The 57,143-nt window shown below is 68.0% G+C and carries 50 protein-coding genes and 1 pseudogene (1 of these 51 running past the window's edge); 22 read left to right on the top strand and 29 right to left on the bottom strand.

All coding sequences use genetic code 11. From position 1 onward, the window contains the following. The 6 genes and pseudogenes from DIE03_RS33710 to DIE03_RS33680 form a co-directional block, all read left to right on the top strand. A pseudogene (locus tag DIE03_RS33710) lies at positions 1 to 581 on the top strand (glycine betaine/L-proline ABC transporter ATP-binding protein); its annotated part reaches 721 nt to the left of the window's first position; the annotation flags it as partial. Next, positions 574 to 1,470 (top strand): choline ABC transporter permease subunit, encoded by an 897-nt coding sequence (gene choW, locus DIE03_RS33705; protein WP_124456470.1) that lies wholly within the window; start codon positions 574 to 576, stop codon positions 1,468 to 1,470. The pseudogene DIE03_RS33710 and the gene choW, both read left to right, overlap by 8 nt. A gap of 392 nt (positions 1,471 to 1,862) precedes the next feature. Further along, entirely contained in the window at positions 1,863 to 2,861 is a 999-nt protein-coding gene (locus tag DIE03_RS33695) for a GlxA family transcriptional regulator (RefSeq protein WP_124456469.1), read from the top strand. Positions 2,862 to 2,964: 103 nt separating this feature from the next. Next, positions 2,965 to 3,912, top strand: coding sequence for a choline ABC transporter substrate-binding protein (locus DIE03_RS33690; protein ID WP_124456468.1), 948 nt, complete (start codon positions 2,965 to 2,967; stop codon positions 3,910 to 3,912). Between the two features lie 303 nt (positions 3,913 to 4,215). Further along, complete coding sequence (locus DIE03_RS33685) at positions 4,216 to 4,842, top strand: trimeric intracellular cation channel family protein (RefSeq protein WP_124456476.1); 627 nt, start codon at positions 4,216 to 4,218, stop codon at positions 4,840 to 4,842. Positions 4,843 to 4,968: 126 nt separating this feature from the next. Beyond that, positions 4,969 to 5,733 (top strand): hypothetical protein, encoded by a 765-nt coding sequence (locus tag DIE03_RS33680; protein ID WP_124456467.1) that lies wholly within the window; start codon positions 4,969 to 4,971, stop codon positions 5,731 to 5,733. 38 nt (positions 5,734 to 5,771) lie between these two features. Here the strand turns inward: DIE03_RS33680 and DIE03_RS33675 are convergent, their stop codons facing one another. Next, positions 5,772 to 6,197, bottom strand: coding sequence for a PACE efflux transporter (locus DIE03_RS33675; RefSeq protein WP_124456466.1), 426 nt, complete (start codon positions 6,195 to 6,197; stop codon positions 5,772 to 5,774). 147 nt (positions 6,198 to 6,344) lie between these two features. Here DIE03_RS33675 and DIE03_RS33670 point away from each other — a divergent pair, with 147 nt between their 5' ends. Then, positions 6,345 to 7,268, top strand: coding sequence for a LysR substrate-binding domain-containing protein (locus DIE03_RS33670; protein WP_124456465.1), 924 nt, complete (start codon positions 6,345 to 6,347; stop codon positions 7,266 to 7,268). 52 nt (positions 7,269 to 7,320) lie between these two features. On the opposite strand, the gene DIE03_RS33665 is transcribed toward DIE03_RS33670, so the two are convergent. The 4 genes from DIE03_RS33665 to DIE03_RS33650 all read right to left on the bottom strand — a co-directional run bounded on the left by DIE03_RS33665 (position 7,321) and on the right by DIE03_RS33650 (position 10,454). After that, complete coding sequence (locus tag DIE03_RS33665; protein ID WP_124456464.1) at positions 7,321 to 7,995, bottom strand: hypothetical protein; 675 nt, start codon at positions 7,993 to 7,995, stop codon at positions 7,321 to 7,323. Between the two features lie 184 nt (positions 7,996 to 8,179). Next, positions 8,180 to 9,328 carry an exo-alpha-sialidase gene (locus tag DIE03_RS33660; RefSeq protein ID WP_124456463.1) on the bottom strand — a complete coding sequence of 383 codons (1,149 nt, stop codon included), beginning with the start codon at positions 9,326 to 9,328 and terminating at the stop codon, positions 8,180 to 8,182. Positions 9,329 to 9,394: 66 nt separating this feature from the next. Then, positions 9,395 to 9,664: a MoaD/ThiS family protein gene (locus DIE03_RS33655; protein ID WP_124456462.1), complete on the bottom strand. Its 270-nt coding sequence runs from the start codon at positions 9,662 to 9,664 to the stop codon at positions 9,395 to 9,397. A gap of 100 nt (positions 9,665 to 9,764) precedes the next feature. After that, positions 9,765 to 10,454, bottom strand: coding sequence for an aspartyl/asparaginyl beta-hydroxylase domain-containing protein (locus tag DIE03_RS33650; RefSeq protein WP_124456461.1), 690 nt, complete (start codon positions 10,452 to 10,454; stop codon positions 9,765 to 9,767). Between the two features lie 210 nt (positions 10,455 to 10,664). Here DIE03_RS33650 and DIE03_RS33645 point away from each other — a divergent pair, with 210 nt between their 5' ends. Further along, complete coding sequence (locus DIE03_RS33645) at positions 10,665 to 11,009, top strand: DUF4148 domain-containing protein (protein WP_124456460.1); 345 nt, start codon at positions 10,665 to 10,667, stop codon at positions 11,007 to 11,009. Between the two features lie 71 nt (positions 11,010 to 11,080). After that, on the top strand, positions 11,081 to 11,356 hold the full coding sequence (locus DIE03_RS33640) for a DUF4148 domain-containing protein (protein ID WP_124456459.1): 276 nt from the start codon (positions 11,081 to 11,083) through the stop codon (positions 11,354 to 11,356). A 177-nt stretch (positions 11,357 to 11,533) separates the two neighbouring features. On the opposite strand, the gene DIE03_RS33635 is transcribed toward DIE03_RS33640, so the two are convergent. The 3 genes from DIE03_RS33635 to DIE03_RS33625 form a co-directional block, all read right to left on the bottom strand. Continuing rightward, positions 11,534 to 12,061, bottom strand: coding sequence for a cytochrome b (locus DIE03_RS33635; RefSeq protein WP_124456458.1), 528 nt, complete (start codon positions 12,059 to 12,061; stop codon positions 11,534 to 11,536). Between the two features lie 71 nt (positions 12,062 to 12,132). Continuing rightward, a complete protein-coding gene (locus DIE03_RS33630) occupies positions 12,133 to 13,548 on the bottom strand; it encodes an ATP-binding protein (protein ID WP_185658276.1) in 1,416 nt (471 codons plus the stop codon). Further along, positions 13,545 to 14,204 (bottom strand): response regulator, encoded by a 660-nt coding sequence (locus DIE03_RS33625; protein ID WP_124456457.1) that lies wholly within the window; start codon positions 14,202 to 14,204, stop codon positions 13,545 to 13,547. Before DIE03_RS33625 ends, DIE03_RS33630 begins: the two co-directional genes overlap by 4 nt. A 295-nt stretch (positions 14,205 to 14,499) precedes the next feature. Between DIE03_RS33625 and DIE03_RS33620 the strand changes: the two genes are divergently transcribed. The 3 genes from DIE03_RS33620 (at position 14,500) to DIE03_RS33610 (ending at position 17,167) form a co-directional block, all read left to right on the top strand. Then, positions 14,500 to 14,850, top strand: coding sequence for a hypothetical protein (locus DIE03_RS33620; protein WP_124456456.1), 351 nt, complete (start codon positions 14,500 to 14,502; stop codon positions 14,848 to 14,850). Between the two features lie 62 nt (positions 14,851 to 14,912). After that, positions 14,913 to 16,082 carry a bacteriohopanetetrol glucosamine biosynthesis glycosyltransferase HpnI gene (gene hpnI, locus DIE03_RS33615; protein WP_124456455.1) on the top strand — a complete coding sequence of 390 codons (1,170 nt, stop codon included), beginning with the start codon at positions 14,913 to 14,915 and terminating at the stop codon, positions 16,080 to 16,082. Further along, positions 16,079 to 17,167, top strand: coding sequence for a lysylphosphatidylglycerol synthase domain-containing protein (locus DIE03_RS33610; RefSeq protein WP_124456454.1), 1,089 nt, complete (start codon positions 16,079 to 16,081; stop codon positions 17,165 to 17,167). The genes hpnI and DIE03_RS33610 overlap by 4 nt, the downstream gene beginning before the upstream one ends. Positions 17,168 to 17,195: 28 nt before the next feature. Here DIE03_RS33610 and denD read toward each other — a convergent pair whose 3' ends face one another. The 8 genes from denD to DIE03_RS33570 form a co-directional block, all read right to left on the bottom strand. Further along, positions 17,196 to 18,167, bottom strand: a complete 972-nt coding sequence (gene denD / locus DIE03_RS33605) for a D-erythronate dehydrogenase (protein WP_124456453.1) — start codon at positions 18,165 to 18,167, stop codon at positions 17,196 to 17,198. Positions 18,168 to 18,196: 29 nt separating this feature from the next. Beyond that, complete coding sequence (otnI, locus tag DIE03_RS33600; RefSeq protein ID WP_124456452.1) at positions 18,197 to 18,973, bottom strand: 2-oxo-tetronate isomerase; 777 nt, start codon at positions 18,971 to 18,973, stop codon at positions 18,197 to 18,199. Positions 18,974 to 19,040: 67 nt separating this feature from the next. Beyond that, positions 19,041 to 20,366: an MFS transporter gene (locus tag DIE03_RS33595; RefSeq protein WP_124456451.1), complete on the bottom strand. Its 1,326-nt coding sequence runs from the start codon at positions 20,364 to 20,366 to the stop codon at positions 19,041 to 19,043. A 149-nt stretch (positions 20,367 to 20,515) separates the two neighbouring features. After that, complete coding sequence (locus DIE03_RS33590) at positions 20,516 to 21,154, bottom strand: aldolase (protein ID WP_124456450.1); 639 nt, start codon at positions 21,152 to 21,154, stop codon at positions 20,516 to 20,518. Further along, positions 21,151 to 22,452, bottom strand: coding sequence for a 3-oxo-tetronate kinase (gene otnK / locus DIE03_RS33585; protein ID WP_124456449.1), 1,302 nt, complete (start codon positions 22,450 to 22,452; stop codon positions 21,151 to 21,153). The genes DIE03_RS33590 and otnK overlap by 4 nt, the downstream gene beginning before the upstream one ends. Before the next feature lie 19 nt (positions 22,453 to 22,471). Next, positions 22,472 to 23,368 (bottom strand): L-threonate dehydrogenase, encoded by an 897-nt coding sequence (ltnD, locus tag DIE03_RS33580; protein ID WP_338420000.1) that lies wholly within the window; start codon positions 23,366 to 23,368, stop codon positions 22,472 to 22,474. Between the two features lie 52 nt (positions 23,369 to 23,420). Beyond that, positions 23,421 to 24,125: a FadR/GntR family transcriptional regulator gene (locus DIE03_RS33575; RefSeq protein WP_124456448.1), complete on the bottom strand. Its 705-nt coding sequence runs from the start codon at positions 24,123 to 24,125 to the stop codon at positions 23,421 to 23,423. 189 nt (positions 24,126 to 24,314) lie between these two features. Then, entirely contained in the window at positions 24,315 to 25,382 is a 1,068-nt protein-coding gene (locus DIE03_RS33570) for a GlxA family transcriptional regulator (protein WP_124456447.1), read from the bottom strand. A gap of 286 nt (positions 25,383 to 25,668) precedes the next feature. Here DIE03_RS33570 and DIE03_RS33565 point away from each other — a divergent pair, with 286 nt between their 5' ends. Genes DIE03_RS33565 through DIE03_RS33540 form a run of 6 tightly spaced genes read left to right on the top strand, consistent with a single transcriptional unit; the run spans position 25,669 to position 32,702 of the window. Further along, on the top strand, positions 25,669 to 27,054 hold the full coding sequence (locus DIE03_RS33565) for an L-serine ammonia-lyase (RefSeq protein ID WP_124456446.1): 1,386 nt from the start codon (positions 25,669 to 25,671) through the stop codon (positions 27,052 to 27,054). 14 nt (positions 27,055 to 27,068) lie between these two features. Then, positions 27,069 to 28,313: a sarcosine oxidase subunit beta family protein gene (locus tag DIE03_RS33560; RefSeq protein ID WP_006480591.1), complete on the top strand. Its 1,245-nt coding sequence runs from the start codon at positions 27,069 to 27,071 to the stop codon at positions 28,311 to 28,313. Between the two features lie 22 nt (positions 28,314 to 28,335). Further along, positions 28,336 to 28,635, top strand: coding sequence for a sarcosine oxidase subunit delta (locus DIE03_RS33555; protein ID WP_124456445.1), 300 nt, complete (start codon positions 28,336 to 28,338; stop codon positions 28,633 to 28,635). Beyond that, complete coding sequence (locus DIE03_RS33550) at positions 28,632 to 31,643, top strand: sarcosine oxidase subunit alpha family protein (protein ID WP_124456444.1); 3,012 nt, start codon at positions 28,632 to 28,634, stop codon at positions 31,641 to 31,643. The genes DIE03_RS33555 and DIE03_RS33550 overlap by 4 nt, the downstream gene beginning before the upstream one ends. Then, complete coding sequence (locus DIE03_RS33545) at positions 31,633 to 32,265, top strand: sarcosine oxidase subunit gamma (protein ID WP_124456443.1); 633 nt, start codon at positions 31,633 to 31,635, stop codon at positions 32,263 to 32,265. Before DIE03_RS33550 ends, DIE03_RS33545 begins: the two co-directional genes overlap by 11 nt. Further along, positions 32,262 to 32,702 carry a dihydroneopterin aldolase gene (locus DIE03_RS33540; protein WP_124456442.1) on the top strand — a complete coding sequence of 147 codons (441 nt, stop codon included), beginning with the start codon at positions 32,262 to 32,264 and terminating at the stop codon, positions 32,700 to 32,702. Before DIE03_RS33545 ends, DIE03_RS33540 begins: the two co-directional genes overlap by 4 nt. A gap of 197 nt (positions 32,703 to 32,899) precedes the next feature. Here DIE03_RS33540 and DIE03_RS33535 read toward each other — a convergent pair whose 3' ends face one another. The 7 genes from DIE03_RS33535 to DIE03_RS33505 form a co-directional block, all read right to left on the bottom strand. Further along, positions 32,900 to 33,316, bottom strand: a complete 417-nt coding sequence (locus DIE03_RS33535) for a lysozyme inhibitor LprI family protein (protein ID WP_124456441.1) — start codon at positions 33,314 to 33,316, stop codon at positions 32,900 to 32,902. 3 nt (positions 33,317 to 33,319) lie between these two features. After that, positions 33,320 to 34,012 (bottom strand): lytic transglycosylase domain-containing protein, encoded by a 693-nt coding sequence (locus DIE03_RS33530; RefSeq protein ID WP_124456440.1) that lies wholly within the window; start codon positions 34,010 to 34,012, stop codon positions 33,320 to 33,322. A 218-nt stretch (positions 34,013 to 34,230) separates the two neighbouring features. After that, the gene (gene arr / locus DIE03_RS33525) at positions 34,231 to 34,626 is read right to left on the bottom strand and encodes an NAD(+)--rifampin ADP-ribosyltransferase (RefSeq protein ID WP_124456439.1); all 396 of its coding nucleotides are present in this window, start codon (positions 34,624 to 34,626) and stop codon (positions 34,231 to 34,233) included. 32 nt (positions 34,627 to 34,658) lie between these two features. Beyond that, positions 34,659 to 35,426 carry an ABC transporter permease gene (locus tag DIE03_RS33520; protein ID WP_124456438.1) on the bottom strand — a complete coding sequence of 256 codons (768 nt, stop codon included), beginning with the start codon at positions 35,424 to 35,426 and terminating at the stop codon, positions 34,659 to 34,661. Further along, entirely contained in the window at positions 35,423 to 36,376 is a 954-nt protein-coding gene (locus tag DIE03_RS33515) for an ABC transporter ATP-binding protein (protein WP_124456437.1), read from the bottom strand. The genes DIE03_RS33520 and DIE03_RS33515 overlap by 4 nt, the downstream gene beginning before the upstream one ends. Then, positions 36,373 to 37,551, bottom strand: a complete 1,179-nt coding sequence (locus DIE03_RS33510; protein WP_124456436.1) for an ABC transporter permease — start codon at positions 37,549 to 37,551, stop codon at positions 36,373 to 36,375. Before DIE03_RS33510 ends, DIE03_RS33515 begins: the two co-directional genes overlap by 4 nt. Continuing rightward, complete coding sequence (locus DIE03_RS33505) at positions 37,548 to 38,471, bottom strand: ABC transporter substrate-binding protein (RefSeq protein WP_124456435.1); 924 nt, start codon at positions 38,469 to 38,471, stop codon at positions 37,548 to 37,550. Before DIE03_RS33505 ends, DIE03_RS33510 begins: the two co-directional genes overlap by 4 nt. A gap of 166 nt (positions 38,472 to 38,637) precedes the next feature. On the opposite strand from DIE03_RS33505, the gene DIE03_RS33500 reads away from it, so the two are divergent. Continuing rightward, positions 38,638 to 39,567 carry a 2-hydroxyacid dehydrogenase gene (locus tag DIE03_RS33500; RefSeq protein WP_124456434.1) on the top strand — a complete coding sequence of 310 codons (930 nt, stop codon included), beginning with the start codon at positions 38,638 to 38,640 and terminating at the stop codon, positions 39,565 to 39,567. Positions 39,568 to 39,586: 19 nt separating this feature from the next. Here the strand turns inward: DIE03_RS33500 and DIE03_RS33495 are convergent, their stop codons facing one another. Together DIE03_RS33495 and DIE03_RS33490 are read right to left on the bottom strand one after the other, a co-directional pair. Then, entirely contained in the window at positions 39,587 to 39,955 is a 369-nt protein-coding gene (locus tag DIE03_RS33495; protein ID WP_059682325.1) for an NUDIX domain-containing protein, read from the bottom strand. A 131-nt stretch (positions 39,956 to 40,086) separates the two neighbouring features. Next, positions 40,087 to 42,051 carry a Xaa-Pro dipeptidyl-peptidase gene (locus DIE03_RS33490; protein WP_124456433.1) on the bottom strand — a complete coding sequence of 655 codons (1,965 nt, stop codon included), beginning with the start codon at positions 42,049 to 42,051 and terminating at the stop codon, positions 40,087 to 40,089. Positions 42,052 to 42,593: 542 nt separating this feature from the next. Between DIE03_RS33490 and DIE03_RS33485 the strand changes: the two genes are divergently transcribed. After that, a complete protein-coding gene (locus DIE03_RS33485; RefSeq protein WP_124456432.1) occupies positions 42,594 to 43,406 on the top strand; it encodes a hypothetical protein in 813 nt (270 codons plus the stop codon). A 26-nt stretch (positions 43,407 to 43,432) separates the two neighbouring features. Here DIE03_RS33485 and DIE03_RS33480 read toward each other — a convergent pair whose 3' ends face one another. Then, entirely contained in the window at positions 43,433 to 44,701 is a 1,269-nt protein-coding gene (locus DIE03_RS33480; protein ID WP_124456431.1) for a lipoprotein-releasing ABC transporter permease subunit, read from the bottom strand. Positions 44,702 to 44,984: 283 nt separating this feature from the next. Here DIE03_RS33480 and DIE03_RS33475 point away from each other — a divergent pair, with 283 nt between their 5' ends. Both DIE03_RS33475 and pbpC read left to right on the top strand, forming a co-directional pair. After that, positions 44,985 to 50,981, top strand: a complete 5,997-nt coding sequence (locus tag DIE03_RS33475) for an MG2 domain-containing protein (protein WP_124456430.1) — start codon at positions 44,985 to 44,987, stop codon at positions 50,979 to 50,981. 54 nt (positions 50,982 to 51,035) lie between these two features. Further along, the gene (gene pbpC / locus DIE03_RS33470; protein WP_124456429.1) at positions 51,036 to 53,447 is read left to right on the top strand and encodes a penicillin-binding protein 1C; all 2,412 of its coding nucleotides are present in this window, start codon (positions 51,036 to 51,038) and stop codon (positions 53,445 to 53,447) included. A 21-nt stretch (positions 53,448 to 53,468) separates the two neighbouring features. On the opposite strand, the gene DIE03_RS33465 is transcribed toward pbpC, so the two are convergent. From DIE03_RS33465 to DIE03_RS33455, 3 genes are all read right to left on the bottom strand, one after another. Next, positions 53,469 to 54,875: a methyl-accepting chemotaxis protein gene (locus DIE03_RS33465; protein ID WP_124456428.1), complete on the bottom strand. Its 1,407-nt coding sequence runs from the start codon at positions 54,873 to 54,875 to the stop codon at positions 53,469 to 53,471. A 238-nt stretch (positions 54,876 to 55,113) separates the two neighbouring features. After that, positions 55,114 to 56,184, bottom strand: coding sequence for a porin (locus DIE03_RS33460; RefSeq protein WP_124456427.1), 1,071 nt, complete (start codon positions 56,182 to 56,184; stop codon positions 55,114 to 55,116). Between the two features lie 215 nt (positions 56,185 to 56,399). Beyond that, the coding region (locus DIE03_RS33455; RefSeq protein ID WP_148092911.1) for an AMP-binding enzyme at positions 56,400 to 57,143 on the bottom strand (744 nt) is incomplete at its 5' end.

The following is a 57,143-nucleotide window of genomic DNA, read 5'->3' as shown; positions in this document are numbered from 1 at the left end:
ATCCGCTCAAGCGCCGCGAAATGCAGGATGTGCTGCTGCAACTGCAGAAGGAACAGCGCCGCACGATCATGTTCGTGTCGCACGATCTGGAGGAGGCACTGCGCATCGGCAACCGCATCGCGATCATGGAAGGCGGTCGCCTCGTGCAGGTCGGCACGCCGCAGGACATCATCGCGAACCCGGCCGACGACTACGTGCGTGCGTTCTTCGACGGCATCGACACCAGCCGCTACCTCACGGCCGGCGACCTGATGCAGACGGGTGCGGTGCCGATCGTGTCGAAGTGCGACGCCGCGAACGTCGCGGCGACGCTGAACGGCAGTGCCGAATACGCGTTCGTGCTCGACGCCCAGCGCAAGATCCGCGGCTTCGTCACGCGCGAGGCGATCGGTCAGGACACGCCGTCGGTGCGGCCGATCGAAAGCATCCGGCGCGACGCGTCGCTCGAACATGTCGTCGCGCGTGTGGTCGCGAGCCCGAATGCACTGCCCGTCGTCGACGACGACGGCTGCTACTGCGGCTCGGTCGATCGTGCGCTCATCCTGAAGGCCATCACGCGTTCGCGAGGCTCCCATGTCTGAAATGATTCCGCTCGGTAGCTGGGTCGACCAGTCCGTTCACTACCTGCTCGACCATGACGCGAAGACGTTCGACGCGATCGGTCAGGCGATCGAAGGGCTCGCCGCATTCGTCGAGCATGGCCTGCAGGCGATCCCGATGTGGCTGATGATGGCGATTTTCATCGGCGTCGGGCTATGGCGGGTGGGCTGGCGCTTCGCGCTGTTCACCACGGCGTCGCTGCTGCTGATCTTCGCGACGGGCTTCTGGGATCAGACCGTCATCACGCTCGGCCTCACGTTGTCGTCGACGATCATCAGCCTCGTGCTCGGCATTCCGCTCGGCATCTGGGCTGCGAAGAGCAAGTGGGTCGCCGCGATCGTGCGTCCGATCCTCGACCTGATGCAGACGATGCCGGCCTTCGTCTACCTGATTCCGGCCGCGATGCTGTTCGGTCTCGGCCGCGTGCCGGGGATCCTGTCGACGGTGATCTTCGCGATGCCGCCGGCCGTGCGCCTGACGAGCCTCGGCATCCGCCACGTGAACCGCGAGATCGTCGAAGCCGGCCAGGCGTTCGGCTGCACGCCGTGGCAGCTGCTGTACAAGGTGCAGTTCCCGAATGCGCTGCCGTCGATCATGCAGGGCGTGAACCAGACGATCATGATGGCGCTGTCGATGGTGATCATCGCGTCGATGGTCGGCGCGGGCGGTCTCGGCAACGACGTGCTCGCGAGTATCCAGCGACTCGACATCGGCCTCGGTTTCGAAAGCGGTCTGTCGGTCGTGCTGCTCGCGATCATTCTCGACCGCATCACCGAAAGCTTCGGCCGCGCGCCGGGCACCGTGAAGGCGCCGCTGTTCGCCGGTCTCAAGCAGCTCTTTCGCGTGAAGGCGGCACCCGCACAGGCCTGAGCGCCGGCGGCCGGGAATACGCTCCGGCCGCTCACCCTGAATGGATAACGACTTCCGCGGCCTCGGCCGCGGGGTTGGCCCCCTGCAACCTCCTCTAGGGTCTGTTTCCAGATGGAACGCACATGCGAATGCCCGAAATCGCTCGCAGGGCAAGAAGTGAGGAGCGCCGTTTGGCCGGGCCAAACAAGCGACGAGCGACGCCGCCATGCGGGCGATTTCGGGCATTCCCGTGGAATAAATTTCAAGTTTGGGGTTGCCACGAGAACGGCCGCTCGCCGCGTTGCGCTCCTTGGCGATACGCCAAGTATTCGCGGCGTCGCGCGCCTCGCGAGCGGCCGTTCTCGTGGCAACGCATGTGCGTTCCATCTGGAAACAGACCCTAGGAGACCGATGTGACGTCCGCCGTCGCTGTTGCGCCCGCCGCCTGCGTTTCACCGGTTTCGTCCCTTGCCCATTTCGGCTTCCTGACGCTGCCGAACTTCTCGATGATCGCGTTCTCGAGCGCGGTCGAGGTGCTTCGGATGGCGAACTACGTGGGGCGTGCCGACCACTACAAGTGGTCGATCTACTCGCTCGACGGCGCGCCCGCGCATGCCAGCAACGGCATCGCGGTGCGGCCCACGCAGGCGCTCGACTACGAGAACCTGCCCGACGTGATGATCGTGTGCGGCGGCATCCGCATCCGCGACGTGGTCGACGAAGGCGCGCGCGATACGCTCGCGGCGCTCGCCGAACGCGGGCTGCCGCTCGGCGGCATCTGCACGGGTGCGTACGCGCTGATGTCGAGCGGGCTGCTCGACGGCTATCGCTGCACCGTGCACTGGGAGAACCTGTCCTCGCTGCATGCCGAGTTTCCGCAGGTCGGCTTCGCCGACGAGCTGTTCGTCGTCGACCGCGACCGGCTGACCTGTACCGGCGGCACCGCGCCGCTCGACCTGATGCTGAACCTCGTCGGCATGCGCTTCGGCCAGCAGCTGGCCGCGCAGGTGTCCGAACAGTTCATCCTGGAGCGCATCCGCAGCTCGACCGACACGCAGCCGATTCCGGTCGATGCGCGCGTCGGCTTCTCGCGCGCCGAGCTGATCGAGGTCGTGCGGCTGATGGAGGCGAACATCGAAGAGCCGCTGTCGCTCGAGGAACTCGCGCGGCTCGTGCGATTGTCGCAGCGGCACCTGCAGCGGATGTTCAAGGTATATCTGAACGTGTCGCCGACCCACTATTACCTGACACTGCGCCTGAAACGCGCGCGCGACCTGCTGCGCACGACCGACGCGTCGATCGCACGCGTGACGACGGTCTGCGGCTTTCATTCGCCGTGTCATTTCAGCAAGGCCTACCGCGCGCAGTTCGGCCATGCGCCGAGCTACGAGCGCCGGTTGCCGGGGCGCTGAACGAGAAGATGATTCGGTCCGCGACGTCGCCGGGATCGTGGCGCGCGGCTTCAATAAACGGTCCCGCATTCAAGCAAACGACATCACTTTGAGGAGAAGAAAGATGAAGCGCCTATTGATCGCAGCGGTGTGCGGGGTCGGGATAACCGCGCCGATGTCGGCCGTGTATGCGGCCGATCCGCCCGTATGCAAGAACGTGCGCTTCGCGGATGTCGGCTGGTCCGACATCGCGGCGACCACGGGCCTTGCGTCGACGATGCTGCAGGGCCTCGGCTACAACCCGACGAAGACGATCGCCTCGGTGCCGATCACGTTCGCCGGGATCAAGAGCAAGCAGATCGACGTGTTCCTCGGCTACTGGTCGCCGACGATGGACCCGATCATCCAGCCGTTCACGAAGGCCGGCACGATCAAGGTGCTCGCGACGCCCAACCTGACCGGCGCGAAATACACGCTCGCGGTGCCCGACTACGTGTACCAGGGCGGCCTGAAGTCGTTCGCGGACATCCAGAAGTACGCGGACAAGCTCAACGGCAAGATCTACGGGATCGAGCCGGGCAACGACGGCAACGCGCTGATCAAGAAGATGATCGACGGCAACCAGTTCGGCCTCGGCAAGTTCAAGCTGGTCGAGTCGAGCGAGGCCGGGATGCTGGTCGAGGTGAATCGCGCGGCGCGCGACAAGCAGTGGATTGTCTTTCTCGGGTGGGAGCCGCATCCGATGAACGTGCAGATGAAGATCGATTACCTGACCGGCGGCGACGACGTGTTCGGTCCGAACTACGGCGAAGCGAAGGTGCTGACGGCCACGCCGCCCGACTATTCGCAGCGCTGCCCGAACGTCGCGAAGTTCGTGTCGAACCTGCAGTTCACGACGACGATCGAGAACCACGTGATGTTGCCGATCATGAACAAGCAAGACCCGAACAAGGCGGCGGCCGACTGGCTGAAGGCGAACCCGCAGGCGCTCGACAAGTGGCTCGCCGGCGTGACGACGCTCGACGGCAAGCCGGGTCTGCCGGCTGTGAAGGCGTACCTCGGCGTGCATTGAGCGTAACGCGGCGGGCTTCGCGGCTTCGGCCGCAAGCCTGACGTGATTTCCGGGCCGGTGGAAGCAGGGTGCGCATCCTGCTTCCACCGGCCTTTTGCTTCCAGCTTCAGGTTCGGCCCGTCAGTCGGTGGACGATGCGCTAGACTGCTCGATCCCGATCGAGGAGACGGCAATGATACGCAGTGCGCTTGAGGTATCCGGATGGCGGCAGGTGGCCGGCAGGCGGCCGAGGCCGAATGGTGCGTCGGCTTGTCGCGACGCAGGCTGCAGCCGGACGATGCCGCACTGCGGCCATTCACGCGCATGAAGCGCATCGAGCAAGTGGTGCTCGCCGCCGATCTCGCGGGCACGGCGGTGTTCGCGGTCGAGGGTGCCAATGCGGCGATCGGCGCCGGGCTCGACCTGTTCGGCGTGATGGTGCTGTCGCTCGTCGTCGCGCTCGGCGGCGGCGTGATCCGCGATCTGCTGATCGGCGCGCGGCCGCCCAGCGCCGTGAGCGACTGGCGCTATCCGGCGCTCGCGTTCGCGTCCGGGCTGGTCGCGTTCGTCTTTCATGCGCGGGTGGCCGCGTTCTCGCCGTCGATGCTCACGACGCTCGATGCGGCCGGCCTCGCATTGTTCGCGGTCGCGGGCGCGGTGAAGGCGCTCGAGTTCCGCGTCCACCCGTTCATTGCAACGCTGATGGGCGCCGTGACCGGCTGCGGCGGCGGCGTCGTGCGCGACGTGCTGCTCGCGCGGATACCGGTCGTGCTGGTCACGGACATTTACGCGAGCGCGGCGCTGCTCGGCGCGGTCGTCGTCGTGTCGTGCCGGCGGCTCGGTTGTCCGCCGGTCATCGCGGCCGTGCTCGGCGGCATCGCCTGCTTTGCGCTGCGGATGGCGGCGGTGCGTTTCGGCTGGCAGCTGCCGAAAACCGCGGGCGGGGCGTAAACGGCGTTTCAGGCACACTTCGCGCAGCCGCTTCCGCTCGCCGCGCGAAAAAGGATCGGACAGAATCGCGACGACCGACCCGGACCATACGTCCGTTTCGCGCAGCGCAGTGGATCGCAATCGGGTATGCCTATGCCGCCTCTCGTCGAAGCAATCCTGGGTTGGGCCACGGTCGCGCTGGGCGCACTGGGCTTGATCTGCATGATGATCTGGCCGTTGACGCCGGACCGGTGGGTATTCGAGGCCGGCTATGCGTGCGTGCCCGACGGCCGGGACCTGATCCTGGCGCCGCGGCGCATGCGCATGGGTCACTTCGTGTGGTGGTCGTTCGGCTTCGGGCTGAGTGCGTTGGGACTGGCCTGCATGACTGGCGTACCCCTGCTTGCCGGGAGCGTCACCGGTGATGAATTGCATGCGTGGTACGAATGGCTCGGGCTCGGCGTGTTCGGTGTGTTCGTCGTCGGCGTGGGCGTGCTGTTGATCTGGATCGGCCGCAAGCTGATGCGCGCACGCTGGTTTGCAGGCCCACTGCGCGAAGCGCGTTTCTGCTGGCGCGACGAAGAACGCTGGATCGATATTCGCACCACGCGCCTGCTGCGCAAGCCGGTGCTGAATACCTACGCGTGCCGCGAGCTGGAGCACCTGCTGGTCGGCGGCCGGAAGAGTATCGACGGCGCGGTCGTGGGCGGTTCGCTGGTGAAGATCCAGAGCGATCTGGCGCAGCTCGTGCTCGTGTTTCGCGATCGCCCGCCGGTCGACCTGATGGGGCGGATCAACGACGGCGAGCAAGCGCGCCGCATGGCCGGCATGATCGGCACCTGGTGCGGCGTCGACGTGCGGCGGGTCGATGGTTTGCCAGGCGTGACGCCGTTCAACTTCGACCGGATCTGACTCTGCCCGCCTCGCTGGATGAGTACCACGCGCCCGCCTCACGACTCCTTCGTCGCCGCCGGCACGTCGAACACGCGATCGAACGCCCACTGGAACACGAACGCGTAACAGAAGAAAAACGCGAACAGCCCGATATCGACGACGAACGCGTCGAACCACGAGATGTCGAGCCACCACGACACGACCGGCACCAGAATGAAAATCAGCCCGCCTTCGAATCCGGTCGCATGCAGGATCCGCCGCCCGAGCGTACGCGTCGGCTGCCGGCGCGACGCTTCCCAGCGCTCGAACAGCGCGTTGAAGATCATGTTCCACAGCAGCGCGATCGCCGACATCGTCGCCGACAGCGCGCCCGAATAGACGAGATCCTGCTTGAAGATCGCCGCGATCGCGGGCGAGATGCAGGAGATGGCGATCGCTTCGTAGAGCACCGCCTGCGTGATCCTGCGCGGTAGGCCTTGCACGTTGTTCCTCCGGTTCGACGGCACCCGCCGCGGCGCCGTGCCGCAACGTTCCGCAAGGCTATCCACGTTGCACGCGCGCTTCAATTCACCTAATCTCACCCCGATTGAATCGAATTCAACCCGGCCGCATCCGGCCCGCGAGGCCCCGTGTTCTCGAAAATTCCCCTGACCGCGTTGCGTGTATTCGAAGCGTCGGCGCGGCTCGGCACGTTCAAGGCCGCCGCGGACGAACTGTCCGTGACGCCGGCCGCCGTGTCGCACCAGATCAAGTTGCTCGAAAGCCGGCTCGGCGTGCTGCTGTTCGAGCGCGGCGCGAGCGGCGTGCGGCTGACGGGCGACGGAGCGCGCCTGTTTCGCACGAGCCACGATGCGTTGCTTGCGTTGAGTCGGGGGCTGGATGCGGTGCGGCCGGACGCCTCCAGCGAGCGCACGCTCGTGCTGACCACCACGCCCGCCTTTGCCGCGATGTGGCTGATTCCGCGTCTCGGTGCGTTTCGACGCGTCGATCCGCATCTGCACATCAAGGTCGAAACCGGCAACATGCTCGTCGATCTCGAACGCGATGCACGCATCGACCTCGCGATTCGCGCGACGTCGCGCACGTTTTCGGCGCTGCACGAGATTGCGTTGATCGACGAGTATTTCGGCGCGTATGCGGCGGCAGGCTTCGACGCGCATCGCACGGACGCGCCGCTCGACCTGATCGAGACCGTGTGGGATACGCCGCTGCCCGTGTCGGTCGACTGGGCGTCATGGTGTCGTGCGGCGGGGCGCGAAGCGTGGCTCGACCGCGCGGTGTTTCGTCATTACGACGACGAGCATTACGCGGTACAGGCCGTGCTGCACGGGCAGGGTATCGCGCTGCTCAGCTCGGTGCTGGCCGCCGAGCATGTCGAGCGCGGCGCGTTGATGCCGATCGAGCCCACGGTGCGGCTCGACGGTGCGCGCTTCGTCGCGTTGTGCCGGCCGGGGCGCGAGCGTGAGCCGCAGGTCAGGCGGTTTCTCGACTGGCTCGAAACGGAAATCGCGCAGACGCGCGCGGCGGTCGCGCGGATGGGAGGAGCGGGCTGAGCGGGAACGCATGGCCGCACCGCTTATCACGCGCGGGCGGATGCGGCCCCAGTCATTTCTCGATTCGTATCGGCTTCGCGAGCTTCGCGTCGCAATGCCAGCTTCGGTCGCGTATTGCCGCGATCTGTGCGACAGCCGGGCTGCGCCATGCATCGGGCAACTTGCAGGTGCGGCGGGCTGTGCGTTTCGTGGGCGCTTCGTCACCAGGCAGCGGCGCGTAGCTGTCGTGTACGTCTCCCGTCAACGCATTGACGCTCGTATGGGATTCGCTGCTGCCGCCGCCATCCCAGCGGAAGTTCCAGCTGTCCTCGTCCCATCCCGCGACGATCCATTGGCCGTTGCGGGTCGTCACGCGCCAAGTTTCGCCCCAGCGCATCGAACTGCCGCCGTAATTTCGCACGAGCAGTGAACCATGGCTGATGTCGAGCGGCTGGTACGGATCGCCCATTACGCCGCCGTCGTTCGGCCCCATCGCGATCGCGTCGTTCGTGAGCACGCGCTTGCCGCCGACGAAGATGCGCAGGCGCCGTGGGCCGTCGGGCTGCCCGCGCAGCACGTCGATGCAGGCGGTTACCAGTTGGGTCGAGCCGAACCCGCCGCGGATGCTGTCGTCGAGTGTGTAACCGGTGTCGACCTTGCCGCAGGGATCCTCGGCCGTGTTGAGCGGCCCTGCGCCATGCGCGGTGGCGGAGGCGACGAGTACCGTGACCACAAGCAGCGCGTGCAAGCTGCTCGGTGCAGCGTCCGCGCGGGGAGACGACAGGAGAAGGCGCATGGCGAGAGGGCGATGGGAGACCGGGCGTGCAGTTTAAGCGATTCGGGCACGCGATCGGGGTGCGGTTTCCGTACGAACGAGCGATCGTTCCGTGCATTTCCTTGAGCAGTCCCGAAACGGGACGCACATCGGCCCGCTACCCGAAGCTGACGCAATAGACCGGCGGCAAATGCGCCGATACCTGTTGCCAGTTGTCGCCGCCATCGGCGGAGGTCCATAGCCCGCCGGTCGTCGACGCCATCGCGAGGCGCGTGCCGGAATCGTCCACCGCGAGCCCGTGCCGGTACACGAGGTCGTATGCCGGCGCGGCCGGCAATCCGTTCGACAGGCTCTCGAAACTGCGACCGCCGTCGCGCGTGCGCGTGACGACGAACCGGCCGTTCACCGGAATCCGGCACGCGTCCTTCACGGCCGGCACGAACCACGCGGTATCCGGTTCGTGCGGATGCACGGCCACCGCGAAACCGAAGCTCGACGGTTGTGCTTCGATCCGCCGCCAGTGCTCGGCGCCGTCGGTCGTGCGGAAGATCGCGCAGTGATGCTGCGTCCACAGCACGTCCGGGTTGGCCGCGCACTGCACGACGCGGTGCGGATCCTGCATGTTGGGCTCGCCGCGCCGCTCGGGCGGCATGTAGTCGGCTTCCATGCCCTCCGCGGTCACGCGCCACGTCGCGCCGCCGTCGGCGGTCTGCCAGACGCCGCCGCACGAGATGCCGACCGTCACGTGCCGGCTGTCGCGCGGATCGACCATCACCGAATGGATGCCCGGCGCGTCGTACCCGCCGCCGCCCCATTCGGCGCGTTCGGGGCGATCCCACAGCGCGCGGTTGAGCACCCACGAGTCGCCGTGGTCGTCGGAGCGGAACAGTCCGCCGGGAATCGTGCCGGCCCACAGCACGCCCGGCTCGTCGGCGCCGCCGGCTTCGAGCGACCAGATCTGCTGCAGCGTCCACGGCGGCTGCGGTGCGCCGGGCGGCGCGTCGTCCGTGTCGCCGGTGCCGGCATGCGCACCGGCGCTGGCGGGCGCCGCGTCGGCCGGTTGCGGCGGGTAGACAGGGACCGCGCATTCTTCCCAGTCGGTCGCGCCGGCGCGCTGGCGATGCAGCTTCACGCCGAAATGGCCGAGGTTGAGCGCCGCATACAGCGTGCCGTCGCGCGGGTCGGCGAGCGCCATGCTGACGGGCTCGCCGATGAAATGCGGGTCGCCCAGCGTCCAGCCGCCGCGGCCGTCGGGTTGCAGGATGAACAGGCCCTTGCGGGTGGCGACGAGCAGTCGATCGTTCATGTGCGAGTCTCCTGAGGGGCCGGCCCGGCATTCGGGCGCCGGGTCCGGGTCGATGCATCCGTCCCTTTATCCGCCCGTCAGCGCCTGGACGACGTACACGCGGCTGGCATCGCCGAGCGCATCGGACAGGTGCTGCCGGTCGCGGATCGGCTGGCCGTCGACGAACACCGACAGGTGCTTTCGCAGCGCGCCCTGGTCGTCGAGGATGTAGCCGCGCAGCCGCGGCTGCTCGCTGAAAACGGTGTCGAATGCTTCACCGACCGTGTGCGCGTCGATATCGCGCTCGGGCGTTTCGATATGCCGCTGGATCGACGCGGCGAAGAAGAGATGCGCCATGGCGGTGGCTGGCAGGAGCCGCGCGGAAGGGACGGTCTGTAGTGTAGGCGATTCGCTGGAAGCCGGAAGCCGGAAGCCGGGATGGCGCCGCGCCGGCGCGCTAGACCGGAATCGACCGCCCGCGGAACCGGATCCCGAGCCGCACGACGCCGATCACCGCATTCGACAGCCAGGTGAGCGGACGCGGCATGCCGCGCCGGCGGATATCGAGCAGCAGCACGATCCTCACGGCGTCGCTGTCGTTCCACACCTCGTGCATGAACGTGTCGTCCCACAGCAGGAAGCGGCCTTCGTCGAGCCGGTATTCGCGGCCGTCGATCTTCAGCACGGCGGCCGGCGTGCCGTCCGCGCGCTTCGGCATCGACAGCACGAGATACCCGCGCAGGATGCCGCGAAACGGCCCGCGATGCGGCGGGATGTGCTTGCCGGGCGCGAGAAAGGACAACGACGCGGACAGCACGTCCGGCGATGCCGCGACGAGCGACGCGACAGTCGGGCAGCGCGACAGGTTGCGCGGGAATCGCTGGCCGTACGCCTGCATGATGAACATCCGCCAGTCGCGTGCGTCGTTGGCCGAGATGTCGTACTGCTCGCGCATGATTTCGTGGAAGCGCGGGATGCGCGGCATGTCGCGGGCGACGGCGAGTGCTTCGGCCCGGATCGCGGGCCAGGCGCGCACGAAACGCTCGGCGTCCGGGAACGCGGCCGTGTCGAGCACGGCGCCGCCATCGATATGGCGGTCGTACAGCGTGCGAAGCAGGCCGGCTGCATAGTCGTAAGCGACGGACATGGTCGATCGGATCGCGATCCCTATGAGGTGACGTCAGTCTGCCCGAACCGCAACGGGCGCTGCGTTACGTCAGGTTACGCCGGCTGACGAATGAATGACAGTTTTATGAACGCCCGGCACGCGCAGATCGACAGGCCGGGAATAAACACAGTCCCTCCGTCGTCATACGGGTGTAGCACATCGTCTCGTTGACTTCTTAAGGAGTAGAACATGAATACGCATTGGCTGGTGGCCGCCACGGTGGCGGCGATGTCTGTCGCGGGTGTCGCGACGCAAGCGTCGGCACAGGCGCTGACGCGCGCGCAGGTCACGCAACAACTGATCGACGCGGAAAACGACGGGCTGCGCTTCGTGACCGATACGTCGTATCCGGACGTGAGCCCGCTGTTCCGGCAGCAGGCCGAACAGATGCCGCAGCGCCAGGCGAGCACGGCGGTCGGCGGCGATCCGGCCGTGTCGTCCGAAGCAGGCAAGCCGGCGACGATGTCGCCGCATCCGCGCGCTGCCGCATGCGTCGGCCCCGCGAGTTTCTGTGCGATCTATTTCGGCAGCTGACGCACCCGCCTGCATCCGCAGGTCACGCATTCGCCACGGTTGATCGATACACAGCATTGAAGGAGTTCATGATGAAAACATATATCGCACTACTGACGATGATCGCAGCGATCGTCGGTCAGTCGGCATTCGCGCAATCGGCTGCGCCGCTGACGCGCGCGCAGGTTCGCGACGAACTGATGCGTCTGGAAGCGGCCGGGTACGACCCGGCGAAGGGCGACGACGGCGAGTATCCGGCGGACATCCAGGCCGCGCAAGCGAAGCTCGCCGAGCAGGATCGTGCGCGGATGGCGGCGTCGGCCGCGCATGCGCCGGCGCCCGGCATGCCGGCGCAAATCAGCAACTAGGTGCCGACATGATCGTGTGTGAAGTCTGGCCGTCGTGTTCGCGGGACGGCAAACCGCATGCCCTTCGCGCCACGCGCCGTGGCCGAAGGGCGCGGGCTGCGATGCCGCTCATTGCACGCCGCTTCGCGCGGCGTCGCGATCAGCTCGTCAACCGGGCGCGCTGAGCCGGGACGTCGTTCACCACGGCATCATGCGCTGCACGACCTGGTCGCGCAGCACGAAGCGGTGCAACAGCGCGGCCGCCACGTGCAGGCAGATGCCGGCGAACAGGACCCACGCGAGGATGCCATGCACGTCGCCCATCGCGTGACCGAATCCGGAGCCGGCCGCCGACAGCGCCGGCAGCGGAATGACACCGACCAGCGTCACGGCCCATGCGCGCGACGACGCGTTGATCCAGCCGAGCAGCGGCACGACGATCAGCAGCACGTAGAGTGCGCCATGCGTGATGCCCGACAGCGCACGCATCGCGGGCGACAGGTCGCTGGCAGGCGGGCGATGCGTCGCGCGCCACAGCACGCGGCACGCCATCGCCGCGAGCAGCGCCGTGCCGACGAGCAGGTGCGCGGCGATCAGGCCGACCGGTTGCGTGTCGCGATGCACGTCGGGCATCGTCCAGCCGATCGCATATTGCGCGACGACCAGCGCCACGATCAGCCAGTGAAGGAAACGGGCGACGGCGTCATAACGGGCGGGTGCGGACATGAAGACTCCTGGCGGGAGACGGGAGGTGACAGGGTTCGGGCGGATTCTACGGTCGAATCCTTAACGAAACGTTAAGCGCGCGGCATCGATCCACCGGTATCCGCCGACGGCAGCGTGATGGCCACGCCGAGCCCCTGGCCGCCGATACCGGACGCGAACCGCACGCTGCCGCCGAAATACTGCGCGATGCGTGTGACGATCGACAACCCGAGCCCGCTGCCGGGCGACTGCGCGCCGCTGCCGCGATAGAAGCGGTCGCCGAGCCGTTCGTGCTCGCCGGGCGCGACGCCGGGCCCGTCGTCGCGCACGACGATGCGTTGCAGTGCGCCGTCGTCGTGCACGCCGAGCTCGATGCGCCCGCCGCGGCGGCCGTACTTGACGGCGTTGTCGACGAGATTGTCGAGCAGGATGCCGATCAGGATCGGATCGGCGTCGATCGCGCGTGCGGAGCGGTCGCCGGCCACGATGGCGATGTCCTTGTCGGCGGCCTTCGCCAGATGGCGGTCGATGGCCGCATCGACGAGTTCGCGCACGACGACCGCGCGCGTCGGAATGCGTTCGTACTCGTCGAGCCGCGCGAGCAGCAGCAACTGTTCGGCGAGCCGCGCGCTGCGGTCGACGCCTTGCACGACGCGCTGCATCGCCAGCTGCTTGCCCGCCGGATCGTCGGTCGCGATCGCCACCTGCGCCTGCACCTTGATCGCGGCGAGCGGCGTCTTCAGTTCGTGCGCGGCGTCGGACGTGAACGCGCGCTCGCGCACGATCGATTGCCGCAGCCTCGCCAGCAGGCGGTCGATCGCATCGACCAGCGTGCGCACTTCGTCCGGGACGGTCGCGATGCCGAGCGGTTCGAGCGATCGCGCATCGCGCGCGCCGATCAGCGTGGAGAGTGTCTTCAACGGCGCGAGACTGCGTCCGATCGTGACCCAGAGCAGCAGCGCGAGCACGGGTAGCGCGACGATCAGCGGCAGGACGATGCCGCGTGCGATGCCGGTCGCCAGATCGCTGCGCGTATTGGCGGTTTCCATCACGCGCACGCGGCGCCCCGACGCGTTGTCGCGCAGCGCGTAAGTGCGCCACTGTGCGTCGCCGATGACGATCGTCTGCGGCGCGCCACGCAGGTCACGCGCATCGGGCAACCGGGCAGCGGCAGCGGGGAGGCTCGATGCAACGACGGTGCCTTGCGCGTCGCGCACGTCGAACAGCACGTCGCGCGGCAGGCGGTCGCCGTCGTTGTCGGACCCGCGTCGCGACGCGTCGAACGCGAGTTCGACCCGCGCGTCGGGCGGCACGCGGGCAAGGCGCTCGAGGTCGGCCGGTGCGAGGTTGACCAGCAGCGACGCGGTTTCGGCGAGGCGGGCATCCTCCCATTCGCCGATCTCGCGCGTCGCGTAGTGGATGCTGCCGAACACGGCGACGAGCCAGACGACGGTCACGCAGCCGATCGCCATCAGCGACACGCGGTGCCGTATCGAGCGGGCGATCATGGGAGGTCGACGACGTAGCCGATGCCGCGGACGGTGCGGATCAGTTCCGCGCCGAGCTTCTTGCGCAGGTTCGAAACATGGACCTCGATCGCGTTGCTTTCGATGCCTTCCTGCCAGCCGTACAGGCTGTCCTCGAGGCGCGCGCGCGACTGCGGCATGCCTGGGTGGCTGACGAGCTGAACGAGGATCGCCCATTCGCGCGACGTGAGCGCGATGCGCGACGCATCGCGCGTCACGGTATGCGCGGCCAGGTCGATCGTGATGTCGCGCCACACGATTTCGTCGCCGGCCCGGCCCTGCGAGCGTCGCACGAGCGCGCGGCAGCGGGCGAGCACTTCCGTCAGCTCGAACGGCTTCGCGAGATAGTCGTCCGCGCCGTCGTCGAGGCCGCGGACGCGGTCGGCCACGGTGCCGCGCGCGGTCAGCACCAGCACGGGCACCGTATCGCCCGCGTCGCGCAGCGCGCGCAGCAGTTCCGTACCGGATTTGCCGGGCAGGCCGAGATCGAGCACGACGAGCGCGAAGCGCGTCGTCGCGAGCGCCGCGGCGGCTGCGTGACCGTCGCGCAACCAGTCGACGTGATAACCGGCCTGGCCGAGGCTGATCTCGAGGCCGCTGCCGATCAGGTCGTCGTCTTCAACAAGGAGGAGTCGCATGGTCGATTCGTGTGCAGGCATCCGCGATTGTACGAGCCCGACCGCGTGCGCCGTGCAACGGAATGTAATCGGACCCTGTTCGAATGCCGTGCGATTCTGAAGAACGCTTAAGGTTTGGCGCCGGCAATCCCGCTACCATCGGCCACGACATTTCTCGGGGAGTGCTCCGCTTCCCCTGATCCCGAACCGGCGCAGGCACGTCCGGCACGAGCCGGACGCACCTGCCCGCCAATCCGCGACCCTTTCGATCGGCGTACGGTCGATGCGTGTCGCCTGCACGGGAGGTTCATTCCTGATGGCACCCTCGACGATCGAGCGATGGCGCGCCTACCTGCTGATCGCCGCACTGGCCGGCATGTTCATCCAGTGTTTCGTGCTGGTTTCGCTGCTTGCATGGCGCATACCCGAAGCATTTTTCACCACGATGACGTTTCGCATCTGGATCGTCGTGGCGGTCGCCACCGCGATCCTGTCGGCCCGTAAGCTTGCCGGCGCGGCGTTCAAGGCCGCGATGGCATGCGGTTGCGTGCGCGTAACCGGAATCGATCGCCGCACGGTAGTTGTGTCATCTGATTGCGCGTACCGTCGGTTGGTCGTCCTTCATATCCGGCTCAACGGGAACCGATACGGCGGCGTGCACGGGTGAGCCCGCGTGCGCGCCGCCGTTCCCGGGCGTCGCGGTCTTACGGGTCACCACTGGGGAGAAGCATGGTTTTGCTGCATGTGCTGCGTGCGCTGGCCGAGGCAATGTCGTTCGTCTGCGGGCTGGGCGTGGTGCTGGGCATTGCGTACACGCTCACGGCCAGCGTGCTGGTCGGCCGGTTCTTTTCGCGGGCGGCGGCGGAGCCGCGCACGTTTCCGGGCGTCACCGTCGCGAAGCCGCTGCACGGCGACGAATGGGATCTCGTACAGCATCTCGAAAGCTTCTTCGCGCAGAATTATCCAGGGCCGGTCCAGCACCTGTTCGGCGTGCACGATGCGAACGACGCCGCACTGGCGGCCGTCGAGACGTTGCGCGCACACTACCCGGATGCGAACATCAAGGTCGTGGCCGATGCACGGCTGTACGGGCCGAACCGCAAGATCGCCAATCTCGTGAACATGCTCGAACACGCGGAGCATTCGGTGCTCTGCCTTGCCGACAGCGACGTGGTGGTCGAGCGCGATTATCTGCGCGCCGTCGTCGGCGCGCTACAGCAGCCGGATGTCGGCATCGTGACGAGCGTCTATCGCGGCGTCGCGTCGCCGGGATTCTGGCCCGGAGTCGCCGTCGCGATGACGAACTACCATTTCCTGCCGGGCGTGATCACCGGGCTCTTCATCGGGCGTGCGCGGCCGTGCTTCGGGCAGACGATTGCGATCACGCGCGAGACGCTCGAACGCATCGGCGGGCTGACGCGTTTCGCGCATCACCTCGCGGAAGATCACGCACTCGGCGAAGCGGTGCGGCAAGCGGGCGCGCAGGTCGTCATTCCGCCGTTCGTGGTCGGGCACGCCTGTGTCGAAGAGACCTTCGCCCGGCTGTACGCGCACGAATTGCGCTGGAGCTGCACGATCCGCGCGGCGGACCGGCTCGGTCATGCGGGGTCGGTGCTGATGCACCCGCTGCCGCTCGCGCTGCTGGCGCTGCTGTTCTCCGGTGGCGCGGCCGTCGCGTGCGCGCTGACGGTCGCGGCGCTGGCGGCGCGCACACTCCTGATGCTGCGAACGAGCCGTGCAACCGGCGCCGGCCTGCGCGGCGCAGGCTGGCTGCCGTTCGTCGACCTGCTGCAATTCCTGATCTTCGTATCGAGCTTCTTCTCGTCGCATGTCGTGTGGCGCGGCACGCGCTTTCGCGTCGACCGCGAAGGCCTGCTGTCGCCGGCGGGTGAATCGTGACGACCGGGACGAACACCGACGCCGCCCCCGCGGACCGGGGCGCCACGCGCGGCGACGCACGGCTTCGCCATGCGGGGCGCGCGGCGGCGCTCGGCGGACTGGCGCTCGCCGTGTGGCTGATCTGGCGCGAACATCCGCTGGATATCCTGCATCGCCTGCAGATCGCCGGCGCCGGCCTGCTGGTCGCCGCGCTCGCGCACATCCTGCCGATGCTCGCGAACGCGTGGGACTGGCGGATGCTGATCCGCGGCCCGCGCCGGCCGTCGTTCATGACGATGCTGAAGGTCGTGTGGATCCGCGAATCGATCAACGGATTGCTGCCGGTGGCGCGCATCGGCGGCGAGATCGTGTCGTTCGGCATGCTGCGGCAGGCCGGCGTGCGCCCGGCGACCGCCGTGGCCAGCCTCGTCGCCGACATGCAGCTGACGCTGATCAGCCAGTTGATCTTCGCGCTGGTCGCGATCGGCTACGTGCTCGAACACGTGTCGTCCGATGCCGCGCGGGTGGCCGCGCACCTCGCGATCGGCATGGCCGCGCTGGTGCCGGTGCTGCTGCTGTTCGCGCTGGTGCAGCATGCGCGGCCGTTCGAGCGCGCCATGCGCGTGCTCAACCGCGTCACGAGCGGCAAGGTGGTCGCGCTGGTCGGCGAATCGGCGCGGACCGATCAGTCGATCCGGTTGATCTGGAGAAAGACGGGGGTCGTCGTGCGCTACCTGGGGATCTGGCAGACGCTGCAGTTCATGGGCTATGCGCTGGAAATCTGGCTGGCGCTGTATTTTCTCGGTGCCGATCCTACCTTTTCGCAGGCGCTCGCGATCGAGGCGCTGATCCAGCTCGTGAGCAGCATCGCGTTCCTGATGCCGGGCGGCCTGGGCGTGCAGGAGGGCGGGTTCGTGCTGATCGGCGGGCTGCTCGGGTTCGACCCGCCGACCTGCCTCGCGCTGGCCGGCGCCCGCCGCGTGCGCGACCTGCTGTTCTATCTGCCGGGCCTGCTCGCATGGCAGTGGGCGGCCGGGGCGTCGAACCGGCCGGGCGGCACGAAGCCCGCGTCGCTGCCCATCGGGAAATCCGCCCGGCCGCGTTGACGCAACCGTGCGCGACGCGGCGCGCGATTCAGCGCCGTTCGTCGGCGATATGGCTGCGGATCACGTCGGCGAACGACGTATCGCCCTTCAGCCCGAGCGCTTCCGCACGCGACGTGTCCCAGCGGCCCGGCCAGCTGCCGACGATCTTCTCGACACGCTCGTCGGGCGCATGGCGGATCAACTTCACGACGTCGTCGCCGGCGACTTCGCGCAGCGCTTCGATCATCTCGTCGACCGAAACAGACAGGCCCGGCAGGTTGATCACGCGCTTGTTGCCGAGCTTCGCGCTATCGATCTCGCAACCGGCGACGAGCGCTTCGATCGCGCCGCGCGGCGACAGCACCCACAGCCGCGTCGAACCGGGCACCGGGCACACGCTTTCCTCGCCGTTCAGCGGCTCGCGGATGATGCCGCTCGCGAACGACGAGGCGGCGGCGTTCGGGCGGCCCGGCCGCACGCTGATCGTCGGCAGCCGCAGCACGCGGCCGTCGACGAAGCCGCGCCGCGCGTAGTCGCACAGCAGCAGCTCGGCGATCGCCTTCTCGGCGCCGTAAGACGATTGCGGGTTCAGCGCGGTGTCGTCCTGCACGACGTCGGGCAGCGCGCCACCATACACCGCGACGGAGCTCGTGAACACGACGCGCGGCTGGTGGCCGCGTGCACGGCACACTTCGAGCAGCGTGCGCGACGCGTCGAGGTTGATCCGCATGCCGAGATCGAAATCGGCTTCGGCCTGCCCGCTGACGATCGCCGCGAGGTGGAAGATCGCGCCCGTCTGCGTGTCGATCGCGCTTTCGAGCACCGTGCGATCGGCGATGTCGCCGACGATCGACGTCACGCGTGCATCGCCGAAGTCGCTGCCCTTGACGACGTCGAGCAGCACCAGCTCGTCGATCCTGCCGGTCCGGCCGTCGGGGCCGGTCAGTTCACCGCGCTCGAGCAGCTTGCGCGCGAGACGCTGGCCCAGAAAACCGGCGCCGCCGGTGATCAGTACTTTCATGTTCGTTGCCCTCTGAGGAATGCTTTGAATTACAGGTACGGCTTCAGCCAGCCGAGGCCTTCCGGCGTGCCGGCCTTCGGGCGGTACTCGCAGCCGATCCAGCCGTCGTAGCCGAGCGTGTCGATCAGCGCGAACAGGTACGGGTAGTTGAGTTCGCCGATGTCCGGCTCGTGGCGCTCGGGCACGCCGGCGATCTGGATGTGGCCGATGCCCGCGAAATCGCGCTTCAGTTTCATCGCGAGATCGCCTTCGACGATCTGGCAGTGGTAGCAGTCGAACTGCACCTTCAGGTTCGGCGCGCCGACTTCCGCGCAGATCGCTTGCGCGTCGTCCTGGCGGCTCAGGAAATAGCCGGGCATGTCGCGCTGGTTGATCGGCTCGATCAGGATCGTGATGCCGTGCGCGGCGGCGGCCTGGGCCGCATGGCGCAGGTTCGCGACGTAGGTGTCGCGATGGCGCGCACGGTCGGCGCCCGGCGCGACCATGCCGGCCATCACGTGCAGCTTCCTGTTGCCGAGCACGCGTGCATAGTCGAGCGCCTGGTCGATGCCGCGGCGGAACTCGTCCTCGCGGCCCGGCAGCGACGCGATGCCGCGTTCGCCCGCGGCCCAGTCGCCCGGCGGCGCGTTGAACAGCGCCTGTTCGAGGTTGTGCGCGTCGAGGCGCGCGCGGATGTCCTCGGCGGCGAAGTCGTACGGGAACAGGTACTCGACGGCCTTGAAGCCATCGTACGAGGCAGCGGCGAAGCGGTCGAGGAACGCATGCTCGGTGTACATCATCGAGAGGTTGGCGGCGAAGCGTGGCATGGCAGCGGGTCCTGTGAACGAGTGGGGCGGGGCGTCGTGCACCCCGCGTCGAATGAAGGCGGCCGGATCAGCGGTTCACGAGTTTCGCGGGCGTGAGCCACACGGCGATCGCACCGATCACGAGCATCGCGGCCAGCACGTACATGCCGGATGCGGTGCTGTGCGTGGCGTCCTTCAGGTAGCCGATCACGTACGGGCTCGCGAAACCGGCGAGGTTGCCGACCGAGTTGATGATCGCGATCCCGGCCGCGGCCGCGGAGCCCGCGAGGAACGCGGTCGGCAGCGACCAGAACAGCGGTGCGCAGGTCAGCACGCCGCCTGCCGCGAGCGACAGGAACACGATCGACACCGCCGTATTGTGCGAGTACGACGCGGCGACCGCAAACCCGACCGCGCCCATCAGCGCCGGCACGATCAGGTGCCAGCGGCGTTCGCGGCGCTTGTCCGCGCTGTGGCCGAACAGGTTCATCACGACGATCGCGACGACGAACGGGATCGCCGACAGCAGGCCGATCTGAAGCGTATCGGTGATGCCGGTCGATTTCACGAGCGTCGGCATCCAGAACGTGAGGCCGTACTGGCCCGTGACGAACGCGAAGTAGATCAGCGACATCCACCACATGCGCGGGTCCGAGAACACGGCCTTCAGCGAGTGGCCGTCCTTCTGCTGTTCCTGCGGCTGCGCGGCGATCTCGTCCTCGAGGAGCTGCTTCTCGCGCTCGTCGAGCCATTTCGCGCTGCGAATGCTGTTGTCGAGATACAGGATCGTCGCGATGCCGACCAGCACGGCCGGCACGGCTTCGATCATGAACATCCATTGCCAGCCGTGGAAGCCCGAGCCGCCGTGGAAGCGCTCCATGATCCAGCCCGACAGCGGGTTGCCGAAGATGCCCGACACGGGGATCGCGGACATGAACACCGCGATGATCTTCGCGCGGCGATGCGACGGGAACCAGTACGTGAGGTACAGGATCACGCCGGGATAGAAGCCGGCTTCCGCGAGGCCGAGCAGGAAGCGCAGCACGTAGAACTGCGTCGGCGTCTTCACGAACGCGAACAGCGCGGACAGCAGGCCCCACGTGATCATGATCCGCGCGATCCAGATGCGCGCGCCGATGCGGTGCATCAGCAGGTTGCTCGGCAGTTCGAACAGGAAGTAGCCGAGGAAGAAGATGCCCGCGCCGAGCCCGAACACGGTTTCGCTGAACGCGAGGTCCTGCGACATCTGCAGCTTGGCGAAGCCGACGTTCACGCGGTCGAGGTAGGCGACCACGTAGCAGAGCATCAGGAACGGCACGATGCGCCAGAACACTTTCTTGTAGGTGCGGTCGAGTTCGGCCGCACGGGCGGGCGCGGCGGGCGAGCGGCTTGCGGCCGCGTCGAGAGCAGTCATCGTCGTCTCCAATGATGTTATGTGCCGGTGGCGCGTACGCCGCCGGATCGTGTGTGTGCTGACGGAAGGGCCCGCGCACACGGCGGACAGGGAATCGGTTTGCAGTCCTGCATGAAGCATGCCGCACGATTCGTGCGATGTGCGCCGGGCTACCAGCGCGCGCCGAAGGTCCGGCGCAGTTCGTCGAGCGCGGCGTCGGGCAGCGGCTCGGGCTTCGGCTGCGTCATCAGCCACAGCCGTGCCGTTTCCTCGAGCTCTTCGAGCGCATACGACGCCTGCGATACCGACGGCCCCCACATCACGGGGCCGAGGCGGTCGAGCAGCACGCCGCGCACCTGGTCGGCCAGCGCCGCGACTTCGGCCGCGACGGCCGGGTCGCCGGGGCGGCGGTAGCGGATCAGCGGAATGTGGCCGACCTTCATCACGTAGTACGGCGTGATCGGCGGCAGCACGTCGGTGTCGCGCCACACGCCCGCGAGCGTCAGCGCGACGAGGTGCGTCGAATGCGTGTGGACGATGCCGTTCGCTTCCGCGTTGCGTGCATAGATGCCGCGATGCAGCGTGAGCGTCTTCGACGGCTTGCCGCCCGATACGGGCTGACCGTCCGCGCCGACCTTCGCGATGTCGTTCGGGTCGAGCCGGCCGAGGCAGGCGTCGGTCGGCGTGATCAGCCAGCCGTCGTTCAGGCGCGCGCTGATGTTGCCGGCACTGCCGACCGCATGGCCGCGCGCATACAGGCTCGCGCCGACCACGCAGATTTCTTCGCGCAGTTTCGCTTCGTCGCTCATCGTGCGGCTCCGTCCAGCGCGCGCAGCGCCTTGTCGAAAAAGTCCGTGGTGCCGAAGTTGCCGGATTTCAGCGCGAGGCCGAGCGGCTGCGCGTCGATGGTGGCCGTGGCCGGCACGCCCGGATCGATTTGCGCGCCGATCTGCAGCGCCTTCACGTCGAGCGCCTGCACGACCGCGCCGGACGTTTCGCCGCCCGCGACGACGAACTTGCGCACGCCGAGTTCGCGCAGGCCGCGTGCGATCGCCGCGAGCGTGCTTTCGACGAGATGGCCGGCCGCTTCGACGCCGAGCGTTTGCTGCACGGCCTTCACTTCGTCGGGCGTCGCGGTCGCGTAGATCAGCACGGGTTGCGGCAGGTGCGAGCGCGCGAAGGCGAGCGCCTGGTCGACGACGGGTTCGCCGCGCGCCGCCGCGAGCGGATCGATGCGGAAGCTCGGCCGCGTCGCGCGCCACGTGGCGACCTGTGCGTTGGTGGCCTTCGACGCGCTGCCGGCGAGCACGGCCGACAGCCCGTCGATGCGCGGCAGCGCCGCCGCGTCGTCGCGCTCGGGCAGTTGCTCCGCGCGGCGGAAATTCGCCGGCAGGCCGAGCGCGATGCCCGAGCCGCCGGTGACGAGCGGCAGGCCCGCGCACGCTTCGCCGAGCACGTAGAGGTCGCGGTCCGACAGCGCGTCGGCGATCGCGAAGCGCGCGCCTTCCGCGCGCAGCTGTTCGATCCGCGTACGGACGGCGGCCGCGCCGAGCGCGATCGTGTCGTAGCGGATCAGGCCGACCGCCGACTTCGTCTGCCGCTGCAGCACGCGCACGAGGTTCGCGTCCTTCATCGGCGTGAGCGGGTGGTGCTCCATGCCCGATTCGTTCAGCAGCACGTCGCCGACGAACAGGTGGCCGCGATAGATCGTGCGGCCGTTCTCGGGGAATGCCGGGCACGCGATCGTGAAGCCGCCGCCGGCCGCGTCGAGCAGCGCGTCGGCCACCGGCCCGATGTTGCCCGCGTCGGTCGAGTCGAACGTCGAGCAGTACTTGAAGAAGAACTGGCGACAGCCTTGCGCGCGCAGCCATTCGTACGCGGCGAGCGATTGCGCGACGGCGTCGGCCGCGGGGATCGTGCGCGACTTCAGCGCGACGACGATCGCGTCGGCATCGGCTGCCGTGTCGAGCGCGGCGCCGTCGGCGGGCACGCCGATCGTCTGCACGGTGCGCATGCCGCTCTTGACGAGCATGTTCGCGAGATCGGTCGCGCCGGTGAAATCGTCGGCGATGCAGCCGAGCAGGGGACGGAAAGCGGAAGCGGTCATGGCAGGAACGTCGTTCGAATCAGCGGGCGGGCGGCAGCGTGATGCCGGGGAAAGTCTTGATCACGGCGGAATCGTCTTCGCCGCCGTGGCCGGCGCTCGACGCGCTCATGAACATCTGGTGCGCGGTAGCCGACAGCGGCAGCGGGAACTTGCTGCGGCGCGCGGTATCGAGCACGAGGCCGAGATCCTTCACGAAGATGTCGACGGCCGACAGCGGCGTGTAGTCGCCGTTCAGGATGTGCGGCACGCGGTTCTCGAACATCCACGAGTTGCCGGCGCTGTGCGTGATCACGTCGTACAGCGCGTCGGCGTCCACGCCTTCGCGCAGGCCCAGCGCCATGGCTTCGGCCGCCGCCGCGATGTGCACGCCGGCCAGCAGCTGGTTGATGATCTTCACTTTCGAGCCGATGCCGTGCGCGTCGCCGAGGCGGTACACCTTGCCGGCGATCGCGGCGAGCACGTCTTCGCAGCCCGCATAGGCCGCGGCCGGGCCCGACGTCATCATCGTCATCTCGCCGGAGGCCGCTCGCGCGGCGCCGCCGGACACGGGCGCGTCGAGCATCTGCAGGCCGGCGGCCTCGATGCGGGCGCCGAGCGCGACCGCGAATTCGGGCGCGACGGTCGCGCTCGCGATCACGACGCCGCCCGGCTTCATCGCGGCGACCGCGCCGTGTTCGCCGAACAGCACCGTTTCCGTTTGCGCGGCATTGACGACGAGCGTGACGACGACGTCGCACTGCGCGCCGAGTTCGGCCGGCGTCGCGCAGGCCACGCCGCCTTCGGCGGCGAACGCCTGCAGCACGGTATCGCGCACGTCGCATGCATGGACGCGCAGGCCGGCGCGCAGCAGCGAGCGGGCGACGCCGAGGCCCATCGCGCCGAGGCCGATGACTCCAACATTTCGTGACATGGTCAACCTTGATCGATTCGGGAGAGGTTCTGGATAACGGCGGCGGGCGCCGCCGGCTTCAGCAGATGCCGGCTTCCGCGAGACGGCGGGCCGCGTTGTACATATGCGAGCGTGCCGCGTTGCGGGCGGCCATCGGGTCGCGTGCGCGGATCGCGTCGGCGATCGCCGCGTGCTCCTCGCGCACCTGCCGCGAGAAATCCTCGCGCGTCGCTTCGTTGCTGCGCGTCACCTTCACGCCGGCTTCGAGGTACTGGTTCAGGAACTGCAGCGTCTTCAGGAAATACGGGTTGCCGGTGACGGCCGCGATCGTGCGGTGGAATGCGACGTCTTCCGCGACGCCGTCGCGCCCTTCGGCCACCGCATCGTCGATCTTGCGCAGCGCGTCGTCGATGTCGGCCATGTCGTCGGCGGTGTGGTGCAGCGCGGCTTCGGCCGCGACTTCAGCCTCGATCGCACGGCGCACCGCGAGCAGGTGCGGCAGCGAGCTCGCCTCGACGGCTTCCGCGTAGTCGATCCGCAGCGGCCGGATCGCGCCGTGCTGGTTCACGAACACGCCGCTGCCCTGGCGCGGCTCGACCACGCCTTCGTTCTTCAGCCGCGAGATCGCCTCGCGGATCACGGTGCGGCTCACGCCGAATTCCTGCGCGAGCACGGCTTCCGTCGGCAGCTTGCCGGTGGCCGAGAAACTGCCGACTTCGATCTGCTTGAGCAGTTGCTGCGCGACATGGTCGCTCATCGCACGGGCGGGGATTTTCTCGAACATGATGTTCAGGTTTGTAAGGTGATGTGGTCATCATACAAATTTGAATGAGCATCAGCATCCGGGATAACCCTCGATTTACTGTGGACAACGTCGGCGAAATTGAATGAAACCGGTTCCAAAAGCGCCGAAACCGGCGCGAACGTGTGTCGTTCTACGATCGATCGGGAAAGGGGCGCGTGCCCGCGGCCGTCAGTCGGCGATGTCCTCGACGGGGTCGGCCGTCGCCAGTTCGCCGGCCTCGGCGACGTCACCGCCACGCTCGCGATAGGTCGCCGGCGGCACGCCGAACTGCTTGCGGAATTCGCGCCCGAGGTGCGATGCGTCGGCGAATCCGCAGCTCGACGCAATGTCGGCCACCGTGCGGTCCGAACTCGTCAGCAGCCACGCGGCCGTGCGCAGCCGCACCTGCTTCGCGAACGCCTGCGGGCTCTTGCCCGTCTCGGCCTTGAACAGCCGCTCGAGCTGCCGCGTCGACAGGTCGAGCTTGCACGCGAGCTCCTCGAGCGGCAGCGCGCGCCCCACGTGCTGTTCCATCAGAAGAATCGCGCGCTTGACCTTCGGGTGCGTCGCCGGCTCGAGGCCTGGCGGATGCGGCTGCGGCGCATTGCCTTTCTGCATCTCGCCGACGAGCAGGATGCGCAGCGCCTTTTGCACCGTGGCGTGATCGAAATGGCGCAGCAGGATCGCGGCGGCGACGTCGATCGACGCGCGGCCGCCCGAGCAGGTGATTCGGCGCCGGTCGATCACGAACAGCCGGTCGGCGATCAGCAGGTCGGGATCGGCTGACGGAAAGCGCTCGATGAAATCCCAGTAGTGGAACCAGCTCACGCAGGTGCGGTAGCCGTCGAGCACGCCGGCGCGCATCAGCGTGAACACGCCGGTGCAGATGCCGACGACCGTTGCGCCGCCCGCCGCCGCGCGGCGGATGAAGTCGAGCGTTTCCGGCCCGGCCTGCGGCCCCGAATGCAGCAGCCCGCCGACCACCACCACATAGTCGAACGGCTCGGCCGCGTCGAACGTCTCCCACGGCGTGATCTGGATCCCGCAGCTCGCGCGCACCGGCGCGAGCGTCTCGCCGATCACGCTCCAGGCGCAGCGCACGGGCTTGCTGTAGTCGCCGTCGTCGGCCGACAGCCGCAGCATGTCGACGAAGCCGGAGAACGCCGTCAGCGTGAAGTTCGGCAGCAGCACGATGCCGAAGCGGATGCGCCGAGGCGCGGGTTCAGCGAGGGGGGAAGCGGGTACGTCGGGTGTCATCGCGGCCAATCTCGTCACGCCGGGCAGGCGGTCTCACTCGTTTCACACTGTTTGCGGGTTGCGGCTGCCGGAGGCGGCGCGGATGAAGCCAGCGTCGCCGATCGGCCCAGGCCGGACTTGTGGTTTTCCGTCGCGAACCATCGCCAAAACGCACTTTCGGGCCGGCCGGCACGGTGCTTGGCGGCGGTATCCCACGCCGATGCCGTTTTTGTTCTATCGGCCGATTTTACGCTTTGATGTACTGGTGCCCAACGTCATTCCACGCATGTCACCCTGAGGAAGCCAGATGAACGTCAGCGCGTTCGACCTGTTCAAGATCGGCATCGGCCCGTCCAGTTCGCATACGGTCGGCCCGATGATCGCCGCGTGCCGCTTCGCGTCGCACGTGGAGGACGCGAACCTGCTCGGCTTCGTGCGCCGCGTGCGGGTCGAGCTGTACGGCTCGCTCGGCGCGACCGGCAAGGGCCACGGCACCGACAAGGCCGTGCTGCTCGGCCTCGAGGGCCACCTGCCCGACACGATCGATCCCGACCTGATCGAGCCGCGCCTCGCCGCGATCCGCGCGGAAAAGTCGCTGTCGCTGCTCGGCAAGCAGACGGTGCGCTTCGAGGAAAAGGAGCACATCGGCTTCTTTCGCAAGCTGATGAGCGGCACGAGCATCGTGCACCCGAACGGGATGCGCTTCCAGGCGTTCGACGAGCATGGCCAGCTGCTCGTCGAGAAAGAGTATTACTCGGTCGGCGGCGGCTTCGTCGTGAACCGCGACGGCGATCGCGTGAACGGCGTGCGCGCGGCGGTCGAGGTGCCGTACCCGTTCCGCACCGGCGACGACCTGATGCGCCAGTGCCGCGAGCACGGGCTGTCGATCGCCGAACTGATGATGCGCAACGAATGCGCGCTGCGCGCCGCCGACGAAGTGCGCGCCGGGCTGCTCGCGATCTGGCGCACGATGGCCGCCTGCGTCGAGCGCGGCTGCAAGGTCGAGGGCGACCTGCCGGGACCGATGCGCGTGAAGCGCCGCGCGGCCGAAATGAATCGCCACCTGCGCGCCCGTTCGGAAGAATCGCTGCGCGACCCGCTGTCGATGCTCGACTGGGTCAACCTGTATGCGATGGCCGTGAACGAGGAGAACGCTGCCGGCGGCCGCGTGGTCACCGCGCCGACCAACGGCGCGGCCGGCGTGATTCCCGCGGTGCTGCACTACTACGTGAAGTTCGTGCCGGGCTCGAACGAAGCCGGCATCGTCGAATTCCTGCTGACGGCCGCGGCGATCGGGATCATCTACAAGGAAACGGCGTCGATCTCCGGCGCGGAAGTCGGTTGCCAGGGCGAAGTGGGCGTCGCGTGCTCGATGGCCGCCGCCGCGCTCGCCGCCGTGATGGGCGGCACGCCCGACCAGGTCGAGAACGCGGCCGAGATCGGCATGGAGCACAACCTCGGGATGACCTGCGATCCCGTAGGCGGGCTCGTGCAGATCCCGTGCATCGAGCGCAACGCGATGGGCGCGATCAAGGCGCTGAACGCGTCGCGCATGGCGCTCAAGGGCAACGGCCAGCACTACGTGTCGCTCGATTCCGTGATCAAGACGATGCGCGAAACCGGCGCCGACATGAAGACGAAATACAAGGAAACGTCGCGCGGCGGTCTCGCCGTGAACGTCATCGAATGCTAACGAAGGACCACAACATGAGCCGCTACTCGATATTCAGCCTGTTCCGCAACGGTCTCTCGTATCACGAGAACTGGGAAAAGCAGTGGAAGAGCCCGGAGCCGAAGAAGGAATACGACGTCGTGATCGTCGGCGGCGGCGGCCACGGCCTCGCGACCGCGTACTACCTCGCGAAGGAACACGGCATCACGAACGTCGCGATCCTCGAGAAGGGCTGGATCGGCGGCGGCAACACCGCGCGCAACACGACGATCGTGCGCTCGAACTATCTGTGGGACGAATCGGCCGCGCTGTACGAGAAGGCGATGAAGCTGTGGGAAGGGCTGTCGCAGGACCTGAACTACAACGTGATGTTCAGCCAGCGCGGCGTGATGAACCTGGCCCACACGCTGCAGGACGTGCGCGACACCGAGCGCCGCGTGAACGCGAACCGGCTGAACGGCGTCGACGCCGAATTCCTGACGCCCGCGCAGATCAAGGAAATCGAGCCGACGATCAACCTGAACAGCCGCTACCCGGTGCTCGGCGCATCGATCCAGCGCCGTGCGGGCGTCGCGCGTCACGATGCGGTGGCGTGGGGCTTCGCGCGCGGCGCGGACCGCGCCGGCGTCGACATCATCCAGAACTGCCAGGTGACGGGCATCCGTCGTGAAGGCGGCGCGGTGGTCGGCGTCGATACGGTGAAGGGCTTCATCAAGGCGAAGAAGGTCGCGGTGGTCGCGGCCGGCAACACGACGACGCTCGCCGACATGGCCGGCGTGCGCTTGCCGATCGAAAGCCACCCGCTGCAGGCGCTGGTGTCCGAGCCGATCAAGCCGGTCGTCAACTCGGTGATCATGTCGAACGCGGTGCACGCGTACATCAGCCAGTCCGACAAGGGCGACCTCGTGATCGGCGCGGGCATCGACCAGTACACGGGCTTCGGCCAGCGCGGCAGCTTCCACATCATCGAAAGCACGCTGCAGGCGATCGTCGAGATGTTCCCGGTGTTCTCGCGCGTGCGGATGAACCGCCAGTGGGGCGGCATCGTCGACGTGTCGCCGGATGCATGCCCGATCATCACCAAGACCGACGTGAAGGGCCTCTATTTCAACTGCGGCTGGGGTACCGGCGGCTTCAAGGCGACGCCGGGCTCGGGCTGGGTGTTCGCGCACACGATCGCGCGTGACGAACCGCATCCGCTGAACGCGCCGTTCGCGCTCGACCGCTTCTACACGGGCCACCTGATCGACGAGCACGGCGCAGCCGCCGTCGCGCACTAACCGCACTGAAGGAGAAAGAAACATGTTGCTGATCGAATGTCCGTGGTGCGGGCCGCGCGCCGAATCCGAGTTCTCGTGCGGCGGCGAAGCCGACATCGTGCGCCCCGTCAACAACGAGAACATGACCGACCGTGAATGGGGCGAGTACGTGTTCATGCGCGAGAACAAGCGCGGGCTGCACAAGGAGCAATGGCTGCACACGCAGGGCTGCCGCCGCTGGTTCAAGGTCACGCGCGACACGGTGACCTACGATATCAAGGGCTACGAAAAGTTCGGTAGCGCGGCTGCCGGCAACGCACACGAAGAGGGTACGAGCAAATGAGCCAGAAAGACCGCCTCGGCACCGGTGGCCGCATCAATCGCGCGATTCCGTTGACGTTCACGTTCAACGGCCGCACGTATCAGGGCTTCCAGGGCGACACGCTCGCGTCCGCGCTGCTCGCGAACGGCGTGCACTTCGTCGCGCGCAGCTTCAAGTACCACCGTCCGCGCGGGATCGTGACGGCGGATGTGGCCGAACCGAATGCCGTCGTGCAGCTCGAAACGGGTCCGTACACGGTGCCGAACGCACGCGCGACCGAGATCGAGCTGTACCAGGGGCTCGTCGCGACGAGCGTGAACGCCGAGCCGACGCTCGAGAACGACAAGTACGCGATCAACCAGAAGTTCTCGCGCTTCATGCCGGCCGGGTTCTACTACAAGACGTTCATGTGGCCGCGCAACATGTGGCCGAAGTACGAAGAGAAGATCCGCGAAGCGGCCGGCCTCGGCAAGGCACCTGAAGTGCTCGACGCCGATCGCTACGACAAGTGCTACGCGCACTGCGACGTGCTCGTGGTCGGCGGTGGCCCGTCGGGCCTCGCCGCCGCGCATGCGGCAGCGACCGCCGGTGCCCGCGTGATCCTCGTCGACGACCAGCGCGAACTCGGCGGCAGCCTGCTGTCGTGCCGCGCGGAGATCGACGCGAAGCCCGCGCTGCAGTGGGTCGAGAAGATCGAGGCCGAACTGCGCAAGCTGCCCGACGTGACGATCCTGTCGCGCAGCACCGCGTTCGGCTACCAGGACCACAACCTCGTGACGGTCACGCAGCGCCTGACCGATCACCTGCCGGTATCGATGCGCAAGGGCACGCGCGAGCTGCTGTGGAAGGTCCGCGCGAAGCGCGTGATCCTCGCGACCGGCGCGCACGAGCGGCCGATCGTGTTCGGCAACAACGACCTGCCGGGCGTGATGCTGGCCGGCGCAGTCTCCACCTACGTGCATCGCTTCGGTGTGCTGCCCGGCCGCAACGCAGTCGTGTTCACGAACAACGACCGTGCGTACCAGACCGCACTCGACCTGAAGGCGTGCGGCGCGAAGGTGACGGTCGTCGATTCGCGTGCGTCGTCGAACGGCGCGCTGCCGGCCGCTGCGAAGCGGCAGGGCGTGACGGTGATGAGCGGTGCGGTCGTGACGGCCGCTTCGGGCAAGTGGCGCGTATCGTCGGTCGACGTCGCGTCCTACTCGAACGGCCAGACCGGCGGCAAGCTGCAGACGCTGCCGTGCGACCTCGTCGCGATGTCGGGCGGCTTCAGCCCCGTGCTGCACCTGTTCGCGCAGTCGGGCGGCAAGGCGTGCTGGAACGACGAGAAGGCATGCTTCCTGCCGGGCAAGCCCGTGCAGGCGGAAGCGAGCATCGGTGCGGCAGCCGGCGAATTCGGGCTGGCCCGTGCGCTGCGGCTCGCGGTCGATGCCGGCGCGGAAGCCGCGAAGGCCGCGGGCTTCACGGCCGCGCAGCGCCCGGTCGCGCCGCAGGTCGCCGAAACCGTCGAAGGCGCACTGCAGCCGTTGTGGCTCGTCGGCAGCCGCGAGGCAGCCGCACGCGGGCCGAAGCAGTTCGTCGACTTCCAGAACGACGTGGCGGCCGCCGACATCCTGCTCGCGGCGCGCGAAGGCTTCGAGTCGGTCGAGCACGTGAAGCGCTACACGGCGATGGGCTTCGGCACCGACCAGGGCAAGCTCGGCAACATCAACGGGATGGCGATCCTCGCGGGCGCGCTCGGCAAGACGATTCCGGAAACGGGCACGACGACGTTCCGCCCGAACTACACGCCCGTGTCGTTCGGTACGTTCGCGGGCCGCGAGACGGGCGATTTCCTCGACCCGATCCGCAAGACCTGCGTGCACGAATGGCACGTCGAGCACGGTGCGATGTTCGAGGACGTCGGCAACTGGAAGCGGCCGTGGTATTTCCCGAAGAACGGCGAGGATCTCCATGCGGCCGTGAAGCGCGAATGCCTCGCGGTGCGCAACAGCGTCGGCATTCTCGACGCGTCGACGCTCGGCAAGATCGACATCCAGGGCCCGGACGCGGTGAAGCTGCTGAACTGGATGTACACGAACCCGTGGAACAAGCTCGAAGTGGGCAAGTGCCGCTACGGGTTGATGCTCGACGAAAACGGGATGGTGTTCGACGACGGCGTGACCGTGCGCCTCGCCGACCAGCATTTCATGATGACGACCACCACCGGCGGCGCGGCGCGCGTGCTCACGTGGCTCGAGCGCTGGCTGCAGACCGAATGGCCCGACATGAAGGTGCGGCTCGCGTCGGTCACCGATCACTGGGCGACGTTCGCGGTGGTCGGCCCGAAGAGCCGCAAGGTCGTGCAGAAGGTGTGCCAGGACATCGACTTCGGCAACGAAGCGTTCCCGTTCATGAGCTACCGGAACGGCACCGTCGCGGGTGCGAAGGCGCGCGTGATGCGGATCAGCTTCTCGGGCGAGCTGGCCTATGAAGTGAACGTGCCGGCGAACGCGGGCCGCGCGGTGTGGGAAGCGCTGATGGCGGCCGGCGCCGAGTTCGACATCACGCCGTACGGCACCGAGACGATGCACGTGTTGCGCGCGGAGAAGGGCTACATCATCGTCGGCCAGGATACCGACGGCTCGATCACGCCGTACGACCTCGGGATGGGCGGCGTCGTCGCGAAGTCGAAGGACTTCCTCGGCAAGCGCTCGCTCGCGCGGTCGGACACGGCGAAGGAGGGCCGCAAGCAGTTCGTCGGCCTCCTGACCGAAGACGAACAGTTCGTGCTGCCGGAAGGCGCGCAGATCATCGCCAAGGACACACAGGTGTCGGCGGTCGATCCGACGCCGATGATCGGCCACGTGACGTCGAGCTACTACAGCCCGATCCTGAAGCGCTCGATCGCGCTCGCGGTGGTGAAGGGCGGCCTGAACAAGATGGGCGAGAGCGTCGTGATTCCGCTGGCCAACGGCCGCCGCATCACCGCGAAGATCTCGAGCCCGGTTTTCTACGATACCGAAGGGGTGCGCCAGCATGTGGAATGAAACGAGAAACCAGACGCAGGTGGCGGGTGCGGGCGGCGTGACGCTTGAATCGCCGTTCGTCGGCGCGGCCGACGTGCTGAAGCCGCACCAGGCACGCGCATCGAAGAAGTTCGCGCTGCGCGAGCGGTCGTTCCTCGATCTCGTCAACGTGCGCGGCGAGTTGAGCGATCCGGCATTCGTCGCCGCGTTCGAGCGCGTGGTCGGCTGCCGGCCGCCCGCGGAGCCGAACACGGTTGCGCGCGGCGCCGAGTACGACGTGCTGTGGCTCGGCCCCGACGAGTGGCTCGTGCGCTCGAACGGGCCCGTGCCGGCCGGCGTGCTCGAAGCGAAGCTCGCGGAAGCCGTGCAGGGTTCGTATGCGGCGGCCGTCGATGTCGGCAGCGGCTATACGGTCGTCGAGATCAGCGGCGAACGCGTGCGCGACGTGATCGCGCGCGGCTGCCCGCTCGACCTGCATCCGCGTGTGTTCAAGCCGGGCCAGTGTGCGCAGTCGCACTACTTCAAGTCGCCGATCACGCTGATCCCGACCGGCGACGACACGTTCGAGATCGTCCTGCGCCGCAGCTTCGCCGACTATTTCGTGCGCATCATGCTCGACGCCGCGGCGCCGCTCGCATCATGAAGCCGTTCGACGAACCGTTCGTGGCGATCGACACGCCGCGCCTGCGCGGGCGCGGCTGGAGCGTGTTCGTCGACGAACTGAAAGTGCCCGCGCGGATCGGCATTCATGCGCACGAGCATGAAGCGCCGCAGCCGATCGTGATCGATGCGCGGCTCGGGTATCGCTGCGAGCCGAGCGAGCAGGGCGAGTGGATCGATTACGACGGCTATTGCGCGCGCGTCGCGTCGTTCCTGTCGCACAAGCCGCATACGCGGCTGCTCGAAACGCTCGTCGCCGATATCGCGGTGCTGTCGTTCCGTGAATGGCCGGCGCTGGAGTCGCTGACGCTGTCGGTGTACAAGCCGAAGATCCGGCCCGGCACGAGGCGCGTCGGCGTGTCGCTCGACTGGACGCGTGGGGATTACCTGCGGTGGACGGGGGCGGCGGGGCAGCTTTGATCAAAGGGGGCTGGATCAAGGCGCGAGGGAGGTGATCCGGCGACTCCATGGGACGGCGGCGCGAATGCGCCGCCGTACTCGTTTACAGTTCCTGAAATATGAGAATAATGGGTCGCCGCCGGCCTTTGGTGCTTTTATTCCTGAAATATCGGAACAATTGGCGATCTGGCCGACGAGCGATATGGCACGGCCGGCGGTCAGTTCGGCTGCGTCAGTTGCGCTTCCCACTTCTTCAGGATGCGCACGCGTGCCTGACTGAAATCCACCCAACAGCTCAGCCAGGCGTCACTCGGAATCGTCTGCTGCGGATTGGCGGTCTTCACGTAGTCACAAGTATCGCCGGCAAAGGCGGCCCAACTCGTCTGCGATTTCGCGAGTTGGGCGGCAGCGTCGGGGTTGCGTGGGCGCAGTTTGCGCGCAAGCGACCGGTACGCGCTGTCGACTTGCTGCTGCTGCTGATCGAGCACGCAGCGTCGCACGGCTTCCATCGTCGTCCCTGCCTGTTCGCAGTCGACGACGGCGAAAGCCGATACAGGGCCGGCCGACAGCGCAGCCATGGCGAGCAGCCGGGCCGCGCAGCGTCGGACCGGAGCCGTGCGAACGCGGGTGGCCATTGCTTACTTCGCGTTGCGGTTCGCGGCCGCCGCCGCTGACGGATCGCTGACCGGCACCATGTGCGCCTTCGCATTGTTCGCATCGTTCGCGGTATTCGCGCTTTTCGCATCGTCCTCGGGTTCGAGCACGAACCGGAACGAATCGACCCGCTGCATCACTTTCGCCGCATACGCACTGGATCCGCCGCTGTAGCTCCTCAACCCGGCCTGCACGTTGCCGCCGGCCGCCTTCACGTAGCCCGACAGAATGCGCGAGCCGGCTTCGACGTTCGCATTCGGCTCGGTCAGGTCCTTCACGTTGCGCAGCATGCCGCGGTGCGCAGACGGCACGACCTGCATCAACCCGGTCGCGCCGTGCTGGCCGCGCGCTTTTTCCTGGAAGCGCGATTCGATCGAAATAATGGCGTAAACGAGTGCCGGCGGCAGCGAATATTTCGTCGCAGTGACGCTCACGATATCGGCGAGCTTCGCGGCGCGTTCTTTCGCGACGCCGAATTTCTTCGTCAGGTAGGACGTGATGCGGCGGTTTGCTTCGTTCGGCTGATCGTTGGCATCCGCGAGCGGCGCGGAGGCGACGGGCGGCGCCGATGCGACCGCTTCGGGCGCCGATGCAGGCAGTGCGGGCGCTTGCTGCGCCGATACCTGTTGCGCGATGCCGAGCGAAAGCACGATCAGCCAGAAGAACCGTCGTCGCATGGTCGAGTGCGGGGAAATGGGAGGCGCATAGTATATCGACCAATCGCGGCGAGTGGTCGAGCGCCGGCTCGAATGAAAGCGATGTGTAGGTTTGTGGCTTTCGCAACGATCGATGCACCGATCGTTGCGCGGACACGCATCGGAGTCCGGATCATGGGTTCGCTTGTCCTGTTCCGACTGTAGTCCTGGCCCTGTACGCGGATCGGCCGAACGGAACGCTAGTTGATGATCTCGCCCATGCCGGTTTCGATGCGGATCCTGAGTTGCCGGATGAACTCCGGATCGTAGGGTTCCCAGCTATCGAGTTCGCCGACGATTTTCAACGGCAGTGTGCTTCGATACGATCGCGTCGGATTGCCCGGGAATTTCTTGTCCGTGACGTTCGGGTCGTTTTCGAATTCCCCGGTGGGCTCGACGACGTAAACCCGCGGCTTGCCGTCGCCCCTGGCGATTTCCGCCGCAAGGCCGGCGCCTTTGGACAGGGCCGTGAAATAAATGTGATTCATCACGACACTGTCCCGATAATTCGACCTGAAGCCTGCTGTCAGCAAGTCGCCGATCCGCAAATTCGCTTTCGTGCCATGAAAAAACGGGCCGGTGTCCAGGGCAGCCATGGTTGCTCCTTCGAAAAATTTCGCAACGGCTTTTACGCGCGCCGTGCGCTCGCCACCCGCGCAAGCGCGCCGATCGCATCGCTGACGAGCACCGCGAGCAGCCCGACGATCACGCCGCCTTGCAGCACGAATGCGGTATTCGACGTCTGCAGGCCCGCGATGATCACGTCGCCGAGCCCGCGCGCGGCGACCGTCGAGCCGATCGTCGCGGTGCCGAGATTGATCACGACCGCGAGCCGGATCCCGTTGACGATCACCGGAAACGCGAGCGGCAGCTCGACCGACACCAGTTGCTGCCAGCCGCTCATCCCCATTCCACGTGCGGCATCGACGACGTCGCGCGGCACGTCTTCGAGCCCCGCGATCGTGCTTTCGAAAACCGGCAGGAGCCCGTACAAAACGAGCGCGATCAACACCGGCTTCAAGCCGAAGCCGACGGCCGGCACCGCGAGCGCGAGCACGGCGACGGGCGGGAAGGTCTGGCCGATATCGACGACGCTGCGTGCGAGCGGCAGGAAATCCGCGCCGGCCGGCCGCGTGACCGCGATGCCGGCCGCGACCGCGACGATCGTGCCGATCAGGCTCGACAGCGCGACCGTGCCGAGATGCGCGAGCGTGAGATCGAGCAGGCTCGCACGATCGTAGATCACCGGTGCGCCGTTGTCCGCGAACGGCGCGAACACGCCCTGCAGCCACGCGGGGCGCAACAGCAGCACGAGCAGCAGCGCGAGCGCCGCGGCGCGCGCGACGTACGCGGGAAGTGCCGAGCGCGTGGGCCGCACGCTGCCGTGCGCCGTCATGCAGGCTTCCTCGCGTGCGCACGGATCGCGTCGAGCGTGATGCGGCGCGCGCCGTGTCCGTGGCGGTTGCCGTCGGCCGTATCGTCGACGGGCAGCGCATCGACACCGCGCCACAGCAGCTCGGACACCGCGTCGCGCAGCGTGCGCGTCGCGGCGATCGGTTCACCGTCGGCATGGCCGGGTTCGGCCACCGTATCGATCGGCGTCAGCGCGAGCAGGCGCAGCGGCCGGTCGACGCCCGCGACGAGCTGCTCGACGACGCCGGCCGCCGGCTTGCCGAGAATCTCGGCCGGCGTCGCGACCTGCAGCAGCTTGCCGCCGTCCATCACCGCGATCGTGTCGCCGAGCTTCAGCGCTTCCTCGATATCGTGCGTGACGATCACGACCGTGATGCCGAGGCGGCGCTGCAGCGCGAACAGGTCGTCCTGCGCCTTGCCGCGAATGATCGGGTCGAGCGCGCCGAACGGTTCGTCCATCAGCAGCATCGCCGGCTCGGCCGCGAGCGCGCGTGCCACGCCGACGCGCTGCTGCTGGCCGCCCGACAGTTCGTGCGGGAGTTTGCCCGCGAACTCGGCCGGCGCGAGGTGGAACAGCTCGAGCAGCTCGTTCACGCGCGCGTCGATGCGATCGGCGGCCCAGCCGAGCAGGCGTGGCACGGTCGCGATGTTGCGCGCGACGCTCCAGTGCGGGAACAGCCCGTGCCCCTGGATCGCGTAGCCGATGCCGCGCCGCAACTGCTCGGGCGCGACGGTCGCCGTATCGACGCCGTCGATGCGGATCGTGCCGCTGGTCGGCGCGATCAGCCGGTTGATCATGCGCAGGAGTGTCGACTTGCCGCTGCCCGATGCGCCGACGAGTGCGGTGATGGTGCCGCGCTCTATCGTCAGCGACACGTCGTCGACGGCGACCACGTCGCCGAAGCGTTTGCCGGCCCGTTCGATCTCGATCATGCGGTACGTCCCTTCGCGAGCGACGTCGCGGCTTCGAACACGACGGCGGCCGCCAGTGCGAGCGCGATCGTCGGGATCGCGCCGAGCAGCACGAGATCGGCGGCCGATTGCCCGATCCCCTGGAAGATGAAGGTGCCGAACCCGCCGCCGCCGATCAGCGCGGCGACCGCGGTCAGGCCGATGTTCTGCACGAGCACGATGCGCAGGCCGCTCAGGATCACCGGCAGCGCGAGCACGAGATCGACGCGCAGCAGCCGCTGCGCACGCGTCATGCCCATCGCGCGTGCGGCTTCGGTCACATGCGGCGGCACCTGCCCGAGCCCGACCACGACGCTCGATGCGATCGGCAGCAGCGAATACAGGAACAGCGCGAGCACGGCCGGTGCGATGCCGATCCCGCGGATGCCGAGCGCGGCCGCGAGCGGCACGTGCGCGGCGAGCAGGCCGAGCGGCGCCATCATCAGCCCGTACATCGCGATGCTGGGGATCGTCTGCACGACATTGAGCACGGGCATCGCGACGGTGCGCACCGCCGCGATGCGTGCGCAGGCGATACCGAGCGGCAAGCCCGCGACGAGCGCGGCGGCGACCGAGCCGCCCGCGAGCGACACGTGGCGGATCGCCTCGCGCCAGAAATCGTCGCTGCGCACCGCGTATTCACGCATCACGGAAAGGCTGTCCCACCAGCCGCTCGCGAGCGGCACGGAAACCGCTGCTATCGCGACGGCGAGCGCGGCGAGCCGCCGCCACGGGCCGAACGCGAGCCGTGCGAGCGCGTCGGCGATGAGCACGGACCACGCGAACAGCAGCAGCCAGACGCCGGCATCGGGCGACACGCGGGCCAGCATGTCGTCGGGTGCGACGACGTGCGTCGCGGCCGCGCCGACCGCATACGCGAGCGTGGCGAGCGCCGCGCAGCCGGCCGCGAGCCGCCGCGCGGGACGGCTCGCCGTCATCGCCCACAGCGCGCCGGCGGTCCACAGTGCGGCGAGCGCGGCGCCCTGCATCGGCGGCAGCGCGGCGAACACCGACAGCCCGGTGCCGGCCGCGATCCGGTTCGGCCGCAGCACCGCGAACGGCAGCCCGAACACGGCGACGATCGTCAGTACCCCGATCAGGATGCCGACCTTGTCGAGTGTGACGCGCCGCGCGGACGCCGCCGCGCGCGCCGTCATTTCACGAAGCCCTTCGCTTTCAGGTAGCTTTTCGCGACGCCGGCGGCCGGCTCGCCGTTGATCTGGATGCGGGCGTTCAGCGACTGCAGCGTCTTCAGGTCGAGGCTCGCGAATACCGGCTTCAGATAGTCGGCGATCTGCGGATGCGCTTTCAGCACGGCTTCGCGGATCACCGGCGCCGGCGCGTAGACGGGCTGCACGTGCTTGTCGTCGTCGAGCACCGCGAGGCCGCTCGATGCGATGCCGCCGTCGGTGCCGTAGACCATCGCGGCGTTCACGCCGTCGGTCTGGTTCGCGGCGGCCTTGATCGTCGCGGCCGTGTCGCCGCCGGACAACACGACGAGCTGCTCGGGCTTCAGCTTGAAGCCGTACGCCTTCTCGAACGACGGCAGCGCGGACGCGCTGTTCACGAATTCGGCCGATGCCGCGAGTTTCACCTTGCCGCCGCCGGCCACCCACTTGCCGAAATCGGAGAAGGTCTTCAGGTGCTGCGACTGCGCGACAGGGGCGAGCAGTGCGACGCCCCAGGTGTTGTTCGCGGGCGCCGGCGCGAGCCACACGAGATGGTTCGCCGCGTAGTCGAGCTTCTTCGCGGTGTCGTAGCCTTGTCCGGCGTCCTTCCACGCGGGGTCGTCGGCCTTGTTGAAGAAGAACGCGGCGTTGCCCGTGTATTCGGGGTAGATGTCGATCTCGCCGCTCGTGAGCGCCTTGCGCACGATCGGTGTCGTGCCGAGCGCGATCTTTTCGGTGACCGGAATGCCGTGGGCCTTCAGCACCTGCGCGATGAGATTGCCGAGCAGGTTGCCTTCGGTGTCGATCTTCGACGACACCACGACAGGTGTGTCGGCGTGCGCGCCGGGCGCGACGAGGGCGGCGGCGAACGCGAGGCCCAGGATCCGGGCGGGCAGGGCGAGCTTCATCGGGGCCAATCTCCAGGACGGGGGCGTACGCCGAAAGTTACTTGACTGAGCCGGCTTTGGCAAACCGCGTGCGGCGGCGTGCCCACAGCCGGTGTGGGGATAACCCGTATCCGTCACGCGCGCTTGTTACACTGAAATTCATTCCTGCCTGTGGACACTTGCTGACATGAAGCCCGAGTTGCTGGTCCTCATCGCATTGCGCGGCGACGCGCAGCGCGAGATCGCCGCGTCTTTCGACGTGCGCCACGCCTCGACGCCCGACGAACGGGCACGCGCGATCGCCGAACACGGCAGCACGATTCGCGCGGTGCTGACCAACGGCAGCACGGGGCTCACCGCCGCCGAGATCGACCGGCTGCCGCAACTCACGTTCGTCAGCGCGCTCGGCGCCGGCTACGAGCATATCGACGTCGCGCATGCGAAGGCGCGCGGCGTCACGGTCGTCACGGGCGCGGGCACCAACGACGATTGCGTTGCCGATCACGCGTTCGCGCTGCTGCTCGCGGCGGTGCGCAACGTCGTGCAGCTCGACGCGAAAACCCGCGCTGGCGTGTGGCGCGACGGGCTGTCGATGCCGCCGAACGTGTCGGGCAAGAAGCTCGGCATCGTCGGGCTCGGCAAGATCGGCGAGAAGTGCGCGCGTCGCGCGGCCGGCTTCGACATCGAGATCGGTTATCACAACCGCTCGGAGAAGCCCGTGCCGTACCGCTATTTCGACCGGGTCGACGCGCTCGCGCAGTGGGCCGATTTCCTGATCGTCGCGACGCCGGGCGGCGCGGGCACGCGTCACCTGATCGATCGCACCGTGCTCGATGCGCTCGGCCCCGGCGGCTTTCTCGTCAACGTATCGCGCGGCAGCGTTGTCGATACCGCTGCTTTGGCAGACGCGTTGCGCGAACGGCGCATCGCGGGCGCGGGGCTCGACGTGTACGAAGGGGAACCGGAGCCGCCGCAGGCTCTGATCGATCTCGACAGCGTGGTGCTCACGCCGCACATGGGCGGCTGGTCGCCCGAGGCGCTCGATCGGTCGGTGCAGCAGTTTCTCGACAACGCAGCGCGGCATTTCGCGGGGCAGCCGGTGTTGACGCCGGTGTGATTGCCGAAGGGCGGGCGAATCAGCCCGCCTGCCTGCAGAATTCCCAATAGAAATCCGGCAGGTTCGCCGGCTTGCCGCCATCGAGGTCGATCCAGCCGAACTGGTTGTGCTCGTCGCTCAGGACGATTTCGTGCCGATCGACCCGGCACTCGAAGCACACGATGAGCACGCGCTTGCCCGGCACGACCTCGCACGAGCGGCTCGCCACGTAGCGGATCGCCGAGGCGACGATCCCGCATTCCTCCCGCACTTCGCGCGCGACGGTTTCCTCGAGCGATTCGCCGGCTTCGGGCCAGCCGCCCGGCAACTCCCATTCGTCGCGTGGATTGCGCAGGAACAGGACCGAGCGTCCGTCACGGACGATGGCTTTCGCGCTGAGGGGGATCATGATGGTGCACCGTTGGCGTTCGACTTTCGCAGCGTAGCGCAGGTGTTCCGTTCCTGCAGCGATCCCCCGCCTGCGCCGAAGGGCGCGCAGGCGGGGGCGGCCGTGCCGTCATGCCGGCAGCCGGCGTGCGACTACACGCCCGCCGACGGCGAAGCCAGCGGCACCGTCACCGACGTGCCGGCCGGATCGAGCGTCAGGCCCGTGCCCGGTGTCGGCCGCAGCGTCGCCTCGTAATCGCTTGAGAGGACGACGAGCCCGAGCCGATGGCCGGCTTCCAGCTTGTAGTCGCGCGGCATGAACGTCAGCTTCAGGTCGTAGGGCAGGCCGGGCAGCACCGGCTCCGACAGCCACTCGGACAGCCGGTTGCGCGGGTCGGTCCAGGCGCGCGTGACGATCGTGGCCGTGCCGTCCGGTGCGCGGTCGACCAGCAGCGCCGTGACGTTGGCGACGCCGGTGAAGGTCAGCCTGACGCGTGCGGTCGCGGCGCCGGAGAGGCGTGTCGCGGCCGTCAGCGGCGCGGTTTCGAAGCGGCTGCGGTTTTCGCCGGTCGGCGCGTTCGCCAGCGTGAGCGCGGGAATGCGCGCATCGTCGGTGAAGCGCGTGAGCGGGCCGCCGCTTGGCAGCCGCAGCAGCGTGCCGGTGCTGGCACCGTCGCCGCCCGCGAAGTACGTGACGGGCGTCGCACGGCGCGCGGCCCAGTCGGCTTCCTTCAGCAGCGTGCCGTCGGCCTGCTCGATCACCGCGCGCGGATCGCGTTCGACGCCGTTGTTGTAGCCGATCAGGTAGCGCGTGAACCAGCGGTTCACCTCCGCGGTCCACGCTTCGCCCATCGCCGGCACACGCGTCGGGTCGGTGTGCTTCAGGCGGTGCAGCCACAGCTGCGTCGGCACGCCCTGGCGCCGCATCGCGAGATACCACGACGTCGACTGGTCGACGCGCACGTTGTCGTCGGTCAGCCCCTGCGCGACGAGTGCCGGTGCGACCGCGAATCCCGTCGGGATGTCGCGCGCGGCCCAGAACGGCGAATAGTCGCCGGTCTTGCGGTCCTCCTGCTGCAACGCTTCGTCGATCAGGTGCGTGCAGCGTTCCGGATGCGCGTTCGTCAGCAGCGCCTTGATGTACACGTCGACATCTTCGCCCTGATAACCTTCCGGCGCGCGCACGAGCCCGCCCGAGCGGTAGTAGCCGTACATGTTCGTCAGCCCGGCGATCGGCACGATCGCGTCGAGCCCGCGCGTGCGCAGGCTCGCGACCATCTTCGGCAGCGTGCCGTCGTACGACACGCCGTACATGCCGACGTGGCCCGTCGACCAGTTCGCGACGACCGTCTTGCCGTTCGCGTCCTTCGCGGTCGCGTCCCGGCCGAGCCAGCGGATCACCGACGCCATCGCGACCGATTCGTCGCGCGTCAGGATCGTCGGGCAGCCGTCCGAGCCGGCGGTGCCGAGCGAATCCGCGTAGACGATCGTGAAGCCGCGCGGCACGAAGTAGCCCTCGATCCACGAGCGGCCGGCGGCGGCCGCCTCGACCTGCTGCAGCATCCGCGACTGCGGCGCGGCGGCCAGGATGCGGGTGGCCGCCGAGGCCGGTGCGCCGGCGGCCGCGGCCGGATGCGGCGTGCCGTCGAGTTCGACGTCGACGTCGTGATTGGGGCTGTCGGCGAGCCCCGCGTAATACGGACTCGCGAGCACGATGACCGGCGTGCGCGCGCCGTTCGCGGTTTCGGACGGCCGCACGATGCGCACGTGGATGCGGTCGCGCGTGCCGTCGCCGTCGGAATCGACCGGCGTGTCGACCCACGCGTTCTCCTCGATCGTGCCGCCCGACAACGACGGCTGCACCTGGCCGTTGCTGATCACCGGCTTGTAGCGACCGTTGCTGGCCGGATTCGCGTACGGGACGCCGGACGGCGACACGTGCGACGCGAGCGACTGCGAATCGGCCGCCGCTGCGGCGGCCCCCTCCTGCTGGCCCTGCGCGAGTGCGGATGCACCCGCCACGCTGCCGCCGTCGTCGCCGCCGCACGCGGCGAGCGTCGTGGCGGCCACGAGCGCGGGAAGCCACGCGCGCCGGAATCCGGTTCGATGAATGTTCATTGAATCGACCTCGTCTCTTGTGATTGTCTGGAACCGGCACGGCTCGCGATACGCCCCCTGCGGCCTGGCCGGGTACTGCGTCGGATGAAGCGGAACTGCACCATCAAAAGCGGCGGGCGGGACGGATGAGGATCTCGCCCGGTGCCGGCGCGCATCCGGCCGGCGTCGAGGCGAGCGGATCGCCCCGAACGGAAATCGTCAGTGCGGCGGCTCGCTTAGAATGCAGGAGTACGAATCAAATACGGGCATGCCCGAGCTTCCTTCAGGTTTCGGATGAAACGGAACGGCACGATGCGATGAGGCGGGAATGTTGCGAACGGCGGTGCTGCAACGGCAGGAAAGCGCGACGCGAGTCGGCACGGCTGGCCGGATTGCTTTCCGGAAGCTTGCGCAAAAGTTATCCCAGTGAAATCTTCATGTCAAACTTTTTTAGCCTAAATCAAACAAAGTTTCGGTAGGGGTGCGGCATGCGCGCTTAACTTCCCGGCAATCCGTCCGTAAACAGGGAAAAACAGGCTGAAAACGAGAGAGAAAAGAGGGCAATGACGATACCGGTTACGGCGGCGGGCGGCCTTACGCTCGCGCAAATGGCGCAGGCGGCGCTCGACGGGCGCGAGACGCCGGACACGACGGTGTCCGGCGCGCAGCAAGACGAGCCGATCAGCGTCCGGGCAATCGATCCGCAGGCGCTGCAGGCTGGGATGACGAAACAGCTGTCGATGGTGGGCGACCTGACGTTGAAGCTGCGCGGCGTCACCGATGCGCTCGCGACGAGCCTGCAGGACATCGTCGCGAAGCGGCCGGACTTGGCCGATGCGCGGTTCGACTTCATGACCGACGACGGCCGGATCAAGGTCGTGTCGAAGACGATGACGGACAGCGATCGCGCATGGGTCGAATCGACGCTGAACGCGAACGCCGACCTCGTGCGTGCGACGCGCGATTTTCACGAGCAGGCCGTCGATATCGCCGCGCAAGGCGCGGCCGTGCGCGGCGACACGTTCACGGACAGCGACCGCGCGGCGGCGAGCCAGGGCGCCGATGCGCGCTTTCACTTCATGAGCCTGCTCAACCGGTCGGTCGCGGACAACCCGCCGCCCGTCGCGCCCGGCGGACACTTCACGGCGCAGGACGGCACGACGCTGACGATCGAGCCATCGGCCGGTACGGCGCGCGGCACGCTGGCGCTGCTGAACACCGCGCGCCAGCTGTCGTCGGGTGCGGCGATCTTCGTCGACGCATCCGGCAACCAGTCCTACGGCATGCGCGTGGAACTCGTCAACGTCGGCTTCGACGTGCTCGCCGGCTACACGCCCGACGGCGGCAACAGCGTCGGCTTCCACGAGATCGCGTAACGCCGCGCCGATTGCGCCAATCGCGCCTATTCGTCGCGCAGCGCCTCGGCCGGCCGCACCCGCGCGGCGCGCCAGCTCGGGTATAGCGTCGCGACGCACGACATCAGGAATGCGGCCGCGGCGATCTCGATCACGTCGACCGCCGCGAGCTTCGACGGCAGCGAGCTGAGGAAGTACACGGACGGCGTCAGGAAGCGGATGCCGAGCAACTGTTCGATCGCCGGCAGCACCCACGGGATGCTCACCGCGATCGCGCAGCCGAAGGCGACGCCCGCAAGCGTGCCGGCAAGGCCGATCGTCATCCCCTGGATCGCGAAGATCTTCATGATCGACTGCGGCGGCGCGCCGAGCGTGCGCAGGATCGCGATGTCGCCCTGCTTCTGCGTGACGGTCATCACGAGCGACGACACGAGGTTGAATGCGGCGACCGCGACGATCAGCATCAGGATCAGCGACAGCATCCGCTTCTGCAGCCGCTCGGCTTCGAACCACGTACGGTTCTGCCGCGTCCAGTCGCGGATATACAGGTTGCCGGACAGCGTGCGCGACAGCGCCAGCGCGATCTCCGGCGCGCGCTGCAGATCGTCGATGCGCAGCCGGATGCCGGTCGGCGCCGGCACGTTGGACAGCTTCTGCGCATCGCGGATGTGGATGTACGCGAGCGCGCTGTCGTACTGGTAGTGGCCCGACTCGAACGTGCCGACCACGTTGAACTGGCGAAACTGCGGCAGCGCGTCGCCGAGGCGCGCGGTGTTGCCGGGCGCGAAGAACGTGATGCGGTCGCCGATCTTCACGTGCAGCGCATCGGCGAGCGCGGCGCCGAGCACGATGCCCATCTCGCCGGGCACGAGCGCGTCGAGGCGGCCGGTCTTCAGCTTGCGCGCGATCTCGGATACGCGCGGCTCGAGCACCGGATCGATGCCGCGCAGCGCGACGCCCGTCACGCTGCCCGCGTTCGTCAGCAGCGCCTGCGCGTCGACATAGGGCGCGACGGCGCGCACCGCCGGGTTCTGCAGCGATTCGTGCGCGGTCAGCCGCCAGTCGGGCATCGAGCCCGACGGTGAGAAGATTTCCACGTGCGCGAGCACCGACAGCATCCGGTCGCGCACCTCGGTGCGAAAGCCGTTCATCACCGACAGCACGACGATCAGCGCGGCCACGCCGAGCGCGATGCCGGCCATCGCGGCGCCGGCGATGAACGATACGAAGCCGTCGCCGGCCGAGCGCCGGCCGCCGCGCGCGTAGCGCAGCCCGATCTGCCATTCGAACGGGAGTTTCAAGCGGTTTCCTTTCATTTCGATTCGATCCTGCCGAGCCGCGCATTCTAGCGAACGCGGCGCGACCGTGGGCAGAGGTTGCGCCGCGGCCCGAAATCCGCCCGACCGGCCGGTCGTCGGGCGGCGTTGCGCGCCGGCACACCGATATTTCCATCGTTTCGGGTCTGATCGATAATGGCGGCCAGCATCCGGTCGAACATACCAAGCAATACGGCGCAACCGGGCCGCGCCGTCACAGACCCATAACAATTCGGGGAAGGTTGCCGCATCGGCAGCATGTCCTTGACAAGGAAATAACAAGATGGATTTGCTGCGCTTCCTGCTGCTCCTGCCGATTCGTGTCGCAGGCTTCGTCTGGTGGCTGCTCGGCTGCGCGCTGCGGCCGCTGGTCGGCGACGTGTCGTGGACGGCGCCCGCGTGGATGGGCGTCACCGCCGCGGCCGTGCGCCGCCGTCCGTGGCATGCGGGCGGCCTCGTGCTGCTCGCGGCCGCGCTCGGCTACGGCGGCTATTGGTTCAAGCACCGCCCGAAGCCGCCCGAGCCCGAAACCGTCAGCTTCACCGTGAAGGCGCCGGCGATCACGACCTACGAGGTCGACGACACCGACAAGCCGAAGATCACCGTGCATCCGCTCGAAGTGGCGTTCGCGCAATCGGCCGCGCCGATCGAGCGGGTCGGCAAGCCCGCTGGTGACGGGATCGAGATGACCCCGGCGCTGAAAGGCGCGTGGGAGTGGGCCGACGACAAGACGCTGCGCTTCACGCCGGCGGCCGACTGGCCGGTCGGCGCGCACGTCGAGGTGCGTTTCGCGGTGCACCGCGTGTTCGCGCCGCAGGTGGTCATGCGCGACGATCGTTTCGCGTTCGACCTGCCGGCGTTCGCCGCAACATTCGGCAACAACGAGTTCTACCAGAACCCCGACAATCCGGCGGAGAAGCAGGCGCTGCTGCAGTTGCGTTTCAACTACCCGGTCGATCCGGCCGAATTCGAGAAGCGCATCGGCCTCGTGCTGGTCGGCCGCGACGGCAAGGCCACGTCGCCGCTGCGCTACACGGTCAACTACGACAAGATGAAGACGAGCGCGTGGGTCTACTCGCAGCCGCTCGAGATCCCGCGCGATCCGCTGTCGGTGCGGCTCGACGTCGACAAGGGCGTGAAGAGCGCGCGCGGCGGCAACGGCACGCCGGACGTGCTGCATGCATCGGTCGGTGTGCCGGGGCTCTACAGTTTGTCGATCGGCAACGTCGCGCCGACGCTCGTCGACAACGAGCGCTACGAACCCGAGCAGGTGCTCGTGGCCGAAACGTCCGACGGCGTGCGCAGTGCCGATCTCGCCGCACGCGCGAAGGCGTGGGTGCTGCCGAAGCGCAAGCCCGGTGTCGACCAGTCGGACGACGATCCGCCCTACGAATGGAACGTGGCCGACATCAGCGACGCGGTGCTGAAGCAGTCGAAGCCGCTGCCGCTCGAAGCGGTGCCCACCGAGAACGATTTCGCGACGCTGCAGAGTTTCAAGTACCACGCGACGCCGGGCGACCGCGTCGTCGTCCGGTTCGAGGGCGACCTGAAATCGGCCGGCGGCTACCTGCTCGGCAAGCCCGTGACGAGCGCATTCACGGTGCCCGACTATCCGAAGCTGCTGCGCTTCATGGCCGACGGCTCGCTGCTGTCGATGAGCGGCAGCAAGCGGCTGTCGGTCGTGTCGCGCAACCTGCCGGGGATGAAGGTCGAGATCGGCCGCGTGCTGCCCGACCAGATCCAGCATCTCGTGAGCTTCAACAACGGCACGTACGCGCGGCCCGAGCTGTCCTATTCGTTCAGCGAGGACCATATCGTCGAGCGCTTCGTGCAGACGCGCGCGTTCCCGGCCGGCGAGCCCGGCCGTGCGCATTACGAAGGCATCGATCTCGGCCAGTACCTGAAGGGCGGCAAGCGCGGCGTGTTCCTGCTGCACCTGTCGAAGTACGATCCGGCGGCCGAGAAGAAGAAAGCCGACGATGCGAAGGATGGCGATGCATCGTCCGGCGACGGCAGCCAGGATGCGTCCGACAACGCCGATTCGGGCGACAGCAGCGGTAACGGCGACGACAGCGACAACGCACTCGGCGATACGCGCCTGATCGTCGTGACCGATCTCGGGATGCTGGTCAAGAAGTCGCTGGATGGCAGCCAGGACGTGTTCATCCAGTCGATCCGTACCGGCAAGCCGGTTGCGGGCGCAACGGTATCGGTGCTTGCGGTGAACGGGCAGGCGCTGTTCACGCAGACCACGAGCGCCGACGGCGTCGTGCATTTCCCCGCGTTCAAGGGGCTCGACCGCGAGAAGCGGCCGCAGCTGTACGTCGTGAAGAAGGACACCGACCTGTCGTTCCTGCCGGTGGCCGGCCGCGACCGCCAGCTCGACTTCTCGCGCTTCGACGTCGACGGCGAGCGCAATGCGACGGGCCAGGGTCAGCTGTCCGCGTACCTGTTCTCGGATCGCGGCCTGTACCGGCCCGGCGATCCGTTCCACATCGGCCTGATCGTGCGCGCGGCCAGCTGGGCGCGCAGCCCGGCCGGCGTGCCGCTGCAGGCGGAGATCGTCGACCCGCGCGGCATCACCGTCGAGCGCAAGCCAGTGACCGTCGACGCGACGGGCTTCACCGAGCTCGGCTACACGACCGCCGAAACGGCGCCGACCGGCACGTGGACGGTCAACCTGTATATCGTGAAGGACGGCCAGCCGGGCGCCGAGCCGATCGGCAGCACGACCGTGCAGGTGAAGGAGTTCCTGCCCGACCGGATGAAGGTCGACGCGAAGCTGTCGCAGCAGGTCGTCGAAGGGTGGGTGAAGCCGAAGGGGCTGAAGGGCCTCGTCGATGCGCAGAACCTGTTCGGCACGCCGGCCGAGAAACGCCGCGTCGCGGCGACGCTGACGCTGCGCCCCGTGTGGCCGTCGTTCCGCAGCTGGCAGGGCTATCACTTCTTCGATGCACGCCGCGCGAAGGAGGGCTACACGACGACGCTGCAGGACGGCACGACCGACGACAAGGGCCATGCCGAATTCGACCTCGATCTCGACAAGTACGCGGACGCGACCTACCAGCTGTACTTCCAGGCGAAGGCGTACGAAGCGGAAGGCGGCCGCAACGTCGCCGCGAACGCGCAGACGCTCGTGTCGAACAACGACTGGCTCGTCGGCTACAAGTCGGTCGACGACCTCGGCTACGTGAAGCGTGCCAGCCCGCGCACGGTGCGGCTCGTCGCGATCGACCCGGGCGCGAAGGCGATCGACGTGAAGGACCTGCGCGCGCAGCTCGTCGAGGAACGCTACGTGTCGGTGCTGACCAAGCAGGACTCCGGCGCGTACAAATACGATTCGCGGCTGAAGGAAGTGCCGGTCGACGAGAAGCCGCTGTCGATTCCGGCGGCCGGGCTCGACTTCGCGCTGCGCACCGACAAGCCGGGCAGCTATGCGCTCGTGATCCGCCGCGCGGACGGTACCGCGGTGAACCGGATCGAGTATTCGGTCACGGGCGCCGCGAACGTCACGCGCTCGCTCGACCGCAACGCCGAGCTGCAGGTGAGCCTCGCGAAGCACGACTTCAGGCCGGGCGAGCAGGTGGAAATCGCGATCCGCGCGCCCTACGCGGGCAGCGGCCTGATCACGATCGAGCGCGACAAGGTGTATGCGCACGCATGGTTCCATGCGGATACGACGAGCTCGATCCAGCACATCACGGTGCCGGCCGGTTTCGAAGGCAACGGCTACATCAACGTGCAGACCATCCGCGATCCGTCGTCGGACGAGATCTTCATGAGCCCGCTGAGCTACGGCGTCGTGCCGTTCTCGGTGAACCTCGACGCGCGCCGCAACGCGGTGAGCGTCGATGCGCCGGCGCTCGTGAAGCCGGGCGACACCGTCAACTTCACCGTGCATTCGGCGAAGCCCGCGAAGGTCGTCGTGTTCGCGGTCGACGAGGGCATCCTGCAGGTCGCGCGCTACAAGCTCGGCGATCCGCTGAAGTTCTTCTTCCGCAAGCGGATGCTCGAAGTCGGCACGTCGCAGATCCTCGACCTGATCCTGCCGGACTTCGAGAAGCTGATGGCGATGGCCGCGCCCGGCGGCGACGCCGACGACGCGATCGGCCGCCAGCTGAATCCGTTCAAGCGCAAGCGCGACAAGCCGGTCGTCTACTGGTCGGGGATCGTCGACGTGAACGGCGACACGCGCCTGAGCTACACGGTGCCCGACTACTTCAACGGGAAACTGCGCGTAATGGCCGTGTCGGTGTCGCCGGACCTGGTCGGCACGTTCGAAGGCGCGACGACGGTGCGCGGCGATTTCGTGCTGTCGCCGAACGTGCCGACGACGCTGGCGCCGGGCGACGAGGCCGATGTCAGCGTCGGCGTGGCGAACAACCTGACGGGCGTCGGCAACCAGCCGGTGCCGGTCGCGGTCACGCTGAAGACCGGCCCGCAGCTGCAGGTGATCGGGCCGGCGACGCAGAACGTCGTGCTCGCGCCGCAGCATGAAGGCGTCGCGCTGTTCCGCGTGAAGGCGACCGATATGCTCGGCTCGGGCGCGCTGTCGTTTGGTGCGCGCTACGGCGCGAAGGGCGCGCAGCAGCGCGTCGACGTGTCGGTGCGGCCGGCCGCGGCGTTCCGCACGCAGCTCGACATCGCGCGCGTCGATCCGGGCAAGAAGGCCAGCGTGCCGAACCTGCGGTCGATGTACGACGCGTACGCGTCGCGCGACGCGAGCATCTCGACCGCGCCGCTCGTGCTGTCCGAGGGGCTGTCGTCGTATCTCGTCAACTTCGACCACTATTGCAGCGAGCAGATGGTGAGCGCGGTCGTGCCGCGCATGTTCGCGGCGAAGTGGCTGTCGGTGCGCGCGCTGACCAGCGCGATGCACGCGCCCGAAGCCGGCACCGATGCGGCGAACGCGAGCGCGATCGCGCAGTTCCTCGGCGTGCTGCGCAGCCGGCAGAACGCGCAGGGCGGGTTCGGGGTGTGGAGCGCGACGCCCGATGCCGATCCGTTCGTGTCCGCGTATTCGATGCACGTGCTGCTCGATGCACGCGATCGTGGCGTTGCGGTGCCGAGGGACATGCTCGACGCGGGCAATGCGTATCTGCAGAAGCTCGCCGCGAACGACTCGCTCGGCTCGCTGGACCTGCTGCGGCAGCGCGCGTACGCGGTGTACCTGCTGACGCGCCAGGGCAACGTGACGACCAACAGCCTCGCGGCCGTGCAGAAGCGACTGCAGGATGCCTATCCGAAAGACTGGAAGAGCGATCTCGCGGCTGCGTGGCTCGCCGCGTCGTATCAACTGCTGAAGCAGGACAAGGAGGCCGCCGCGCTGATCGCGGGCCCGCAGGCGTTGCTCGAACGCAAGCGCGCGTCCGACGGCGATGACGTGACGGGCTATTACATCGACCCGCTGACGCGCGACGCGAGCGTGCTGTACCTGCTCGCGAAGCACTTCCCGGAACGCGTGAGCAAGCTGTCGCCGCGCGCAATGGACAACCTCGCCGCGCCGCTCGTCGATAACCGCTACAACACGCTGTCGTCGGCGATGACGATCCTCGCGCTCGACGCATATGCGGCGTCGAATGCGGGCCAGCTCGACCAGCTCGCGATCGACGAGGTGCGTGCGGGTGCCGGCGCGAAGGACGTGTCGTCGATCCACGCGAATCTCGTGCGCTCGGGCACGTGGGCGGCCGGCGCGTCGCGCGTCGACTTCGTGAACGGCAGCACGTTGCCCGCGTGGTGGGTCGCGAGCCAGTCGGGCTACGACCGCGGCACGTCGACGAAGGCGATCAGGAACGGGCTGGAGGTCGTGCGCGACTACACCGATACGAACGGCAAGCCGCTCGACAAGATCACGCTCGGCCAGGAGATCGACGTGCACCTGAAGATCCGCGCGACGGGCTCGGCGAACGTCGGCAACGTCGCGATCGTCGACCTGCTGCCGGGCGGCTTCGACCCGGTGATCGCGCCGCCGCCCGTGACCGACGCACAGGACGGTGACGGCAACGGCGGCGCGCCGGCGCCGGTGGCCGATGCGCCGTGGCGTTCGCCGATCGGCGTGACGGGTTCGACGTGGCAGCCGCAGTTCGCGGACGTGCGCGAGGATCGCGTGGTGATCTACGGCACCGCGACGACCGACGTGCGCGAATTCGTCTACCGGATCAAGGCGAGCAACGCGGGCCGCTTCATTGCGCCGCCCGCGTACGGCGAGTCGATGTACGACCGCCGCGTGCAGGCGCAGGCGCCGGGCGGCATGGCGCTGACGGTGGAGCGCGTGCGATGACGAGGCTGCCGCAGCGGCGTTGCCGGTCACGTCGAAAGCGGGGAGCACGCGCGCGTGGCTGAAGCATCCAGGCTCCGGCGCGCGCTGCATGGCACCGGCCGCTGGCTGCATCGCTGGCAGAACTGGCTCGTCGGCGTGCTGCTCGTGTTCGGTGCGCTGGCGGCGTGCCGGCTGTGGCCGCATCCGCCGCTGCGCGACTGGAAGCCGTCGTCGGTTGCGGTGACGGACGCGCAGGGCCGGTTGCTGCGCCTGACGCTCGCGAAGGACGACCGCTACCGGCTGTGGGTGCCGCTCGACCGGATGTCGCCGCAGCTCGTCGAGGCCGTGATGCTGCACGAGGACCGCTGGTTCTGGTGGCATCCGGGCTTCAACCCGTACGGGCTTGCACGCGGCGCGTGGATCACGTACGTGCGCGGCGGCAATCCGCAGGGCGGGTCGACGCTGACGATGCAGCTCGCGCGCTCGCTGTGGAAGCTGAACACGCGCACGCCGGCCGGCAAGCTCGCGCAGGTCGCGCGCGCGATGCAGCTCGAACTCTTCTACTCGAAGCGGCAGATCCTCGAAGCCTATCTGAACGACGCACCGTACGGCCGCAACGTGGAAGGCGCGGGTACCGCGAGCGTCGTCTATTTCGACCGGATGCCCGATGCGCTGACGCTGCCCGAGGCGCTCGCGCTCGCGGTGATTCCGCAGGACCCGGCGCGGCGCGTGCGTGGCGGGCAGGACGAGATCAACCGTGCGCTGGCCGTGTCGCGCAACCGGCTGTATGCGCGCTGGCTGACGAAGCATCCGGGCGATGCGACGCTGAAGCCGCTGTTCGCGTTGCCGCTCGCGATGCGACCGCTGTCCGCGCTGCCGTTCGACGCACCGCATGCGGTCGGCCAGGCGCTCGCCGCGCGCAGTGCGTGGCGCACGACGTCGGGCGGCGCCGCGGAAGACGGCGGCGAAGGCGCGCGGCTCGTCACGACACTCGACCTCGACCTGCAGCGCACGCTGGAGCGGCAGATCGCACGCTATGTCGCGCGCAACGACACGCGCGGCGTGCGCAACGCAGCGGCCATTCTCGTCGATACGCGCGACATGGGCGTGAAGGCGCTGGTCGGCTCCGCGAACTTCTTCGACCGTTCGATCGACGGGCAGGTGAACGGCACGCTCGCGCGGCGCTCGCCGGGCTCGACGCTCAAGCCGTTCATCTATGCGCTCGGCTTCGACCAGGGCGTGCTGCATCCGCAGACGGTGCTGCGCGATGTGCCGATTTCATTCGGCCCGTATGCACCGGAGAATTTCGACGGCCACTTCCTCGGGCCGATCACCGCGACCGACGCGCTGAACCGCAGCCGCAACGTGCCGGCCGTGTGGGTCGCGTCGCAGATCAAGTCGCCCGACCTGTACCAGTTCCTGCAGGAAGCCGGCGTGCGCCGCCTGGCGAGCGCGCAGCATTACGGGCTCGCACTCGTGCTCGGCGGCGGCGAGGTGACGATGCAGGATCTCGCGGCGCTGTACGCGATGCTCGCGAATCGCGGCGAGTTCCGGCCGCTGCGGCTGCGCGCGGACGAGCCGGCGCCGCCCGGCCGGCGCCTGCTCAGCGCCGACGCGAGCTACATGACGATGGACATGCTGCGCCAGCACCTGCGCCCCGACGAGACGAGCGGCGCGCAGCCGTCCAGCGTGCCGGTGTACTGGAAGACCGGCACGTCATGGTCGTTCCGCGATGCATGGACGGCTGGCGTGTTCGGCCCGTACGTGCTGGTCGTGTGGGTCGGCAATTTCGACAATTCGACGAATACGGCCTTCGTCGGCGTCGATGCGGCCGCGCCGCTGTTCTTCCAGGTCGTCGATGCGATAAACGCCGAGCGCACGCTCGTCGAGCCGCCGCGCGCGGTGCCGCCGCGGCTGAAGCGTGTGCGGATCTGTCTCGCGAGCGGCGATCTGCCGAACGAGTGGTGTCCGCAACAGGGCTGGACGTGGTTCATCCCGGGTACGTCGCCGATTCGCGTGAGCACTGTGCACCGGCCGGTCGTGATCGACGACGCGACGGGAAAGGCCGCATGCCCGCCGTACGACGGCAAGCGCACGCATACGGAGATCTTCGAGTTCTGGCCGTCGGATCTGCAGCAGGTGTTCGCGCAGGCCGGCATTCCGCGCCGGCGGCCGCCGCAGAATGCGGACTGTCGCGATGCCGGGCAGGTCGAAGGCGATCCGCCGCGCATCACGTCGCCGCTGCGCGGCAGCACGTATGCGATGCGCGTGAAGAGTACGGAGGAGACGCGCATCGCGTTCAACGCGACGGCCGATGCGAGCGCGCATGCGCTGTACTGGTTCGTCAACGATGCGTATGTCGGCCGCAGTACGCCGGGCGACGCGTTGTTCTGGCAGCCGCGGACGGCCGGCAACTATACGGTGCGGGTGGTCGATGACCACGGGCGCGGCGATCAGCGGCCGTTGGGGGTGGGGCTGGAGCAGTAGGCGCGGCCCGCCCCCGCCGGTTCAGACGCTGTAGCCGATCCGCAGGACACCCCATGGCCGTCCGCCGACGACGATCGGCGCGGACACGTCCTTCATCAGCACGAACTGGCCGTTGCCCATGTCGCGGCGATAGGTCTGCAGCAGGAACGGCTTGTTATGCGCCACGGACATGCGCGCCGTCCGGTCCGTGTAGATCCGGCGGTTCCGGCAGTTCGCCGCGTTCCAGGCGGCGTCCGCGCGCTGGGGCAGCGAGAACTTGCGGTTGTGAGTCGGCAGGTAGCACTGCCGGTCGAAGCTCGCGCAATAGACGACGCGTGCGTCGACGTCGAGCACCGGCTCCTGGACGGCCGGCAGCACGCGATCGGTGAATGCCGTGAAGCGCGTCATGAACTGCTGCGGGTCGGTGCCGGGAATCGGTTCGTAGTGCGTGTCGAACAGCGCGTCGAGTGCGATATCGCCACGGCCGACCGCGTCCTCGAAGAGTTTGCTGATCGCGGCGGCCGTGTTCCGCGCGGTGTCGATCAGGCGCGTGTCGGGCGATTCGATGCCGGTTGCAGCGGTGAGTTCGATCAGCGTCTCGGAGACGGTCAGCAGATTGCCGAGCCGGTCCTTGGCCTGCGAGAAATTGTCGGCCGAGTTCTCGACGCCGGACGCCATTTCGCCCACCTGCTCGTCGAGACGGTGGCACTGCGCCTCGATCTCGTCCGTCAGCGACGCGATCTGTTCGGCCTCGCCGGCCAGCTCGGTGATCGCGTGGCCGGTCGCGTGCACGACCTCGCCGATCGTGCGCGTGCCCTCGCGCACGCGATGCGCGCGCGCGGCGTTGTCGGTGCCTTCCGCGAGCAGGTGTTCGGTCTGCTCGGCGAGCCGCGCGAGGGTCGTCTCGATCTGGGCCGTCGCCTGCCCGGTCTTCGCGGACAGGTTCTTGACCTCGGCCGCGACGACCGCGAAGCTGCGGCCCGACTCGCCGGCGCGCGCGGCCTCGATCGCGGCGTTCAGCGCGAGCAGGTGGGTCTGGCGGGCGATGACGGAGATTTCTTCGGACACGGCCCGCACGTGACCGAGCGCATCGCGCAGCGCGCCCATCTGGTCGCTGATCGTGGTGACGCCCTCGACGAGGCCGTGAATGTCGGCGAGCGAAGCCTCGATCGTCTGCTGCGACTGCCGCACGGCATTCGACGCGTTGGCGCTGACGTCGCGCACCTGCTGCGCGGCCTCGGCGATCCGGTGGTTGCCGCGCAGCGTGAGGGCGGCCGATTCGCGCAGCGTGTGGCAGACCTCGGCCTGCCGGGCGACGCGGGCCGCGACTTCCTCGACGTGGCCCGACACGTCGCAGATCTCGATGCCGAGCCTGCCGGCCTGCTCGGCGATATCGCCGACGAGCGCGCGAGACGAACGGCGGCCGCGGCCGATTCCGAAGAAGTTCACGTTGGTGGGTCTCCTTGAGATCATGCGCGCCGCGTTCCCGGCGGATGTTGGGCGTGCCTTCCCGACTTGACGGCCGCGCGGCCGCGGACTTGAGGTCGGGTAAACATCGAGATCGGCATGCCGGGCGGCCTGACCGGCACCGGGCAAGGCGCGTTTGCGCCACGTTTCCGTGGCGGCCGCGCCGCGATGCGGAGCCGGACGGGCGGCGCGCGGCGGCCGCCCGTGCACAGGCGCTGCGTCAGAACACGTGATGGATGCCGGCGTTGACGCCGACCGTCGTGCCCGGCAACCCGTACAGCGCGCCGCCCGTGATGCCGAGGCCCGTATTCATCGCACCGTGGTTGTTGACGACGCCGACCTGCGCATACAGGCCCGTTCGCTTCGACAGGCTGTAGTCGGCGCCGATCGCGGCAAGCAGCGAATGATTGTGCGAATCGTTGCGGTCGGTCGTGTACCACGCGCCGGTGTTCAGATCGAGCGCCGGCGTGACGCGATAGTCGAGGCCTGCGCTGTACACGTTGTTGCTGAACGAGCCGGCGACCTTGTAGCTCGTGAACGACGCCTTGCCGGTGACGGGCCCGAACGTATAGGCGGTACCAATCGTGCGGCCGACGAACGCGACGGTGCTCGGAACCGGTGTCGGCGTCGTGCCGCCGTTGCCGTCGTAGAGTGCCGCATTGAGCATGAAACCGCCGTTCGTATAGGTGACGCTGCCGGAATACTGGCGTCCCGCCTGGAAGTCGCCGGCTTTCCCGCCGAATCCGAACATCGCGCTCGCCGTCAGCCCGGCGATCGTCGGGCTGGTGTACGAAATCGCGTTCGGGTTGAAGAGCCCCGTGACGAGCACGTTGTCGACATACGGAACCAGTGCCGCGCCGAAATGCGAGACGTTGCGCGGATCCGATCCGAGTATCGCCAGCACGAACGGCGAGAACTGCAGGCCGACCTTCGTTTCGCCGAATCCGCCGTCGAACCCGACCCACGCCTGGCGGCCGAAGAAGTTGCCGTTCGAATGGCCGAACGCGCCGTCCGTGATGTTGAAGCCGCTTTCCAGCTTGAATCTCGCGTGCAGCCCGCCGCCGAGATCCTCGGTGCCCGTGATGCCGAAGTTGGTCGGCGTCATGCCCGTGTCGGTCAGCGCGAACTGGCGTCCGGCGTTGCCGCCGGTCGCCGCATCGAGCGATCGGCTCGTATAGAGCAACGCGGCATCGAGGTCGCCGTACAGCGTGACGCTGCTCTGCGCGAAACTGCTCGTGCTTGCCGCCGCGCCGAGCAGCGCCGCGCAAATGGTCCATGTCCTGCTCTTCATCGTCTGTCTCCGTTTTTTGAGTGTTGTAATACGTACGACTAATTAAAACTTCGATGGCGGAGTCGATGCTGGCCGCCTGCATGCCGTGCCGTCGGGGAACGCACGGCGCTGCTTGTCGTCGGCGCGAAGGCGGCCGCGAGCCCGGCGTGGGAAGCGGGCAGGCGGCCGTGCTTCGGTGCCGCGGTGAAGCGATGCGCCCGCCGTGGCGGGCGGTGTTACATCGAGCGGTTCAACTGTTCGAGGATGGCCGGATTCTCGAGCGTGGACGTATCCTGCGTGATCGCCTCGCCCTTCGCGAGCGAGCGCAAGAGACGCCGCATGATCTTGCCCGAGCGCGTCTTCGGCAGGTTGTCGCCGAAGCGGATGTCCTTCGGCTTCGCGATCGGCCCGATCTGCTTGCCGACCCAGTCGCGCAGCGTCTTCGCGAGCGCCGCCGCTTCGTCGCCTTCCGGGCGCGAACGCTTCAGCACCACGAACGCCACGACCGCCTCGCCCGTCGTGTCGTCCGGACGGCCGACCACCGCCGCTTCCGCCACCAGTTCATGCGACACCAGTGCCGATTCGATCTCCATCGTGCCGAGCCGGTGGCCCGACACGTTCAGCACGTCGTCGATCCGGCCCATGATCGTGAAGTAGCCGGTCTCCTTGTCGCGCACGGTGCCGTCGCCGGCCAGATAGAGCGTGCCGCCGAGTTCTTCCGGGTAATAACTCTTCTTGAAGCGCTCCGGGTCGCCCCAGATCGTGCGGATCATCGCCGGCCACGGGCGCTTGACGACGAGAATCCCGCCTTGCCCGTTCGGCACGTCCTGGCCCGTCTCGTCGACGACGGCCGCCATGATGCCCGGCAGCGGCAGCGTGCACGAACCCGGCACGGTCGGCGTCGCGCCCGGCAGCGGCGTGATCATGTGGCCGCCGGTTTCGGTCTGCCACCACGTATCGACGATCGGGCAGCGCTCCTG

Origin of the sequence: Burkholderia sp. Bp8992, from assembly GCF_003853705.1 — a bacterium.
Taxonomy (GTDB): domain Bacteria; phylum Pseudomonadota; class Gammaproteobacteria; order Burkholderiales; family Burkholderiaceae; genus Burkholderia.
The sequence above is the reverse complement of the archived record's forward strand: the minus strand, read 5'-3'. Positions and strand labels throughout refer to the sequence as shown.

Bases quoted from the DNA above. Each gene is read 5' to 3' on its own strand.
- choW (WP_124456470.1), top strand. From the start codon at position 574: ATGTCTGAAATGATTCCGCTCGGTAGCTGGGTCGACCAGTCCGTTCAC.
- DIE03_RS33690 (WP_124456468.1), top strand. From the start codon at position 2,965: ATGAAGCGCCTATTGATCGCAGCGGTGTGCGGGGTCGGGATAACCGCG.
- DIE03_RS33685 (WP_124456476.1), top strand. From the start codon at position 4,216: ATGAAGCGCATCGAGCAAGTGGTGCTCGCCGCCGATCTCGCGGGCACG.
- DIE03_RS33680 (WP_124456467.1), top strand. From the start codon at position 4,969: ATGCCTATGCCGCCTCTCGTCGAAGCAATCCTGGGTTGGGCCACGGTC.
- DIE03_RS33660 (WP_124456463.1), bottom strand. From the start codon at position 9,328: ATGAACGATCGACTGCTCGTCGCCACCCGCAAGGGCCTGTTCATCCTG.
- DIE03_RS33655 (WP_124456462.1), bottom strand. From the start codon at position 9,664: ATGGCGCATCTCTTCTTCGCCGCGTCGATCCAGCGGCATATCGAAACG.
- DIE03_RS33650 (WP_124456461.1), bottom strand. From the start codon at position 10,454: ATGTCCGTCGCTTACGACTATGCAGCCGGCCTGCTTCGCACGCTGTAC.
- DIE03_RS33645 (WP_124456460.1), top strand. From the start codon at position 10,665: ATGAATACGCATTGGCTGGTGGCCGCCACGGTGGCGGCGATGTCTGTC.
- DIE03_RS33640 (WP_124456459.1), top strand. From the start codon at position 11,081: ATGAAAACATATATCGCACTACTGACGATGATCGCAGCGATCGTCGGT.
- DIE03_RS33635 (WP_124456458.1), bottom strand. From the start codon at position 12,061: ATGTCCGCACCCGCCCGTTATGACGCCGTCGCCCGTTTCCTTCACTGG.
- DIE03_RS33630 (WP_185658276.1), bottom strand. From the start codon at position 13,548: ATGATCGCCCGCTCGATACGGCACCGCGTGTCGCTGATGGCGATCGGC.
- DIE03_RS33625 (WP_124456457.1), bottom strand. From the start codon at position 14,204: ATGCGACTCCTCCTTGTTGAAGACGACGACCTGATCGGCAGCGGCCTC.
- DIE03_RS33620 (WP_124456456.1), top strand. From the start codon at position 14,500: ATGGCACCCTCGACGATCGAGCGATGGCGCGCCTACCTGCTGATCGCC.
- hpnI (WP_124456455.1), top strand. From the start codon at position 14,913: ATGGTTTTGCTGCATGTGCTGCGTGCGCTGGCCGAGGCAATGTCGTTC.
- denD (WP_124456453.1), bottom strand. From the start codon at position 18,167: ATGAAAGTACTGATCACCGGCGGCGCCGGTTTTCTGGGCCAGCGTCTC.
- otnI (WP_124456452.1), bottom strand. From the start codon at position 18,973: ATGCCACGCTTCGCCGCCAACCTCTCGATGATGTACACCGAGCATGCG.
- DIE03_RS33595 (WP_124456451.1), bottom strand. From the start codon at position 20,366: ATGACTGCTCTCGACGCGGCCGCAAGCCGCTCGCCCGCCGCGCCCGCC.
- DIE03_RS33590 (WP_124456450.1), bottom strand. From the start codon at position 21,154: ATGAGCGACGAAGCGAAACTGCGCGAAGAAATCTGCGTGGTCGGCGCG.
- otnK (WP_124456449.1), bottom strand. From the start codon at position 22,452: ATGACCGCTTCCGCTTTCCGTCCCCTGCTCGGCTGCATCGCCGACGAT.
- DIE03_RS33575 (WP_124456448.1), bottom strand. From the start codon at position 24,125: ATGTTCGAGAAAATCCCCGCCCGTGCGATGAGCGACCATGTCGCGCAG.
- DIE03_RS33570 (WP_124456447.1), bottom strand. From the start codon at position 25,382: ATGACACCCGACGTACCCGCTTCCCCCCTCGCTGAACCCGCGCCTCGG.
- DIE03_RS33565 (WP_124456446.1), top strand. From the start codon at position 25,669: ATGAACGTCAGCGCGTTCGACCTGTTCAAGATCGGCATCGGCCCGTCC.
- DIE03_RS33560 (WP_006480591.1), top strand. From the start codon at position 27,069: ATGAGCCGCTACTCGATATTCAGCCTGTTCCGCAACGGTCTCTCGTAT.
- DIE03_RS33555 (WP_124456445.1), top strand. From the start codon at position 28,336: ATGTTGCTGATCGAATGTCCGTGGTGCGGGCCGCGCGCCGAATCCGAG.
- DIE03_RS33550 (WP_124456444.1), top strand. From the start codon at position 28,632: ATGAGCCAGAAAGACCGCCTCGGCACCGGTGGCCGCATCAATCGCGCG.
- DIE03_RS33545 (WP_124456443.1), top strand. From the start codon at position 31,633: ATGTGGAATGAAACGAGAAACCAGACGCAGGTGGCGGGTGCGGGCGGC.
- DIE03_RS33540 (WP_124456442.1), top strand. From the start codon at position 32,262: ATGAAGCCGTTCGACGAACCGTTCGTGGCGATCGACACGCCGCGCCTG.
- DIE03_RS33535 (WP_124456441.1), bottom strand. From the start codon at position 33,316: ATGGCCACCCGCGTTCGCACGGCTCCGGTCCGACGCTGCGCGGCCCGG.
- DIE03_RS33530 (WP_124456440.1), bottom strand. From the start codon at position 34,012: ATGCGACGACGGTTCTTCTGGCTGATCGTGCTTTCGCTCGGCATCGCG.
- arr (WP_124456439.1), bottom strand. From the start codon at position 34,626: ATGGCTGCCCTGGACACCGGCCCGTTTTTTCATGGCACGAAAGCGAAT.
- DIE03_RS33520 (WP_124456438.1), bottom strand. From the start codon at position 35,426: ATGACGGCGCACGGCAGCGTGCGGCCCACGCGCTCGGCACTTCCCGCG.
- DIE03_RS33515 (WP_124456437.1), bottom strand. From the start codon at position 36,376: ATGATCGAGATCGAACGGGCCGGCAAACGCTTCGGCGACGTGGTCGCC.
- DIE03_RS33510 (WP_124456436.1), bottom strand. From the start codon at position 37,551: ATGACGGCGCGCGCGGCGGCGTCCGCGCGGCGCGTCACACTCGACAAG.
- DIE03_RS33505 (WP_124456435.1), bottom strand. From the start codon at position 38,471: ATGAAGCTCGCCCTGCCCGCCCGGATCCTGGGCCTCGCGTTCGCCGCC.
- DIE03_RS33500 (WP_124456434.1), top strand. From the start codon at position 38,638: ATGAAGCCCGAGTTGCTGGTCCTCATCGCATTGCGCGGCGACGCGCAG.
- DIE03_RS33495 (WP_059682325.1), bottom strand. From the start codon at position 39,955: ATGATCCCCCTCAGCGCGAAAGCCATCGTCCGTGACGGACGCTCGGTC.
- DIE03_RS33490 (WP_124456433.1), bottom strand. From the start codon at position 42,051: ATGAACATTCATCGAACCGGATTCCGGCGCGCGTGGCTTCCCGCGCTC.
- DIE03_RS33485 (WP_124456432.1), top strand. From the start codon at position 42,594: ATGACGATACCGGTTACGGCGGCGGGCGGCCTTACGCTCGCGCAAATG.
- DIE03_RS33480 (WP_124456431.1), bottom strand. From the start codon at position 44,701: ATGAAAGGAAACCGCTTGAAACTCCCGTTCGAATGGCAGATCGGGCTG.
- DIE03_RS33475 (WP_124456430.1), top strand. From the start codon at position 44,985: ATGGATTTGCTGCGCTTCCTGCTGCTCCTGCCGATTCGTGTCGCAGGC.
- DIE03_RS33460 (WP_124456427.1), bottom strand. From the start codon at position 56,184: ATGAAGAGCAGGACATGGACCATTTGCGCGGCGCTGCTCGGCGCGGCG.